Origin of the sequence: Streptomyces sp. HUAS TT7, assembly GCF_051550175.1 — a bacterium.
In the GTDB taxonomy this organism is placed as follows: Bacteria; Actinomycetota; Actinomycetes; order Streptomycetales; family Streptomycetaceae; genus Streptomyces.
The window spans coordinates 57,672-112,752 of the sequence record NZ_CP196175.1; the positions used below are offsets into that span (position 1 = coordinate 57,672).

At 68.1% G+C, this 55,081-nt stretch carries 58 protein-coding genes and 9 pseudogenes (2 of these 67 only partly in view); 29 read left to right on the forward strand and 38 right to left on the reverse strand.

The window, feature by feature from the left end:
• Positions 1–306 carry the end of a D-cysteine desulfhydrase family protein gene (locus tag ACSHXC_RS00265; protein WP_438289552.1) on the forward strand. The gene continues 669 nt to the left of window position 1, outside the view, so only the last 306 of its 975 coding nucleotides appear in the window; the start codon falls outside the window, past its left edge; it ends in the stop codon at positions 304–306.
• Between the two features lie 16 nt (positions 307–322).
• Here the strand turns inward: ACSHXC_RS00265 and ACSHXC_RS00270 are convergent.
• A pseudogene (locus tag ACSHXC_RS00270) lies at positions 323–996 on the reverse strand (NmrA family NAD(P)-binding protein); the annotation flags it as partial.
• A 574-nt stretch (positions 997–1,570) separates the two neighbouring features.
• Between ACSHXC_RS00270 and ACSHXC_RS00275 the strand changes: the two are divergent.
• The 9 genes and pseudogenes from ACSHXC_RS00275 (at position 1,571) to ACSHXC_RS00315 (ending at position 9,095) form a co-directional block, all read left to right on the forward strand.
• Positions 1,571–2,674, forward strand: a complete 1,104-nt coding sequence (locus tag ACSHXC_RS00275) for an RHS repeat-associated core domain-containing protein (protein ID WP_438296359.1) — start codon at positions 1,571–1,573, stop codon at positions 2,672–2,674.
• 13 nt (positions 2,675–2,687) lie between these two features.
• Complete coding sequence (locus ACSHXC_RS00280; protein ID WP_438289553.1) at positions 2,688–3,221, forward strand: hypothetical protein; 534 nt, start codon at positions 2,688–2,690, stop codon at positions 3,219–3,221.
• Between the two features lie 23 nt (positions 3,222–3,244).
• A complete protein-coding gene (locus tag ACSHXC_RS00285) occupies positions 3,245–3,754 on the forward strand; it encodes a hypothetical protein (RefSeq protein WP_438289554.1) in 510 nt (169 codons plus the stop codon).
• A 301-nt stretch (positions 3,755–4,055) separates the two neighbouring features.
• On the forward strand, positions 4,056–4,325 hold the full coding sequence (locus tag ACSHXC_RS00290) for a hypothetical protein (RefSeq protein ID WP_438289555.1): 270 nt from the start codon (positions 4,056–4,058) through the stop codon (positions 4,323–4,325).
• 59 nt (positions 4,326–4,384) lie between these two features.
• Complete coding sequence (locus ACSHXC_RS00295) at positions 4,385–4,699, forward strand: hypothetical protein (RefSeq protein ID WP_438289556.1); 315 nt, start codon at positions 4,385–4,387, stop codon at positions 4,697–4,699.
• Positions 4,692–5,981: pseudogene (locus tag ACSHXC_RS00300) on the forward strand (NF041680 family putative transposase); the annotation flags it as partial. The gene ACSHXC_RS00295 and the pseudogene ACSHXC_RS00300, both read left to right, overlap by 8 nt.
• A 120-nt stretch (positions 5,982–6,101) precedes the next feature.
• Complete coding sequence (locus ACSHXC_RS00305; RefSeq protein ID WP_438289557.1) at positions 6,102–6,767, forward strand: response regulator transcription factor; 666 nt, start codon at positions 6,102–6,104, stop codon at positions 6,765–6,767.
• A 68-nt stretch (positions 6,768–6,835) separates the two neighbouring features.
• Positions 6,836–8,029, forward strand: coding sequence for a sensor histidine kinase (locus tag ACSHXC_RS00310; protein WP_438289558.1), 1,194 nt, complete (start codon positions 6,836–6,838; stop codon positions 8,027–8,029).
• Between the two features lie 43 nt (positions 8,030–8,072).
• The gene (locus tag ACSHXC_RS00315; RefSeq protein ID WP_438289559.1) at positions 8,073–9,095 is read left to right on the forward strand and encodes a glycoside hydrolase family 26 protein; all 1,023 of its coding nucleotides are present in this window, start codon (positions 8,073–8,075) and stop codon (positions 9,093–9,095) included.
• Positions 9,096–9,136: 41 nt separating this feature from the next.
• On the opposite strand, the pseudogene ACSHXC_RS00320 reads toward ACSHXC_RS00315, so the two are convergent.
• A pseudogene (locus ACSHXC_RS00320) lies at positions 9,137–9,383 on the reverse strand (NAD(P)/FAD-dependent oxidoreductase); the annotation flags it as partial.
• Between the two features lie 195 nt (positions 9,384–9,578).
• Here ACSHXC_RS00320 and ACSHXC_RS00325 point away from each other — a divergent pair.
• Positions 9,579–10,232 (forward strand): DUF7691 family protein, encoded by a 654-nt coding sequence (locus tag ACSHXC_RS00325; protein WP_438289560.1) that lies wholly within the window; start codon positions 9,579–9,581, stop codon positions 10,230–10,232.
• Between the two features lie 105 nt (positions 10,233–10,337).
• Here ACSHXC_RS00325 and ACSHXC_RS00330 read toward each other — a convergent pair whose 3' ends face one another.
• A complete protein-coding gene (locus tag ACSHXC_RS00330; RefSeq protein WP_438289561.1) occupies positions 10,338–10,664 on the reverse strand; it encodes an ATP-binding cassette domain-containing protein in 327 nt (108 codons plus the stop codon).
• Positions 10,665–10,716: 52 nt separating this feature from the next.
• Positions 10,717–10,950: pseudogene (locus ACSHXC_RS00335) on the reverse strand (chitosanase); the annotation flags it as partial.
• A 221-nt stretch (positions 10,951–11,171) separates the two neighbouring features.
• Between ACSHXC_RS00335 and ACSHXC_RS00340 the strand changes: the two are divergent.
• From ACSHXC_RS00340 to ACSHXC_RS00350, 3 genes are read left to right on the forward strand one after another with little or no spacing between them, the layout of a single operon-like run.
• Positions 11,172–12,239, forward strand: coding sequence for an iron ABC transporter substrate-binding protein (locus ACSHXC_RS00340; protein ID WP_438289562.1), 1,068 nt, complete (start codon positions 11,172–11,174; stop codon positions 12,237–12,239).
• Complete coding sequence (locus ACSHXC_RS00345) at positions 12,236–13,807, forward strand: ABC transporter permease (RefSeq protein ID WP_438289563.1); 1,572 nt, start codon at positions 12,236–12,238, stop codon at positions 13,805–13,807. Before ACSHXC_RS00340 ends, ACSHXC_RS00345 begins: the two co-directional genes overlap by 4 nt.
• Positions 13,804–14,886: an ABC transporter ATP-binding protein gene (locus ACSHXC_RS00350; RefSeq protein WP_438289564.1), complete on the forward strand. Its 1,083-nt coding sequence runs from the start codon at positions 13,804–13,806 to the stop codon at positions 14,884–14,886. Before ACSHXC_RS00345 ends, ACSHXC_RS00350 begins: the two co-directional genes overlap by 4 nt.
• Before the next feature lie 306 nt (positions 14,887–15,192).
• Here the strand turns inward: ACSHXC_RS00350 and ACSHXC_RS00355 are convergent.
• The 7 genes and pseudogenes from ACSHXC_RS00355 to ACSHXC_RS00385 all read right to left on the reverse strand — a co-directional run.
• Positions 15,193–15,315 (reverse strand): annotated as a pseudogene (locus tag ACSHXC_RS00355) (IS5/IS1182 family transposase); the annotation flags it as partial.
• 360 nt (positions 15,316–15,675) lie between these two features.
• Positions 15,676–16,011, reverse strand: a pseudogene (locus ACSHXC_RS00360) (Mu transposase domain-containing protein); the annotation flags it as partial.
• Between the two features lie 22 nt (positions 16,012–16,033).
• The gene (locus ACSHXC_RS00365; RefSeq protein ID WP_438289565.1) at positions 16,034–16,384 is read right to left on the reverse strand and encodes a hypothetical protein; all 351 of its coding nucleotides are present in this window, start codon (positions 16,382–16,384) and stop codon (positions 16,034–16,036) included.
• A gap of 557 nt (positions 16,385–16,941) precedes the next feature.
• Complete coding sequence (locus ACSHXC_RS00370) at positions 16,942–17,202, reverse strand: hypothetical protein (RefSeq protein ID WP_438289566.1); 261 nt, start codon at positions 17,200–17,202, stop codon at positions 16,942–16,944.
• 99 nt (positions 17,203–17,301) lie between these two features.
• The gene (locus tag ACSHXC_RS00375; protein ID WP_438289567.1) at positions 17,302–17,955 is read right to left on the reverse strand and encodes a hypothetical protein; all 654 of its coding nucleotides are present in this window, start codon (positions 17,953–17,955) and stop codon (positions 17,302–17,304) included.
• Positions 17,930–18,910: a TniQ family protein gene (locus tag ACSHXC_RS00380; protein ID WP_438289568.1), complete on the reverse strand. Its 981-nt coding sequence runs from the start codon at positions 18,908–18,910 to the stop codon at positions 17,930–17,932. Before ACSHXC_RS00380 ends, ACSHXC_RS00375 begins: the two co-directional genes overlap by 26 nt.
• Before the next feature lie 217 nt (positions 18,911–19,127).
• Positions 19,128–20,093 (reverse strand): hypothetical protein, encoded by a 966-nt coding sequence (locus ACSHXC_RS00385; RefSeq protein ID WP_438289569.1) that lies wholly within the window; start codon positions 20,091–20,093, stop codon positions 19,128–19,130.
• A gap of 113 nt (positions 20,094–20,206) precedes the next feature.
• Here ACSHXC_RS00385 and ACSHXC_RS00390 point away from each other — a divergent pair, with 113 nt between their 5' ends.
• On the forward strand, positions 20,207–21,799 hold the full coding sequence (locus tag ACSHXC_RS00390; RefSeq protein ID WP_438296361.1) for an ISL3 family transposase: 1,593 nt from the start codon (positions 20,207–20,209) through the stop codon (positions 21,797–21,799).
• A 335-nt stretch (positions 21,800–22,134) separates the two neighbouring features.
• Here ACSHXC_RS00390 and ACSHXC_RS00395 read toward each other — a convergent pair whose 3' ends face one another.
• From ACSHXC_RS00395 to ACSHXC_RS00405, 3 genes are read right to left on the reverse strand one after another with little or no spacing between them, the layout of a single operon-like run.
• Positions 22,135–23,928, reverse strand: a complete 1,794-nt coding sequence (locus ACSHXC_RS00395) for a transposase (protein WP_438289570.1) — start codon at positions 23,926–23,928, stop codon at positions 22,135–22,137.
• Between the two features lie 47 nt (positions 23,929–23,975).
• Positions 23,976–24,341, reverse strand: a complete 366-nt coding sequence (locus ACSHXC_RS00400; RefSeq protein ID WP_438289571.1) for a hypothetical protein — start codon at positions 24,339–24,341, stop codon at positions 23,976–23,978.
• On the reverse strand, positions 24,338–25,093 hold the full coding sequence (locus ACSHXC_RS00405; protein WP_438289572.1) for a TnsA-like heteromeric transposase endonuclease subunit: 756 nt from the start codon (positions 25,091–25,093) through the stop codon (positions 24,338–24,340). Before ACSHXC_RS00405 ends, ACSHXC_RS00400 begins: the two co-directional genes overlap by 4 nt.
• A gap of 875 nt (positions 25,094–25,968) precedes the next feature.
• On the opposite strand from ACSHXC_RS00405, the gene ACSHXC_RS00410 reads away from it, so the two are divergent.
• A complete protein-coding gene (locus ACSHXC_RS00410) occupies positions 25,969–26,229 on the forward strand; it encodes a hypothetical protein (RefSeq protein ID WP_438289573.1) in 261 nt (86 codons plus the stop codon).
• Positions 26,230–26,334: 105 nt separating this feature from the next.
• Here ACSHXC_RS00410 and ACSHXC_RS00415 read toward each other — a convergent pair whose 3' ends face one another.
• From ACSHXC_RS00415 to ACSHXC_RS00435, 5 genes and pseudogenes are all read right to left on the reverse strand, one after another.
• On the reverse strand, positions 26,335–26,757 hold the full coding sequence (locus ACSHXC_RS00415; protein ID WP_438289574.1) for a hypothetical protein: 423 nt from the start codon (positions 26,755–26,757) through the stop codon (positions 26,335–26,337).
• Positions 26,758–26,923: 166 nt separating this feature from the next.
• Positions 26,924–27,301, reverse strand: a complete 378-nt coding sequence (locus ACSHXC_RS00420; protein ID WP_274346434.1) for a nuclear transport factor 2 family protein — start codon at positions 27,299–27,301, stop codon at positions 26,924–26,926.
• 407 nt (positions 27,302–27,708) lie between these two features.
• Positions 27,709–27,870, reverse strand: coding sequence for a hypothetical protein (locus ACSHXC_RS00425; RefSeq protein WP_438289575.1), 162 nt, complete (start codon positions 27,868–27,870; stop codon positions 27,709–27,711).
• A gap of 599 nt (positions 27,871–28,469) precedes the next feature.
• Positions 28,470–29,449 (reverse strand): annotated as a pseudogene (locus ACSHXC_RS00430) (IS630 family transposase); the annotation flags it as partial.
• Positions 29,450–29,489: 40 nt separating this feature from the next.
• Entirely contained in the window at positions 29,490–30,104 is a 615-nt protein-coding gene (locus tag ACSHXC_RS00435) for a hypothetical protein (RefSeq protein ID WP_438289576.1), read from the reverse strand.
• 350 nt (positions 30,105–30,454) lie between these two features.
• On the opposite strand from ACSHXC_RS00435, the gene ACSHXC_RS00440 reads away from it, so the two are divergent.
• Together ACSHXC_RS00440 and ACSHXC_RS00445 are read left to right on the forward strand one after the other, a co-directional pair.
• On the forward strand, positions 30,455–30,691 hold the full coding sequence (locus ACSHXC_RS00440) for a hypothetical protein (protein WP_438289577.1): 237 nt from the start codon (positions 30,455–30,457) through the stop codon (positions 30,689–30,691).
• Positions 30,692–31,115: 424 nt separating this feature from the next.
• The gene (locus ACSHXC_RS00445; protein ID WP_438289578.1) at positions 31,116–31,631 is read left to right on the forward strand and encodes a hypothetical protein; all 516 of its coding nucleotides are present in this window, start codon (positions 31,116–31,118) and stop codon (positions 31,629–31,631) included.
• Between the two features lie 147 nt (positions 31,632–31,778).
• Here the strand turns inward: ACSHXC_RS00445 and ACSHXC_RS00450 are convergent, their stop codons facing one another.
• A complete protein-coding gene (locus ACSHXC_RS00450) occupies positions 31,779–32,000 on the reverse strand; it encodes a transposase (RefSeq protein WP_438289579.1) in 222 nt (73 codons plus the stop codon).
• A 165-nt stretch (positions 32,001–32,165) separates the two neighbouring features.
• Here ACSHXC_RS00450 and ACSHXC_RS00455 point away from each other — a divergent pair, with 165 nt between their 5' ends.
• Positions 32,166–32,345, forward strand: a complete 180-nt coding sequence (locus ACSHXC_RS00455) for a hypothetical protein (protein WP_438289580.1) — start codon at positions 32,166–32,168, stop codon at positions 32,343–32,345.
• A gap of 365 nt (positions 32,346–32,710) precedes the next feature.
• Here the strand turns inward: ACSHXC_RS00455 and ACSHXC_RS00460 are convergent, their stop codons facing one another.
• The 5 genes from ACSHXC_RS00460 to ACSHXC_RS00480 all read right to left on the reverse strand — a co-directional run bounded on the left by ACSHXC_RS00460 (position 32,711) and on the right by ACSHXC_RS00480 (position 36,245).
• A complete protein-coding gene (locus ACSHXC_RS00460) occupies positions 32,711–33,136 on the reverse strand; it encodes a hypothetical protein (RefSeq protein ID WP_438289581.1) in 426 nt (141 codons plus the stop codon).
• Positions 33,137–33,357: 221 nt separating this feature from the next.
• Positions 33,358–33,891, reverse strand: a complete 534-nt coding sequence (locus ACSHXC_RS00465; protein WP_438289582.1) for a hypothetical protein — start codon at positions 33,889–33,891, stop codon at positions 33,358–33,360.
• A gap of 171 nt (positions 33,892–34,062) precedes the next feature.
• A complete protein-coding gene (locus ACSHXC_RS00470) occupies positions 34,063–34,350 on the reverse strand; it encodes a sigma factor-like helix-turn-helix DNA-binding protein (protein ID WP_438289583.1) in 288 nt (95 codons plus the stop codon).
• A 64-nt stretch (positions 34,351–34,414) separates the two neighbouring features.
• Positions 34,415–34,657: a hypothetical protein gene (locus ACSHXC_RS00475; protein WP_438289584.1), complete on the reverse strand. Its 243-nt coding sequence runs from the start codon at positions 34,655–34,657 to the stop codon at positions 34,415–34,417.
• Positions 34,658–35,561: 904 nt separating this feature from the next.
• Complete coding sequence (locus ACSHXC_RS00480; protein ID WP_438289585.1) at positions 35,562–36,245, reverse strand: hypothetical protein; 684 nt, start codon at positions 36,243–36,245, stop codon at positions 35,562–35,564.
• A gap of 602 nt (positions 36,246–36,847) precedes the next feature.
• Here ACSHXC_RS00480 and ACSHXC_RS00485 point away from each other — a divergent pair.
• Positions 36,848–37,345 (forward strand): hypothetical protein, encoded by a 498-nt coding sequence (locus ACSHXC_RS00485; protein WP_438289586.1) that lies wholly within the window; start codon positions 36,848–36,850, stop codon positions 37,343–37,345.
• A 214-nt stretch (positions 37,346–37,559) separates the two neighbouring features.
• Here the strand turns inward: ACSHXC_RS00485 and ACSHXC_RS00490 are convergent, their stop codons facing one another.
• Both ACSHXC_RS00490 and ACSHXC_RS00495 read right to left on the reverse strand, forming a co-directional pair.
• Entirely contained in the window at positions 37,560–37,847 is a 288-nt protein-coding gene (locus ACSHXC_RS00490; protein ID WP_438289587.1) for a hypothetical protein, read from the reverse strand.
• Positions 37,848–37,871: 24 nt separating this feature from the next.
• Positions 37,872–38,258: a hypothetical protein gene (locus tag ACSHXC_RS00495; RefSeq protein ID WP_438289588.1), complete on the reverse strand. Its 387-nt coding sequence runs from the start codon at positions 38,256–38,258 to the stop codon at positions 37,872–37,874.
• A 394-nt stretch (positions 38,259–38,652) separates the two neighbouring features.
• Here ACSHXC_RS00495 and ACSHXC_RS00500 point away from each other — a divergent pair, with 394 nt between their 5' ends.
• Positions 38,653–39,123 (forward strand): hypothetical protein, encoded by a 471-nt coding sequence (locus tag ACSHXC_RS00500; protein WP_438289589.1) that lies wholly within the window; start codon positions 38,653–38,655, stop codon positions 39,121–39,123.
• A gap of 101 nt (positions 39,124–39,224) precedes the next feature.
• Here ACSHXC_RS00500 and ACSHXC_RS00505 read toward each other — a convergent pair whose 3' ends face one another.
• The 6 genes from ACSHXC_RS00505 to ACSHXC_RS00530 form a co-directional block, all read right to left on the reverse strand.
• Positions 39,225–41,426, reverse strand: a complete 2,202-nt coding sequence (locus ACSHXC_RS00505; RefSeq protein ID WP_438289590.1) for an eCIS core domain-containing protein — start codon at positions 41,424–41,426, stop codon at positions 39,225–39,227.
• Positions 41,427–41,876: 450 nt separating this feature from the next.
• Entirely contained in the window at positions 41,877–42,296 is a 420-nt protein-coding gene (locus tag ACSHXC_RS00510; protein WP_438289591.1) for a hypothetical protein, read from the reverse strand.
• Between the two features lie 33 nt (positions 42,297–42,329).
• Complete coding sequence (locus ACSHXC_RS00515; protein ID WP_438289592.1) at positions 42,330–43,508, reverse strand: helix-turn-helix domain-containing protein; 1,179 nt, start codon at positions 43,506–43,508, stop codon at positions 42,330–42,332.
• 167 nt (positions 43,509–43,675) lie between these two features.
• The gene (locus ACSHXC_RS00520; protein ID WP_438289593.1) at positions 43,676–43,840 is read right to left on the reverse strand and encodes a hypothetical protein; all 165 of its coding nucleotides are present in this window, start codon (positions 43,838–43,840) and stop codon (positions 43,676–43,678) included.
• Between the two features lie 531 nt (positions 43,841–44,371).
• Positions 44,372–44,752, reverse strand: a complete 381-nt coding sequence (locus tag ACSHXC_RS00525; protein ID WP_438296362.1) for a restriction endonuclease — start codon at positions 44,750–44,752, stop codon at positions 44,372–44,374.
• Between the two features lie 27 nt (positions 44,753–44,779).
• Entirely contained in the window at positions 44,780–44,992 is a 213-nt protein-coding gene (locus tag ACSHXC_RS00530; protein ID WP_438289594.1) for a hypothetical protein, read from the reverse strand.
• 443 nt (positions 44,993–45,435) lie between these two features.
• On the opposite strand from ACSHXC_RS00530, the gene ACSHXC_RS00535 reads away from it, so the two are divergent.
• From ACSHXC_RS00535 to ACSHXC_RS00545, 3 genes are all read left to right on the forward strand, one after another.
• Complete coding sequence (locus tag ACSHXC_RS00535; protein WP_438289595.1) at positions 45,436–46,407, forward strand: hypothetical protein; 972 nt, start codon at positions 45,436–45,438, stop codon at positions 46,405–46,407.
• A 545-nt stretch (positions 46,408–46,952) separates the two neighbouring features.
• Positions 46,953–47,441, forward strand: coding sequence for a hypothetical protein (locus ACSHXC_RS00540; protein WP_438289596.1), 489 nt, complete (start codon positions 46,953–46,955; stop codon positions 47,439–47,441).
• Entirely contained in the window at positions 47,414–47,563 is a 150-nt protein-coding gene (locus ACSHXC_RS00545) for a hypothetical protein (protein ID WP_438289597.1), read from the forward strand. The genes ACSHXC_RS00540 and ACSHXC_RS00545 overlap by 28 nt, the downstream gene beginning before the upstream one ends.
• Positions 47,564–47,570: 7 nt before the next feature.
• Here ACSHXC_RS00545 and ACSHXC_RS00550 read toward each other — a convergent pair.
• Positions 47,571–47,885 (reverse strand): annotated as a pseudogene (locus tag ACSHXC_RS00550) (winged helix-turn-helix domain-containing protein); the annotation flags it as partial.
• A gap of 437 nt (positions 47,886–48,322) precedes the next feature.
• Between ACSHXC_RS00550 and ACSHXC_RS00555 the strand changes: the two are divergent.
• Positions 48,323–48,676, forward strand: coding sequence for an Hpt domain-containing protein (locus ACSHXC_RS00555; protein ID WP_438289598.1), 354 nt, complete (start codon positions 48,323–48,325; stop codon positions 48,674–48,676).
• Between the two features lie 76 nt (positions 48,677–48,752).
• Here ACSHXC_RS00555 and ACSHXC_RS00560 read toward each other — a convergent pair whose 3' ends face one another.
• The 4 genes from ACSHXC_RS00560 to ACSHXC_RS00575 form a co-directional block, all read right to left on the reverse strand.
• Positions 48,753–48,926 (reverse strand): hypothetical protein, encoded by a 174-nt coding sequence (locus ACSHXC_RS00560; RefSeq protein ID WP_438289599.1) that lies wholly within the window; start codon positions 48,924–48,926, stop codon positions 48,753–48,755.
• A 667-nt stretch (positions 48,927–49,593) separates the two neighbouring features.
• Positions 49,594–50,547, reverse strand: a complete 954-nt coding sequence (locus ACSHXC_RS00565; RefSeq protein ID WP_438289600.1) for a TauD/TfdA family dioxygenase — start codon at positions 50,545–50,547, stop codon at positions 49,594–49,596.
• 197 nt (positions 50,548–50,744) lie between these two features.
• Positions 50,745–51,503, reverse strand: coding sequence for a class I SAM-dependent methyltransferase (locus tag ACSHXC_RS00570; RefSeq protein WP_438289601.1), 759 nt, complete (start codon positions 51,501–51,503; stop codon positions 50,745–50,747).
• A 220-nt stretch (positions 51,504–51,723) separates the two neighbouring features.
• On the reverse strand, positions 51,724–52,209 hold the full coding sequence (locus ACSHXC_RS00575; RefSeq protein ID WP_438289602.1) for a nuclear transport factor 2 family protein: 486 nt from the start codon (positions 52,207–52,209) through the stop codon (positions 51,724–51,726).
• Between the two features lie 226 nt (positions 52,210–52,435).
• Here ACSHXC_RS00575 and ACSHXC_RS00580 point away from each other — a divergent pair, with 226 nt between their 5' ends.
• The 4 genes and pseudogenes from ACSHXC_RS00580 to ACSHXC_RS00595 all read left to right on the forward strand — a co-directional run.
• Positions 52,436–53,395, forward strand: a complete 960-nt coding sequence (locus tag ACSHXC_RS00580; protein WP_438289603.1) for a family 2B encapsulin nanocompartment shell protein — start codon at positions 52,436–52,438, stop codon at positions 53,393–53,395.
• Complete coding sequence (locus ACSHXC_RS00585; protein WP_438297090.1) at positions 53,392–54,030, forward strand: hypothetical protein; 639 nt, start codon at positions 53,392–53,394, stop codon at positions 54,028–54,030. Before ACSHXC_RS00580 ends, ACSHXC_RS00585 begins: the two co-directional genes overlap by 4 nt.
• Entirely contained in the window at positions 53,958–54,485 is a 528-nt protein-coding gene (locus ACSHXC_RS00590) for a terpene synthase family protein (protein WP_438296363.1), read from the forward strand. Before ACSHXC_RS00585 ends, ACSHXC_RS00590 begins: the two co-directional genes overlap by 73 nt.
• Positions 54,482–55,081, forward strand: a pseudogene (locus ACSHXC_RS00595) (geranyl diphosphate 2-C-methyltransferase) (it continues 265 nt past the right edge of the window). Before ACSHXC_RS00590 ends, ACSHXC_RS00595 begins: the two are co-directional and overlap by 4 nt.

The following is a 55,081-nucleotide window of genomic DNA, read 5'->3' on the forward strand; positions in this document are numbered from 1 at the left end:
GAACTGACCGGCCGCGAACAGCCGGCAGAGGCGCTGCGAGTACGTAGCGACCAAGTCGGTGAGGCATACGCGGTCCTGCACCAACCGGTCCTCGACGCCATCACCACCGTCGCCTCCACCGAGGGAGTGCTGCTGGACCCGGTGTACACCGGCCGCGCGGCCGCCGGGCTGATCGCAGCCGTGCTCGACGGCCACATCCGCCCCGGCGAGCGCACCGTCCTGCTCCACACCGGCGGCCTGCCAGGACTGTTCGGCCACGCGGAAATCGCGCACCGCGCGGGCCAGGCGCTGCGTACTGGGCACTGATCGCCCAGGATTGCACTCAGGTGATTGCGGGCGCGGTCTCACCGGCGGCCGCTTCCGGCTCCGTGGCCTCTTGTCGTGTCGTGTGCTCCACGTCTACGCGGAAGGCGCGTGGCCGGCGGCCAGTCATCCGGAGGACAGTGTCAGCGGTGCGGTCGTCGACTCCGTCGGCGACCGCTCTGTCCATGTCGGCGAGCATGACCGCGAACTCAAGAGGCATCACCCCGGTCAGGTGGTCTCGCATCTGCTCGTACGTCAACTGCCGGTGAGTGACCCCGCGTCCGGTCACCTCGCTGAGGATGGCGGCGACTTCGCTGTGGCTGAGCGCCTGCGGTCCGGTGATGACCAGGTCGGTGTCGAGTGCCTGTGCGTCGGTCAGCGCGCACACGGCGACGGCCGCGATGTCGTCGGCGTCGACGAACGCCACCCGCCCATCGCCCGTGGCCGTGGCCGTGGCCGTGGCCGTGGCCGTCAGGATCTCGCCTTCCTCCCGGATGCTCCGGGCATGCGGGTGGTCGCCGGTGAAGTTCTGCATGAACCACGACGGCCGAAGGACCGCCCACTCGTCGAACAGGGCGGGCAGCACCTGGTGCACTTGGCCGACGGCCGGCCCTCCGGCGGGGATCGCCGAGGAACTGAGCAGTACGGCACGCCGTACGCCGCCCGCGCGCGGGCCTGTTCCAGGAAGGGCAGGCATCACCACCACCGTCCCCGAGCAGGAGACCGGGCCCGCGGTGCCTACACCACCAAGTACGGCTACACCACGACCGGACAGATCGCCTGGGAACAGTACGAGGCCAAGGGCGGACTGAAGGCCGAACGAGTCACCCACACCTACACCGCCGACGGCCTGCCGTACGCGACCATCGGCGGCGGCCTGCGCTACGTCCAGGAGACCAGCTACTCCCCCTACGGCGAGCAGACCCAGCGAGTGCAGGGCAGCGCCGGGGCTCGGGTCAGCACCACCGCCACCTACGACGAGTCCAGCCGCAGGCTGGAGCGCACCATGGTGGACCGTGAGGCCGCGAACGGCATGGGCACGGAGGACACCTCCTACGTCTACAGTCCGACCGGTGACGTGCTGGGCATCAACTCCAAGCGCGACAACAACGCGCAGAGCGTGGACAACCGGTGTTTCCGCTACGACTACCTGGGACGCACGACCGACTCCTGGACGCCGAAGTCGGCCTGCACAGCTGGCTCCCAGCCCGCCCAGGACAACCTCGGCGGCGTGGCCCCGTACTGGAACACGTACACCTATGACCTGATGGGCAACCGCACCTCTAAGGTCGCGCACGACATCACCGGCGACAGCACCAAGGACATCACGCAGACCTACGCCTACAACGCGCCGGGCACCGCCCAGCCCCACGCCGTCCAGAAGATCACCACCACCGGCGGCCAGAGCGGCGAAGCCGCGTTCTCCTACGACGCCTCCGGCAACACCACCCAGCGCAAGCTCCCGGAGATCCCGGCGGGCCAGTCCCTGGAGTGGAGCGAGCAGGGCAACCTGGTCGCGGCGAACACCGAGGGCAACACCACCAGCTATCTGTACGACGCCGGTGGCGACCAGTTCATCCAGCGCGGCCCGCAGGGCGTCACCCTCGACCTGGGCGGCGAACAGTTCACCTGGGACCCGACGGCCAAGAAGTTGCGCGGGACCCGGTACTACTCCCACGGCGGGGATGATGTCGCCGTCCGTACCGCCCTGGACGACGGCACCACCCCGGTGTCCTATCTGATCGACGACCACCACGGCACCACGCTCACCCAGATCGACGCCGCCGGGCTGGGCGTTACCCGCCGCACGCTCGACGAGTTCGGCAACTCACGGGACAACAAGTCCAGCCCGTGGATCGGCAACCAGGGCTTCGTCGGCGGAACCGAGGACCGCACCACGGGCCTCACCCAGCTGGGCGCTCGCCCCTACGACCCGGTCACCGGCCGGTTCCTCTCGGCGGACCCGATCCTGGACCCGACCAGCCCGCAGCAGCTCAACGCCTACCAGTACGCCAACAGCGCACCGGCGACGTTTTCGGACCCCGAGGGCACCTGGTGGGGCTCCGGCGTGTGGAAAAAGGCCAAGAAGAAGGTCGCCAAGGCCGTCCACAAGGCCACGAACTGGGTCGCGAAGAAGGTCGTCGCCCCGGTCGTCAAGAAAGCCAAGGAGGTCTACCGCCAGTACGTCCCCCAAGAAGGTCCAGAAGATCGTCCGGACCGTCAAGAAGGCCACTGCCAAGGCCTGGCAGGCCACCAAGCGCTGGGCCAAGACCAAGGCATGGCCCGCCGTGAAGCGGGCTGGCAGCGCGGTCAAGAAACACGTCGTCGCCCGGGTGAAGCTGGAAACCGCGAAGTACAAGTGGGCCGGTAGCTTCGCTAAGGCCGTGGCCCACCGGGCCCTGAGCGTCATCGGTGAGGTCATGGCCATCGCGGCCGGCCTGAGCCTGATGACGACCGGAGCCGGCATGGCCGGCGGCGGCCTCGGCCTGAGCGCGACCGGCGGCGGCGCGGTGGCCGGCGTACCTGCTGTGGCGGGCGGCGCCGCGGTCGGCGGCGGCGTCGTGGCCTGGGCTGGCATCAACGGCCTCGGCAGCGACATCGGCCAGGCATTGAACGAGGCCAACGAAGCCAGCAGCAGCGGCTCCTCCTCCACGATCGGGGAGAACGGTGCCCAGTTCCCCAGCGTGACCAAGTGGAACCGCGGGCAGTACCGCATCGACGTGGAGAACCCGAACCCGGGACACCGCCCCGGCCAGATCCACGTCCAGGACCAGGCCAACAAGGCGGAGAAGTACCAGTACAACTTCGACACCAAGAAGTTCGACGGAATGCCGAGGAGCCCCGAAAAGAAGCTCTATAAGATGGACGGCTTCAAGCAAGGAATCCAAAAGGCCCTCAAGGCCCTCGGTGAGAGCTGATCGCCATGAAAATGAACCAAGAAATGCGGGACCTGCTGGCACGCCATGGCGGGCCGGACGCTCCTCCCGGCGAATCCGGAGGAGTCGGTGAGCTGCCCGAGGTTCTCGAAGAGATCCTCACCGACGGCTGGGTCGTGGAGGACGACGGTGCAGTCCTGCTGAAGGGCATGCTTGACGGCTACCACCCTGCCGGGCCGCCGTTCACCGACCTCGTCGGCCGAGAGGCCGCAGTGAACGGATGGGGGGTGCCCGACTGGGACCTGCCGGAAGCCCCGGAGGAGCGCACTCCGCTGCTGCTCGCCCGCACCTTCCGCTACGCCCGGCGGGCACTGGCGGCGCGGGTCGCGCAGGACCCGTCGGCGGACATCCGGGCCACCGTCTCGGTGTCCCGGTCGGAATCCGGAGAGCAGAGCGTGACCTCGCACGTCACGTTCTGGACCCACCGGGACGGTGAGGCGCCGCACGTGGCCGGCCCGGAGACCGTGTCAGGGCCAGCGGTCGCAGTCATGGACCCGACGGATCTCATGTCGTAACCGCCATCGCGCAAGCCGGATCGTGAGCGCCCGGCGGATTCCGGGCGGGTATCCACCCGCCCGGAATCCGCCGCGGCCAAGCATCCCCTTGCGCTATACCCCTTTGCTTTCTTTCCGCTATCTTTTCGCCCCCCGCCCATCATTTCGGGAGAACGTACATATCATGTGTGAGCCCATAGCCCCGTCTGCAGCACTCGCCTACGGGTCCGCAGCGAATGACGGGGGCCGACGGACACGAGACCCAGTCCCTGACAGGCGCCGGAGAAGTCCACGCGATCTCCGAAATCCCCGGAGGCTACAGGTGACTGAAGATTCCACGGAAATCCATGCGGAGAAACAAGCCGAGGCACTGCGTGAGGAACTCCCTCTCGCCCATATCGGCCTGACGGTCGTCGTCATCGCCTCGTTCATCGTCGGGGCCTTCGCGAGCCTCCTGTACGGAGCGCTCGTGGCTGGCGTATTCGCGGCGCTCTTCCTCGGCGCCCTCGGAATCCAGTGCCTGGCTGGATTCGACCGCGAATCATTGCTGCGGGCCTATCTCGTCACCTTCGGCTGGGCCAACTGGCTCTGACCGCGGGTCACCCGCCGGGTACCCCGCTGCGACGTCAGACAGACCAAGAAGAAAGAACAATGAACGAACACACAGAGCCGGCCGTGTCGGCACCCTGGGACGTGCCCGTGGTGCTGCCCTTCGCGACCACCCCCGCCGACTGGGCCGACGCCCTGCGCATGCGGCAGCCTGCGGGCCCACGGCAAGCCCTCCAGCACCCCGTGACGGTGTGTCTGCTCGCGGCAGTCGCCGCTGCCTGCCTGGCTCAGCAGGACAGGCTCCTGGCGTACGCGGTGGTCGCGGGCGTCGCCCTGTTCCTCGTCACACTCCTGTGGTGGCAGCCCAAGGCCTTTGTGCACAGCGCACCAGACGCTGGGCACCCGACAGGTGGGTGAACACCGCCGAGGCCACGGCGGGCTGTATGCCGCGGTGGCTCGTGGACGCATCGACATCGACCGGCTGCGGCGGGCGCTGGCAGCAGTGCCCCTGCCACTTACCACCGAGGGCCAACTGGTCCTGGCCGTCGACATCACCTGCTGGCTGCGGCCCGGCGCACACACCTCACCGGAACGGATCCTGTGTCACACCTACGGACGGGGCAAAGACCAGCACATCCCCATCCCTGGCTGGCCCTACTCGATCGTCTGCGCGCTCGAGCCGGGCCGCACCTCCTGGACCGCCCCCTTGGACGCACTGCGTCTGACCCCCGGGGACGACGCCGCCACCGTCACCGCCCGGCAGATGCGCGATCTGCTGCGGCGACTGATCGCCGCCGGCCAGTGGCACACGGGTGACCCGGACGGCCCCCTCGTGGCGGACGCCGGCTACGACGCACCCCGACTGGCCTTCCTCCTCAACGACCTGCCCGTGCAGGTACTGGCCCGGATGCGCTCGGACCGCGTCCTGCGCAGGGCCGCCCCGGCACGGCAACCACACACCATGGGCCGCCCGCCCCGACACGGAGGCGAGTTCGTCTTCGGACAAGAAGACACCTGGGGCACACCAGACACCGAAACGGTCACCGACACACGTCTCTACGGCACCGCCACCGCACGCTCGTGGAACCGGCTCCACCCCAGGCTGACTCATCGCTCGTCCTGGGCAGCAGCCGGCGGAACCCTCCCCGTCATCGAGGGCACAGTGATCCGCCTGGACATCAACCACCTGCCCAGCGGAGCAACACCGAAGCCGGTCTGGCTGTGGTGGTCAGGCACCGATGCCACCCCACAAGACACCAACCGCCTCTGGCAGACCTACCTGCGACGCTTCGACATCGAGCACACCTTCCGTCTGTTCAAGCAGACCCTCGGCTGGACCACACCGAAAATCCGAACCCCCGAAGCCGCGGACCGCTGGACCTGGCTGATCCTCGCCGCCTACACCCAACTCCGCCTCGCCCGACCACTCGCAGCCGACCGACGCCGGCCCTGCGAACAACCAAGCCCACCAGATCGACTCACCCCTGCCCGCGTCCGCCGAGACTTCTGGCACATCCGCCCACACACCCACTGCCCAGCCCAGGCACCGAAACCCACCCGACCCGGCCCCGGACGCCCACCAGGCCGCAAGAACACCCATCCCACCCCACGCCACGACGTGCACACACCCCGCAAAACGCAGCCATCCAAGCGACAAACGAAGACATCAACTACCCCACGACCCCGCCGCACAGGTTAAAGATCAAGCTAGAGGGCCTGTTGCGAAAGTGGATCGTCTGATGCGCCTGACTTCTTCAGGCGCCTCGCGCAGGCCTCTTCGCCGCGTCGGCAGGCGTACTGAGTTGTAAACTCGCCGGTCATGCGCGTGCTCGTGGTGGAAGATGATCCTGACCTCGGCCCGACGATCGCAGCCGGTCTGAGGGGTGCGGGCTTCGCGGTCGATCGTGCCGAGGACCTCCAGGAGGCTGACCTCAAGGCGTCCGTCAACGCCTACGATTGCGTGATCGCAGATCGTGGTCTGCCTGACGGGGACGCTCTCACTCTGGTCAAGCGGTGGCGCAGCGATGGCAGGGCTACGCCCGTGCTGGTCCTCACCGCACTCGGGACGGTCGATGACCGGGTGTCGGGCTTCGAGCACGGTGCCGATGATTACCTCGTCAAACCGTTCGCCATGGCTGAGCTGACCGTGCGGGTGCGAGCCCTGTGCCGGCGCGATCAGCCGCCGCGACTGCCGCAACTCACCGTCGGCGACCTGACGTTGGACCTTCCGAGCCGACGTGTGCGTCGGGCCGGTGTTCTGCTCACACTGACCGCGAAAGAGTTCTCTGTGCTCGAAGCGCTGATGTCGCGGGCCGGAGATGTACTCACCCGCAGTGAGCTGATCGAAAGCTGCTGGGACGAGATGAGCGATCCCATGTCGAACGTGGTCGACGTGGTGATCGGCCAGCTGCGCCGGAAGCTCGGGCCTCCCGATCTGATCGTCTCTCTCCGAGGCGTCGGGTACCGGGTCGGTGAATCGGCGTGAGAGCTGACCGTCCCGCCGTCGCCGGGCTGCGACGGATGCGATGGAGACTGACACTGCTGTACGCGGCCGTGAGCGCCGCCTCTCTCATCACTCTGGTGTTCGTCGCTGCCGCCATCGATGCCCGGTCCGCATCCCGCAGTCGGGACGCGCAGGTGAGCGGACGCGCACAGGCGCTGTCCCGAGCGGTCTGGATGGACGGTGGCGTGCTGCACCTCGAACCGCTGTCAGAGGACGATCTCGCGAGTGGCTCGGCCGTGACAGCGGTGCTCCGGCGCGTGGGCACAGGCCCTGTCGAGGTCCGGTGGGTGCGGCCCTCACCTGGCGTGCTGCCCCCTACGGCCGAGCTGGATGTGCTGTGGCAGAACACGGTCCGGACGCAAGACACGGTCCTGGCGACGTTGACGGGAGCTGAGGGCAGAAGGCTGCGCTGGGCCGCCGCACCGGTATGGGGCGCCGATGAGATCGGCGCTGTCGTACTTGCCGCAACCGAGCTCGAACCGGAGCGGAATAACCACGCTGAGCTGCTCCGCTGGCTCACCGCAGGCTGTGCTGTTTTGACGCTTGCCGCGGCAGGGGCCGGCCACGTGCTGTCCGGACGGAGCATGCGCCCAGCACTTCGCGCTTTGGACCAGCAGGAGCAGTTCTTGGCGGAGGCGGCCCATGAACTGCGCACTCCGCTCGCTGTCTTGCGCCTGGCCGTGGAAGACAGCACTGCGAGCCCACGCGCCTCCTCGGCGAGACCGGACGTAGTCCGGTTGGTCGACCACTTGGACCGTTTGGTTGCCGGGCTGCTCAGCCGGGCTCGCATCGAAGCGGGGAGCCGGCATTTGGAACGCACTCCCCTGCGTTTGGACCAGCTGGTCGAGCAGGTGGTGGACGAGCTCCCGCACGACAGCGCGCACATCACCGTCCGGACCGAGCCGACCATCGTGCTCGGTGATCCGGATCTGCTGGCACAGGCGGTGCGCAACCTCGTGGAGAACGCCCTGCGTCACGGCAAGGCGGCCGACGGGCCGTCATCCGTGGATGTGTATGTCGCGGCGGGCAAGATCTCGGTTCGGGACTGCGGGCCGGGGATCGCCGCGGAAGAAAGGGAGAAGGTCTTCGGCAACCGCATGACCGGCGGCCGTGGCGGCATCGGGGTCGGCCTTGCCATCGTGCGATGGGTTGCCGAGTTGCACGGTGGAACCGCCGATGCGGTCGAGTCGGCCGAAGCCGGAGCGCTCGTCGAACTCGTACTCCCTGAGCATTCCCCTACCTGACCGCCTCATCATCCCCTCATGAACAATTCGGCACCGTGGAGGCGTGAAAAGACACCTCAGGGGCACCGACCCGCTGCCCTCGGAAAGCGCACCGTTCAGCCGCTCCGTCACGAGCGCCGTCGCAATGCTGTTGCTGCTGACACTCACCGCACTCACCAGCGCGTGTTCCAATGCGGAGGGTGACACGCCTGCCGCACTGCATGACCGCGTTCGGCCGTCCGCTCCGTCGGCAGCCCGCGAGGTTCCCCTCGTCCCTGCGCACGGCGCGCTTCTCGGTCACTACTACGGCGCCGGCACGACGGCCGAGACGGACGCCCGCATAGGGCGCAAACCAGCTGTACATCTCACCTATTACGGCTGGGCGGACGACTGGGCCGGCTCCTCGGCCACACGCGCGGATTTCACTGATGGACGCATCCCCCTGATCAACTGGGAGCCGTTCGGCGTCGCCTTCGACGACATCATCAGCGGAGCCCTGGACACAACGATCCGAGAGCGCGCCGACGGAGCCAAGGCACTCGGAAAGCAGTTCTTTCTCGACTTCGCGGCCGAGATGAACGAGGAGGAAGGCTGGGGCGGACACGATCCGGCGAAGTACATCGCCGCATACCGCCACATTCATGACATCTTCGTAGGTCGAGGCGCGACGAACGTCGTCTGGGCATGGTGTCCGAATGTCACCGACAGCCCCGATGCCCCGACGGCACTGGCTTACTATCCCGGCGACCAATACGTCGACTGGACCGGCGTCGACGGATACAACTGGGGCACATCTGATGCGAACTTCCAATGGCAGGGCTTCGACCATCTCTTCGCGGACATCTACGACAAACTCGCCGCGAAGGGCAAGCCCATCATCATCGGCGAAACGGGCTCCGATGAGGTCGGGGGCAGCAAGGCGTCATGGCTCGACGGCGTCGTGCCGACGCTGAAGTCCAAGTTTCCGCTGATCAAGGCGCTCGTATGGTTCGACGTCGACAAGGAGCGCCACTGGCAGATCAACTCCTCGCCCTCGTCGCTCGCGTCCTACCAGCGGATGGCGAAAGATCCTTACCTCAATCCATGACCTCCCCGGAGCACCCCCGCTTACTCTGAACCGCAGTACCCCGGGCGCCCGGAGCCCGGCAGGGGCCCCAAGAAGAGCTGCTGGTGGAGCGCGCTCGTGCCGCCGTTGGTCGCTCCGTCGGCGAGGTTGCTGCTGAGGTCCTGCAAAGCGGGCGGCGCAAGGATACGGCGGGAGCGGATCAGTGACCGGAAACCCGGTGCGAAACGCTCCCACCTGCCGCTCGACGCGGTCTGCCATCGGCTCTTGGTCCTGCGCACCCCACTGGTCCGTGACGCCTTCGTCGGCGGCAGGCGGCAGGCGGCGATCCCGGGGTCGACATGATCAGGCTGATGCTGCGGGACAGCGACCACACCCTGATCGCTACGCGAGGCGTGAGGTGTGAGGCACGAGCTGATAGGCACACGCTTCGACCAAGCCACCATCTTCGCGCCAGATGAATCCTGCCGCGTCGGGGTGCCAGTGGGGCCTGGCAGCATGTCGATCATGAGCCGCATCATTTCGTTCAACACCGCCGACCAGGCAGACGTCGTAGCGTTCCTGGGGGCAGCCGCGAATCTCACGTCAGAGCAGCAACGCCTTCTGGGCTACATGCGCGACGACGCGGACGAGCACCAGCAGGACCTGGACTGTGAGGGCATCAACTGGGGCCTTTCGGTCCCCGACGCGTTGGAACATCTGATCGCCGGTCGCGCCGACTCGGAGGCCGAATGCGCTGGCAACGCCTACTACACCGCACTGCAGCACATCATCGACACCAACGCCTCCGACCCCTCCGAACTGGGCATCCACTCCAAGCCGTCCACGTTCTTCGGCCTCATGGACGACGAGTTGCGCCGCCCGGGCGTGAGCGCCGACCTGCTGCCCCACGGGTACCTGTTCGCCGGACCGTCCGCCTCGATCCCCTTCCCCGTCCCCTACCCCGTGGACGGCTCGCCCGGCATCGGCATGCCGGCACTGGTCAAGGCCAAGCCCGCCGCCGACGCTTACCGCGCGGTCCTGGACCAGATGGACCCCGACTTCACCCATGACCTGCAACTCCTGTTCGAACGGCTTGAGTTCGAGCACGACGAACGGCAGGACACCCAGGACATCGACTGGTATACCCAGGACACCATCTTCTTCTCCATCGAGGGCTGACCTGGCGAGCCGCGAAGGCGTAGAGGTCGGCGACGCAGATGAGCGAGGAACAGTCCCGGTCCTCTTGCAACTTCAGCATCTCGAAGAACCCCCTGGCGTGGTCGATCAACTCTTCATAGGTGCCCATTTCGGAGATGCGGCCTGGTCGAGGACGATGATTCTGTTGGCGGGGCGGGTGTTGGCCAGACGGTGGGTGATCAACACAGTTGCCCGGCCGTCGGCAAGAGCCTTCAGCCGGGTGTAGATGCGGTGCTCGGCGTGGGCGTCCAGGGCGGCCGTCGGCTCGTCCATCACGAGCACGGGGGCGTCGCGGTGAAAGGCGCGGGCGACCGCGACGCGCTGCCACTGCCCGCCGGAAAGGTCGTGCCCTCCCCACCAGGAGCGGGCCAGTGAGGTATCGAGTCCGTCGGACAGGGCTGCGATGGGTCTCACCTGCGGTGTCGGGGCCGCCGGTCCGCTCGTTGGTCCGGGCGATCAGTGCGGGCAGCGCGTCGTGTTCGGGGCTGCTGCCGTGCTGGATGGAGGCGTCGTACAGCTCGGCGCGGGCCAGCGCGGTGGTCAGACCGAGCCGGGCGGCGTCGGCCATGGCGGGGTTGAAGTAGCGGGCGTTGACCTGGGCGTCGTGGACCTCTCGGAATACGGTGGCCCGCTGGCGGCGGTGATGTGCGTCCAAGGGCAGAAGTCGAAGCGGAAACCACTTCGCCCGAGACGGGCGCACCTGCCACCCCCCTCCGATCGTCGAACCGACTTTCGACTACAAGCATGTAGACGGATGGCTGGATCGACCCTAAGGTATGCCTAAGCTAACTCGCGGCCTGCGGGGCGGGACCCCTCCATGCCTCGTCGGCGCGGGCGTGCGCTACATGCGTCGCGGGTTCAGCCACCTGCCCTCTCGGGGCCCGGCCGTCGACCGGACCCCGCCAGCTCGAAGGACATCCCATGCCACGATCCGTTCGCTCCGTCATGCCCGTGTGCGCCCTCGCTGTCTCCTTGCTGGTGCTCACGGGCTGCGGCAGCTCGGACACCAGCACGCCCGTGGCCGGCACATCCCCGGCGGGCGGCCAGTCGCTGGCCGGTCAGACCATCACCGTGTACAGCGGCCAGCACGAGCAGACGGTCAAGGCGCTCGCGGCGGACTTCGAGAAGCGTTCGGGCGTCAAGGTGGCACTCCGCTCCGGTGACGAGGCCGAACTCGCCAACCAGTTGCTGCAGGAGGGCAAGGCGTCCCCGGCAGATGTCTTCTACGCCGAGAATCCGCCCGCGCTGACCGTGCTGGAGAACCAGGGGCTGCTGGCCCCGGTCCAGGCGGACACCCTCAAGGCCGTTCCGGCCGGGGACAGTTCGCCCAAGGGGGACTGGGTCGGCGTGTCCGCGCGTACCGCTGCCTTCGTCGCCGCCGGCGGCAAGGGCGCGGACACCGCGCCTCCCGCCTCCGTACTCGATCTGGCCAAGCCGGCATGGAAGGGACGCCTGGGCATCGCTCCCAGTGAGACCGACTTCGCCCCCGTGGTCACCGAGGTGAACAAGTCCGTGGGTGCCGACGGCGCCAAGAAGTGGCTGGAGGGGCTGAAGGCCAACGCCAAGGTCTACCAGAGCAACGAGGACCTGTCCGCGGCCGTCAACGGTGGTGAAGTGGAGGGCGGTGTCGTCGACCACTACTACTGGTACCGCCTGCGCGACGAGAAGACAGCCGCCGGAACCCACAGCAAGCTGCACTACTTCGCCAAGGGCGACCCCGGCGCGCTGGTCGACGTCTCCGGTGCGGCCGTGCTGTCCGGCGGCAAGCACCAGCAGGCCGCCCAGGCCTTCCTCGCCTACCTCGTGAGCACCCCCGCCCAGCAGCTCATCGCCTCGTCCGAGAGTTACGAGTACCCGCTGGTGACAGGTGTGAAGGGCAAGAGCGAGCTGCCGCCGTTGAACTCGATCGGCTCCGTCGTCGCACCCGGTGATCTCGGCGACGGCAAGCAGGCCCTGCGACTGCTCCAGGACACCGGTCTCCTCGCGTGACCTCCCCCCACCGCGCCGCAGGCCCTCCGCCGTTGCTGCGGTGGCGGGCCGCCGGCCTGCTCCCGCTGCTCGGCCTCGCCATCGTCACCGTCATCGGCTCGCCTCTGGCTTTTGTCGGCATCCAGGCCGCGCAGACCAGCTGGGACCAGGCGCAGCGCCTGCTCGGCCGGCCGCTGATCGCCACGTTGCTGTGGAACACCACCGCGTTGGCGGGGGCCGTCACCCTTGCCACCGCCGTACTCGGGTTCGGTGCCGCCTACCTCGTCGAGCGCACCGACCTGGCCGGCCGCCGTGCGTGGACGGTCGCGCTCACCCTCCCCCTCGCCGTGCCGGAGTTCGTCCGCGGCTACTCGTGGATCTCCCTGTCCTCCTCCGTCCACGGGTACTGGGGCGCGGTGCTGGTCATGACCTGCTCGCTGTACCCGCTGGTTTTCCTTCCGGTTGCGGCCTCCCTGCGCCGTGGAGACGCGGCCGCCGAGGAGGTCTCCCGCAGCCTGGGCCAAGGACCGCTGGCCACCCTGCGGCGGGTCACCCTGCCGCTCACCCGTCCCGCGCTGGCAGGCGGCGCACTCCTGGTCTCGCTCTATCTGCTGGGTGAGTACGGCGCGTTCGCCATGCTGCGCTTCACCACCTTCTCGACGGCCATCTTCACCCAGTACAAGCTGGGCTTCGACGCCGCCTCGGCCTCGCTGCTCACTCTGGTCCTGGTGCTTCTCACCCTCATGCTGGTCACCCTCGAAGCCGGGGCCGGCCGTCGCGGCCGCACCGCACGCCGTGGCACCGCGGGCTGCAGTGCCAGCCCGGTCCGGCTGGGCCGCGGCAGACTTCCCGCCGTCGCCGCGCTCTCCGCACTGGTCGGCACGGCTCTCGGCGTACCCGTCTACGCCCTGGTGTACTGGCTGTTCGCCGGAAGCTCCACCACACTTCCGCAGGCATCACTGCTCTCCGCCGCCCTCACCACATTCGGGTACGCCTTCACAGCAGCGCTGACCGCCACGGCCGCAGCACTTCCCGTCGCGCTCTACGCCTGGCGGCGCGACACCCTGTTCGCCCGCACCCTGGAGCGGGCCGCGTTCCTGCCCAGGGCGCTGCCCGGCATCGCGGTCGCCCTGGCGGTGGTCTACTTCGCCATCCGCTATGCCCAACCCCTCTACCAGCAGCCGCCGATGCTCATCGCCGGATACGTCATCCTCTTCTTCCCGCTGGCGCTCACCGCCGTCAGGGCCGCGCTCGCCCAGGTGCCGCCGGGTCTCGAAGAGGTCGCCCGCTCCCTGGGCACGCGCCCGGCGGCCGTCCTCGCACGGGTCACGCTGCGGCTGGTCCTGCCCGGACTCGGAGCCGCCGTCGCCATGGTCGGCCTGACCGCGAGCACCGAGCTGACCGCCACCCTGCTGCTGCGCCCGACCGGCACGCAGACCCTGGCCACCCAGTTCTGGACCTACACCAGCGGCCTCGCCTACGGCGCCGCCGCGCCCTACGCGGCGGTCATGGTCGCCATGTCCGTACCGCCCGTCCTCCTGCTCACCCGCCGCACCCTCGGCCCCAACCCCCGCACGGAGAACCGATGACCGGCCTGTCGATCGCAGGACTGCACGCCTCGCACGGCCGGAACACCATTCTGACCGGCATCGACCTCGCGGTGGGCGACGGCGCCCTCGCCTGCGTGCTCGGCCCCTCGGGCTGCGGCAAGAGCACCCTGCTGCGCGTGATCGCCGGCTTTCACCCCGCTGCCCGCGGTCGCATCTGCCTGGGCGGACACCTCATGGACGACGGACGCCGACGGCTGCCCGCCGAGCGACGCAGGATCGGCTTCGTGCCCCAGGACGGCGCCCTGTTCCCGCACCTGACGGTTGCCCAGAACATCGGCTTCGCACTGCCGCGCGCCATACGCCGCGAACGCGCCGGCGAACTCCTTCACCTGATCGGCTTGGACGGCCTCGGCGACCGTCACCCGCACCAGCTCTCCGGCGGCCAGCAGCAACGCGTCGCCCTCGCCCGAGCCCTCGCCCCCGAGCCCGAACTCCTGCTCCTGGACGAGCCGTTCTCCGCCCTCGACGCCGCCCTGCGCGGCGACCTCCGCGCCGAGGTCGCCGCCACCCTGCGCCGTGCCGGTACCACCGCGGTCCTGGTCACGCACGACCAGGAAGAAGCGCTTTCCTTCGCCGACACCATCGCTGTCATGCGCCTGGGCCAGATCATCCAACAGGCACCACCCGCGGATCTCTACCAGGAGCCCGCCGATGCCGACGTCGCCCGCCTGGTCGGCGAAGCCAACCTGCTCCCCGCCCGCCTCAACGGCACCCAGGCCGAGACCGCCCTCGGCCGACTCCCCCTCACCCGTGCCACTGCGGCGACCGGGCCGGCCACCGTGATGCTGCGGCCACGCCAGCTACGACTGTCCACCACCGCCGGACCCGACGGCGTCCAGGTCAGCCTGCTGCGGTCCGTCTACCGCGGGCACGACCACCGACTGGAACTCACCCCCCACAACGGTCAAGGACTGCCCGAGCTCCTCATCGCCTACACCGACACCGCCCCACCCCCGGACAACGGCCCCGTCTACGTCCAGGCCGTCGGCACTGCCCACCCGTTGAACAGCACCAGCCCCGCCCTCTCCCTCCCCCACTCAACGACTCACGTCCCATAGCAGCGACTGGTTCCATGGGACCCGCGTCCGATGAACGTGCCACGCTGACGAGCAGGCCGAGACGACGCTCAGCCGCCGGCCGCCCACACGCCCCGGCATCGGCACACCGAAGGACTCTCGCACCCCGGGCCGGCCGGGAGCAGTGACATGGGCGTTGGCCTCTTCCCAGATCTCGTCGGTGGCACCCTCTGTACCGTCCTGCCGTCGGGTGCCCACATCGCCTGGCACATGATCGTGCCGGACAGGGCCGGTTACGGCACCGGATGCGCAGTAGCTCCTCGGGGCACGGGTGGTTCACTGATCATTTCAGAATGATGTTCGGAGCCCGCGAAGGCTGATGATGCTGCATGCCAGTTCCAGCACTCTTTGGTTGAGGTCGGCTCGGCGTTCGTACCGAATGCGGAGGCGTTCGAACGGGTGGAGCCAGGCAAAACCGCTCGACGACCCGTCGGTGCTGCTTGCTGATCGAGAAGTTGAGAGGTCCTTTGTCGCTCGGTTGGTGGAGAAGGGGCGGGTGCCGGTCAGTTCGTCATCGACGGACAGAGGGCAGCGGCCGACCACGACACTGGCGGCAGCGGCCCGGTCCAACAGGGCTTGCAGCGGGCCGGTTTCCACGCCCGAAGGCCGGTCATGTCGGGGTTGGGGCAACATGTCGCCGGTGGTGACGCGGCGGTTGTCGCCCTTGGGCAGACTGTCCCAGTGCCCTTCGTCCACGATCCGGGCGCCACGGACGGCCAGCAGGGTTTCCCCGTCAGCGCCAGGGACAGTGGAGTACCGGCTGATCTGCGAATTCGTGGCCCGGATCTCGACCAGTTGGCGTGCGCGGACCTTGCGGGCGGGCACCGAGTAGAGGTTCGCGTCGAAGGCGACCAGGCAGTCCTTGCCGACGTACCGCAGATGCCGTTGAGTGACCACATACGGCGTCGTGGGCAGCGGCCGCAGGGCCACGTGATCCCGCACAGCCCGGTGCCTGATGATCTCGCCGTGAATGCCGTGCACCTTCGCCCGCCGCAGCGGGACCCATGCGGTGAAGGCGGCGTTCATTTCCTCGATCGAGGAGAAGACCCGCCCGGCCAGCACATGGTCGCGGACGATCAGGGCTTGGCGCTCGACCCGGCCCTTCATCCGCGGGGGTGCGGCACGACGGTCAGGACGGGCAGCCGGCGTCGGCGATCACGTAGTAGCCGGACGAGGTCTCTTCGAGGGTGTGGGTGGTGTAGAGGTTGTACAGGCCCATGTTCTGATTGGAGCCTTCGGCGTAGACGCTGCCGAGACTCTGGTGGGCGCGGCCCGCCGCGACCTGGTTGTAGTTGTTGTCCGTGAAGCACTGCGGCCGATACCCGGTGGTGGTGGCCGAGACCGCCGCCGACTGGGCGTCGGCCTTGCCGTCGGCGTCCACGGCAGCGACGGTGTAGGCGTACGTCGTGCCGGTGTTGAGCCCTGCGTCGGTGTACGGCGTGCCGCTGACCGAGCCGACCTTGCTACCGCTGCGATACACGTTGTACAACGCTGCGCCGCCCACTGCGGACCATCGTCGCGACCGGAGCGGAACAGGCTCAGCGAGGCGGGCCGATCCGTGAGGTCGGGGGCGCCCCGGGCGGAGAGCGCGCCGCCCCACCGCCAGGACCCGGGGAGTGGGACGTCCGCTTCGCCACCGGCGAAGCGGCCAAAGGATGGGAGCAGCTGGCCGCACAGGCCGCCGGCAACACCCGCGCCGCCTGGATCCTGATGCGGACCGACCCAGCCCCGGCCATCCGCACCGAGCGCCACCACCGGCTCAAGAGCGAACTCGCCCACGGTGCTCACCGGGGGCAGCCGATAGAGCGCTGGCAGATCGAGGTAACCGCCGGCGGCCACATCTGTGGTACCTGCTCGACACCGAGCGCCGTACCGTGTGGATCGACCAGGCCTCCACCGGCCACCCCAAGGCCACCGACCGGTAGCCCATTGAACCCCGGCTGCCCGACTCCGCGCCGACCCGACAACTGTTCTAGTCGGACAGGCTGTCCTATCCCCGCTACTGCACGGCAGCCTGACCCGGCCGGCGGGACGGGGTCAGGCTGCCGCCGGGGCACCCTCTGCGCGCATGTCCTCCAACGCGGCCTCGGGGACATCCCCGCCGAAGGGGACCTCGACGATGCGGACCACGGCTCCCTTCGCCTGGAGCCCCGTCTGCGTATCCTCGGCCGCGCCCAGCGAGTAGTTCACCGCCGACGACACTTCGCCGCTCGGCTCCCGCCACACCAGCTTGTAGTTCTTCACCGACAGCCCCTTCACGAAGATCAGACCCGTCCCACAGGCGAACACGTGCTCCATCCTGGCAGCAGGCACTGACAGTGAGACGCCCACGCGGATCTGCGACTTGTCTAGCTAGGTGACACTTGGTCGAGCCAACTGCCACTCATGGCGAGGCCCCTATGGATGGCGGCCATCTGCCCTGGCTTCCAGCGTGGCGATGACGTCGGTGCAGTAACCGTCGAGTACGTGCTTGAGGTTCTCGAACCGGGGTGAGGGGCGCGGAAGCACTCCGGGGGTACTGATGAACCGGGCGAGGCGATAGAGGGAGGGCTGATCGGTCGTGGCCGGTCGTGTGTCTGACGTCAGGTATAGGTGGAGGATTCGCTCGCTTCTGGTGACCTGGCTCCAGACGTAGATGGTGGCAGCAGGACGTGTGGCGCTGTGCCAGGTGGCGAGTTTCCGGTGGTGTGGGCGCTGCGTTCTGGTGACCTCGATGACGATGCGGGCCCGGTCGGCGTCCGGGATGCCCCCAGTGCCGAAGGTGCTTGCGGCGCAGGTGGTAGTCGACGTATGGAGACGCGATGAGGCGGTCGGCGATGCGGGAGAGCGCTGGAAGTACTCCGGGGCCTTGCCGGTGCGGCGGAGCCAGGCTGTGATCGCTGCCCCGTTCATGAGGCCGCGGTTGTAGGGAATGCCGAGGAAGACTCCGGCCTGGGCGTGCGGGATGTCGTCGAGCACCTGGATCAGGCGGATTGCAGCGTTGCGGTGTAGCTGGATTGGGGAGACGCCTTCGAAGGCGCGGAGTTCAGCGAGCCAGTCGTCGGGCAGCAACTGGGGAACGTGCTGCGGTTTGTATTGCCCACTCCGGTGGATTCCTTGAGGGAAAGCCGGCGTTCGGCCTCGGTTGCGGTATGGGATGACCGGCATGGCTGCGATCACGGAGCGGAATCCGGGCGAGCAGAAGGGCTGTTGAGCCAGGAGGCGGGATCGAAGCTGGGCGGGTAGGCAGGAGGAGGGACGCGCAGGTACCCACGTCTGTGGGCAGCGGGGCAGAGAACCGTGCTCCTTCCGCGAAAAGCCTTTGCCGCTGATCGAGGTAACTTTCGATCTTGGAGAGATGAGCGAAGCCAGGTGCCAGAGAGCGGGCTGCCGGCCAGGTGGCGACGATGAGCATGATGAGTGTTCGAAGATCAGTGACGTAGTCGACCATTGTGGCGGGAGCGCCCATGGAGATGGTCGTGGCCGCGGTGTCTCGGCGCAGGACCAGCAGTCGTTGCTGGAGGCCGACGAACTGCGGGTCTGGTCGGATCACGGGGAGGCTGCTGTTGTCGAGGCGGGTTCCGCAGGGGTGTTGACGTCGATGATGCTCGCCGCGAAGTTCTGCCTGGACCGCCCGGCACTGTGCAGGGTGGAGCGTCGTATGGGGGTTGGGGACAAGGCGTCCGGGGAGCCAACGTGTGCTGTTGGTGAGTTGGCCGTTTGACTGCGCGAGTTCACCGCAGTCAGGGCAGCGGCTCTCCAGCAGCCGATTGTGGCGCAGGCAGGCAAAGGTGATGGCCAGCCGCCAGGTGCTCTGCAATGCCCCGCCATGGGCCTGCTGGATTTCCGTGCCGTCCCCGGCCAGGCACTGCGGACAGTAGCGACTGGAGTGGGTTAGCACCCAGCCGTCGCGAGCCATAGTCGTGACGGTGCGTGGCCGCCGAGATAGGGCGAGTGCAGCGGCGGATAGTTGGGTTCCGCGACGCGCAGTGTGAGGTTGTGGGCTTCCTGGGCCGTGAGACACCACTGCGTGGTGAGGACTTCGACTGCGGGAGGACTCAGGTCTAGCAGAGAAGTCGGGGTCAGGCTGCAGCTCCGAGTTGCGGCCGACAGGAGTCCGCTGTGCTCGGCGATGCGCTGAGGCGGCTGTTCATTGCGGTGTGAGAGCCTCAGCAGGAGGCTGGCGAGTGTCTCTTCGGGCAACGGGACCAGGCTGCAGGGCAGTTGGGCCCTGATGAGGCTGGTCACCTCGGATCGGTTCCGGTGGCGGCCGGACCGGGGTCGGGCTGAACAGGAAGTTCGGGGACCTCGCCCGCGGTGGCGTCCCGGTGGGGCAGTCCTTCGACGCTGATCGCGAGCTGGTCCAGCAGACCGATCGTGAGCTTCTCGTCGCCGCTGTCGATGGCTGCCTCGACGCCGTCTTCGACCAGGCACTCCAGCAGGCCGACGACGCCGCCGGTGCGGTCATGGAGGTATTCGGGCATGTCGCCACCCGTCAGCATGCCCGGTGCGGCGTCGAAGAACCGCAGATGTTTCTCGATGCCCTGCAAGTGCCGCACGAAAGCGGCCATCTCCTCGGGCGAGTCGTAAGGGAACGGGCCGAGGTGGGCCATGGTGAATCGCCGTTGGTGCTGAGTCTCCGCGCTCTCGCTGATGCCTGCGCCCGGCTCGTTGGGGAGGACCCAGTCACCGGTCCGCGGATCTCGAACGGCCCCTTTCAGGAGTCCTGAGCCCAGCATGTCCACGCCGATCAGGACCAGTGTCGCGCTCATGTCCATGAACCCCTTGAGGAGATCGAAGACGTCCTGGTCATCGAGCCTGTGAAGCTTGAGCCGGGTGATGTCATCGAGCAGGATCGCCCGGGTGCCATGTGCATGAACGTGGCGGCGAACGGCTCGGATGAGCGCGGGCAGGTCCATGTTCTTATGGTCGGCGCCATAGAAGTCGAGGATCGCCTTGCACGTACTCTTCGGCTTCGCGGTGATCGGGGTCTGCACGTAGGCGACCGGAGCGTGCAGGTCACGGGTGCCGGGAACCGCGTCCGGGTTGAGGTGGTCGTGGAGTTCCAGCCAGGAGTCCTCGAACGCGGCCGCGACTGCGCAGGCCGTCTCCGTCTTCCCCTGGCATCCGCCGCCGTTGATGATCAGGCCGCGGCGGGTCGCCGGGGCCTGCTTGAACTGTCCGCGTACAAGTGATCGTGGCTCCGGCAAGAATTTCGTAGACGAAGATCAGGGCGAGGCCCTGGTTGTCGGGATGCGGGCCAGCGGGCATCCTCTCCTCGTGTGACAACGAACTGTTCGAGCTGTTACCGCACTTGACGTCGGTGGTCGTCGTCTCGGTTGACACCACGGGCCCCGCTGTGGCCATCGAGGCCCGCACCCACAACGATGTGTCCGCACGCTGTACGGGCTGCGGTGCCATGAGTGACTGGGTCCACAGCCGCTATGTGCGCCACCTCGCCGATACCGCTGTCGGCGGCCGGCCTGTCCGCATCGACTTGAGCGTACGGCGCTCGTACTGCGAGAACCCGGCCTGCGCGAAGGTCACCTTCGCCGAGCAGATCGACGGACTGACGGTGCGCTACCAGCGCCGCACACCGCTGCTTCAGCACCTGGTGGAGACTCTCGGCATTCTCCTGGCCGGCCGGGGTGGCGCGCGGCTGCTGTGCATCCTGAACACGGCACTGTCGCGCACGAGCGTGCTGTTTCACCTGATGAGAGTCCCGCTGCCGCCTGCCGTCACACCACGGGTGCTGGGCGTGGACGACTTCGCCCTGTACGCGGGCACGTACGGCACCCTGCTGGTCGACGCCGACACCCGGCTCCCGCTCACCCTGTGGGAAGGCCGCGACGCCGAGACGCTCAGCACCTGGCTCGGCGAGCATCCTGGAGTGGAGATCGTGTGCCGGGACGGCTCGCCCGCCTACCGGCAGGGCATCTCCGCAGGCGCACCGGACGCACTGCAGGTCAGCGACCGTTTTCATTTGTGGCAGGGGCTGTCCAGGCGAGTGCAGGAGATCGCCACCGCGCACCGGGGCTGTCTGCCCGCCGCAGCACCCGATCCCGAACCCGTCACTCCTGAGTCTGCGGAGGTCAGGGACCCAGAGGCGGCCGATACGCCTGCCAGACGACACGCGAAGCGACTGTTCGAAGCGGTGCACGCGGTGACCGACACCGCCCGCGGCCGCAGTTACCACTCCATCGCCCGTGAGCTCGGACTGAACCGGCGCACCGTGCGCAAGTACGCGCGGGCCACGACCTGGCAGGAGTGCATAAGGCGCCGCTACCCGCGCAGGCCCACCCCGCTCGACCCGTATCTCGGCTATCTGCGCCAACGCTGGGACGAGGGCGAGCACAACGCCTTCGTCCTCCACCAGGAGATCGCCGCCAAGGGCTACCGAGGCCACTACCAGCAGGTGAAACTCGCCGTTCAACCCCTGCGCCGCGGCCTCCCCATGGCAGAAGTACACGAACGGGCACCCACACCGCGGGAAGTCGCCCGCTGGATCGCCACCGCCCCTGACCAGCGCAGCCTGCACGTCCGCGAGCGGCTCTCCCGGCTCCTGGAACACTGTCCGGAACTACAACGCACCCACGAGCTGGTCCGCGAGTTCGCCGCGATGCTCGACGCCCAGGACGCCGCTTTGCTGCCCGCCTGGCTCGACCGGCTCGCCACCTCCCGCCTCCCGGCCCTGGCCGGCATGGCCAAGTCCATCCGCGAGGACGAGGCAGCAGTCGTGCAGGGCATCACCACATCCTTCAGCTCGGGAGTCAACGAAGGGCGCATCACCGACGTGAAGCTCCAGAAAAGGATCACGGGAGGACGGGCTGGTGTTCCTCTGCTCCGGCAACGAGTCGTACTGATCGCGCACCTCCGCCGCCGCTATCCAGCCTCCAACCCACCTGCCTCGCCCTGATCTTCGTCTACGAAATTCTTGCCGGAGCCACTCAGACGAGTACGGGGACATGAACGCTCCCTTGCGCAAGCGGGACCGCATGACACGGGCAACAGCCTGGCTCATCGGTGTCTCCTGGAGCGGGAAGTTGCTGTGGGTAGCCTCCCGGTGCACCTCGTAGAGAGCCTGCTCACGTTCGCTGAGGGCCTCGAACTCGTGGAGGGTCAGCTGCGGTGCCGGGACGAAGGCATGGCGGGCCAGCCGCCAGCGTTTCCAGCCCTCGGCGGTCTGCCGATCCGTCGCCGCAGGCGGCAGGATGAACCGGGTGGCCTGGTCCGCGCCGGGCAGCGGGCTGGTCACCGGTCGCTCTCGGCGTCGTTAGTTGGTGGGAGTGCAAACAGGTTGCGGCAGCGGACCTCTTCTCCGAGCCGCAGGGGCGGGTCCAACAGACCTGCGACGGCGGCCTCCCGCTTCCTGCGACGCTCCAGATCCGGCGTTGCTGCGGCGAGATTGTCCTGAACGGCAGGCCGTTGCGCCGTCCTCCCGGGTGAGGAAGCGGCGGGGCGGTCCGCGGCAGCGGCCCTGGCCATCTCGCGTTCCCGGGCGATCTCGACCCGCTGGGTCTTGGTCAACTGGGTGGGCCATCGGCCGACGAGGTGGGTCGCTCGCATCAACTCCAGTAGCTGCGGCAGCAGTTCGGCGTCCGTGCGGGGACGGAGCCCCGCCTGTTTGACCCGCTGGAGGAGCTCGGTGACGCGTCTGTCCCCGAACGCCGGGACCACGCCATGGGGCGGCAGGCCCGTCCAGAGCAGGGGATGCCACTCGTGGGTCAGCGGATCCCGGAAGAAGACGGTGCGACGGTCACGGGGCTCGCGGTGAACGATCCACTTCGTCTGACGGGCACTCCCGCGGCTCGACCGCTGCCCTCGGTAAGGGTCGAGCGCCCGGCCGTCATACCAAAGCCCGCGAATCTTCACCCCGTGCCGTTCGTCGATCTTCCTCACCGCATGCTTGGGCAGGACCTCGTAGTAGAGCTCCGGGGAAGGGATCTCCAGCGCGAAACCGCCCTGATCGAAGGAGGCCGCGATCAGCGAGTTGGGGCTGTGATCGCCGCCGGGATCCCAGTGCGGCGCGTACTCGCCCAGCCGGCGCGTCTGCCAGAAACCCACCACCCAGGTGGCGATCAGGTGTTCCATCTCCGCGATGGTCAGCACCGCGTCGCCCTCCGGGTCGGCGCCGCGGTCGGCGGCGTCGATGCCGGTGTAGCCGGGCAGATGCTCGAACAGCAGGGACCGGATACTTCCAAATACGCGTTCGACGGCCTGTTTGTCTGTGGGGCGCAAGGTGCGGGCGGGAAGGATGTTGCAGCCGAGCATCTGCTGGACCTGCACCAGATGGTGGTTGCGGTAAACGGACCCGTGGTCGGTGGTCACGGTCTCCGGTGCGAAGAACGGCAGCCCGGCCACTTCGTGCCCGGCGAACTCGGCGACCACCGCGGCCGGCAGTCCGGGGTAGGGCCATTCCATCTCCTCGCCCCAGTCCTCCCGCATTGGCAGCGGCAGCATCACCTCCCGCAGCAGCATCGCGACGTCGACCGAGGTGTCGGAGACCAGCGTGAGCCGGAACGCGCAGATCGAGTGGGTGTAGACACACAGAGCGAGGGTGAGATGGACCTTCACCGCCTCGCCGAAGACGCTCTCTCGGACCATCACGGGCAGCACCGTGGTGTCCAAGGCGACGACCTGGCCGGGCCGGTCGATCAGGACATGCCCGCCCTGGGTGGGCAGTTCGGCCGACCGTTCGTAACGCGGGCGCCGACGGCCGGAGCCGAACCATTCGATCCAGACCCGCCGCAGCACCGGGTAGCTCGGAACCTTGACCTCATCGCCGAACTGTTCCCGCACGTACTGCCGGATCTTGCGTTCCCGCGTGCGCATACTGACCTTCGAGCCGTGCAGGGTCTCCCGCCTCACCGCGTGGATGGCCTCGCGCACTTCGGCGGTCAGGCTCGGATGACCACCGCTCTCGCGCAGCCACCGCTCATCCGCGCAGCCGATCAGTCCGTCCTTCCTGCGGGCCCTCTCCCAGCGGATCAGTGTGCTCAAGCTGACCCTGTCCAGGGCGAGCAGGCTCGCCTCCTCACGGTCCATGGCCTTCAGCTCGGCGACCTTAGCCAGCCGGCGTTCGGTGACGGCGGTCAGGTCCGGGTCGCACTGCGGTTTCGGCTCGCCCGGCCCGGCTTTGAGAGGGGCCCGCTGCGGAATCCGGTGTTGATCTCCGTCAGATGCGCGAATCGGAGCTTGGCCAGGTCGAGTTGGGTGGACTTGAGGTCTCCCGGGCTCTTGGGCTGACGCCCCCGGTCGGCGCCTGCCGCGACGGTCCGCGACGAGGACCGGCAGTGCGGGTGATTGGCCAGGAAGCGGAAGGTCAGGCACTGCCGACTCCCGTCGTGCCCGATCAGGTGGACGCGTCCGGTGTGCGGCTCGCGCCTCTCGACGTGCCATTCATCCTCGTCCAGTACCAGTGCGGCACCCACCGACAGGTCCAAAGCCGCGGCCGTCATGCCCCCACCTCCCCGGACACGATCACCGACGCGTCACCCAACGGCTCCATCAGGTCCAACCCGATGCAGCGATGCCACAACAGGTGCAACAGGTGAGCCCGTGCCAGCGGAGGATAGGCGCCGGAAGCCGCCAGTTCGCCGAACCTCCGCCCCACGGCCGCCCCGGCCATCAGGCCCGGTTCGACGCCGAGCGGGTCCGACTGCGGCCGACGGCGCGAAGACAGCCAGTCCAGCGTCGTCCGCACATGTCCCCGCCAGCCCGCTGCCACCGCAAAGTGCCACCCGCAGGCCTCGGCCAGTTCACCAGCAGGGGCGAACGACTCCCGGTCCTTCTCCTCGATGAGATCGGCCGGGCGGACGTCGATCAGCCAGACTCCCGTCCGCGTCAGCACCAGGAAGTCCGGTGTGTGCTCGCGCGTCCCGTCCACGGTGGTGAAGACGAGCCGTAGCGGCTGCGGCAGCACCTCGATCACCTCGCCGGCGAAGTCCAGAGCCAGCAGCAGCTGGGCCTCTTCCAGGCTCTCGAAACCGTGCAGCCGTCGCGTGCTGAGCAGGAACTCCAGCCCGGGCCGGTGCCGCTGGTCACGCCGCCAGGTAAACCACCGCATCGGCCCCAGGCCGTTCAACGCGGCCCGCGCCAACTCCGCGACCGCGTACGAAACTTCCTCACCTGCCGAATGCCAGGTCACCGACCACCGTTGCTGCCACCCCGCAGCGAGGTCGAGTCCGAGCCGGCTCTCGGACACCGACACCGAGGCCAGCAGGTCATCCCACCGGCACCGGTGGGACCACAGCGCAGGAGGAGACCGCGGGGCCTCCCCGACACCACCGTCCTGTACGCGCTCGGGAAAGTACGCCATCTGACCAGGGAAGCCGCAGGGATGTACAGAGCGATGCGGAACTTCGAAGCTGGTGTCAACTGGACCGAAAAACAGGCGGAGGTGTCAACAAAGAACGACCTTCCGGTGTCAAGTAGAGCGATCAGACCGGCCAGAGACCCCAGGCCAGCCCACCATCTCGGTGTCATTTAACTCGAAAAGTCGCAGCTTCCCGGAACGACGGGTGTGACTGGGCGCGGTAGCTGTCACCTGGGCGCAGCGTCTGTCACCAGCTGGCCCGAGATCGCGCTTCGCCCGGTTGTCGCCAGCTGGCGTGTGACCTGGTGACAGCTTCGACGCCCAAACGGTGACAACCATCGCGCTCAACTCGACGCTCGACCCCAGTTCGCCGGGGTCCAACGGTGACAGCTACCGCGCCCAGTCACACGGGCGGGGCTGCGCGGACTGCCTGACCGTGCGCGGCCCCGGAGCGGCCCGGGCGCGGATCAACGGTGCGCGGGTTCTTGTACACCGCCGCTTGGTCCCATTCAAGGCCTGTAAGCAGCCGACAGGACCGAGCCCCTGAAGATGTCGCAGGTCACAGCTATCGAATGAGGGCCGCGCATCAGCCATGCTCACTCGGGCCGCGCTGCTCAACTCCCCTTGCACAGCTAACTGCTGACCCATTCACAGCCCTTCCGGACTCAAGCAAACGTGTTTGTCCGCCCCCCACTCCACGACACCGATCGCACTGCTACCAGGCTCCACCCACCGGCGCGCTCGCGCACGCCCTGTCCCGAAGGACCGCCGTGACCACCCATCCCTCGCCCGCCGCCCCGACCTCTCCCGCCCAGCCCCTGGTTCCGGCCCCGGCGCCCTGGCCGGCCTCCCGGTGGAGGAACATCGCGCTCGCCCTCGGCGCTCTCTCCTACCTCCAGTTGATGGCGATGGTGGTCGTCCTGTGGATCCCCTACCCGTCCGTCCGCGAACCGCTCCAGGTGATCGGCGGGATGCTCGTCTTCGCCGCCATGGCCCTGCCCGCCTGGATCAGCGCGGTACGACAACGATGACCCACCCCGCTCACTACCCCTTGCCGAAGGAGCAGCCTGCGGTGCCCCGGCAAGGGCACCGCAGAGGTTGACGAACAGCATCGTCGCCTGCGGCGGCCGGCATCCTCAGGTGTCGCCGACCGGGCCGCCGCTCAAGTCCCTGGGGATGCGGGGCAGGATGCCGCTGACCGCCGCGCGGCGCGGGTGCAGTGCCCGGTCCAGCAGGTCGAACCAGTCGGTCGCCGCAAGGAACGGCTTGTCGGCGAGGTGCACGTTCCACTCCAGCAGCCCGGTCCAGGAGCGGACCCGCTCGACCGTGTTGGTGTAGGCGAACACCGGCCCCGTACCGCAGCCGTGGTGACGGACCGCCCACTTCACCGGGCGTGCCCCGGGTGTCAGGTGGAACAGCGCCCGGGGGTCCGCACCGGCCCTCGCCCGCCAGACGCGCAGCGCCCGGTCGGCCTTGGCGGTGTCCACTTCGAGGACTCCGTCGCCGTCCGATACCTCGCCCAGGCAGACGTCGCACACGGCCACCAGGTCGTCGATCATGCGCGGCCCCGTTCTCTGCTGCTGCCGGAAACCTACCCAGCTGCGAACCGGCACATCGGCCCCGGAAAGGTGAACTACCCCTGCACGACGCCGAGACCGCGAACCGCAGATCCCCGGAGTGCCGAAAGGGACACGTTCACGAGGAGGACAGCGACAGAAGGACGACTCAGGAGGCGGACGGCTCGATCTCCCCCGCAAAGACGATGACCTGGTCGATGAGGCTCCGCCGCAGATGGACGACGTCCGTTCCCGCCAGGCGGGGGCCTCCATCCGGCGTGGTGAAGACCCACTGGTACCGGGCCCACTCGTCAGGCATGTCCACCGCTGAGCAGCGCACCATCGTGCCGGTCCCCGCCGGGTGGCGCCGGATGTCCAGCACGAACTGCTCGACCGCCGCGATCCCTTCGCTGCGACCCAACGGCCCCCAGAAGACCACGTCTGAGGTCAGGGCCTGGGAGAGCAGGGCAGTCACATAGCTGTCGTCCGAGGCGTTAAACGCGGAGATGAACGTGTCGATCGCGGAGCGTGCCGTCTCTTCCTGCATGCCCCAGTAATACCAGCCGTCGCGCGTGCACTCGTCCCGCGAGCCGCCTTCCGATCACGGTGGACCATCCCGGTCACAGCACTAGCAGCCACGGCCGCGCAGCGACTGCCACACGGCGCCACAGTTTGCCGGACCATCCGATGCGCCGTGCGGTGGAAGCCCCCCCCACGTCACTCCTCATCATTCAGGTGTCACCGGCACGAACGGAAGACTCAGCATTGAACATAACGCCCGAGCGGTTTGTTGAGCAGTGCCCGGCGCCGTGCCCAGGACGAACATCCTGCAGCAGCGGGCTGTGCGCGCACCGGGACCCCCGTATGCGCCGAGCACGGCCGGCGCCGCTCCCGTTCGCAACAGAGCGCTGCAGCCCCCTTGACGCTGATCAGCGGGCGGACCGTAGCCGTTCGTCACGCTCCCGAGGAGTCCGGCAGCACCGTGAGCGGCAGGTCATCGCCGTCGAACAGACCAGGCTCCATCACCCGGCCGCACCCGTCACAGTCGATCGGAACAGGAAGACCGTCGTCTTCCGCGTCGTCGAACTCGTCGTCCGGTTCATTCGGGCCCTCCACTACCCCCTCCAGGGCCGGCCCGCACCACGCAAGGCCTGCGCCCCGCCTCTCCCCGCTGCCCGGCCCCGCCTCAACCAGCAACACCCGCCGGTACGGAAGAAGTACGGTTCGGATCCGGTTGGCCTGCCCGCGCCTACACCCTGGCCCGGGCCGTTCATCGCAGCCAGGCGGTGAGGACGTAGCCGTTCGGTGTCCCGAGATGGATCGTCCACATCCCGCCGGGTGGAGGCGCGGGACGGCCAGGGCTTTCAGGCCGCGCCGGACCGCGCATGCACCGCACGGACGCCCGACACATCGATCTGCCGGGCAAGATCCCACGGCGAACGCGATATCCCCGAACTCTGCGATCTCTGCCCGCCGAACAGGACGGGTCCGCAGCGCAGGTAGGTGAAACCGGAAGCCGCAGCCCCGTCCTCAAAGCAAGGAAATCACCCCGCCGTTGATGCCTCATCGGCCCTCGGATGCATCTTCGTGACCTCCCTGCGGACCTGGGCGCAGGCCGGTCCGGACACGGCGGAAGGCATCGCCCACGCCATCATCGGCTCTTCCACTGCTCGTACGGGAGCGGCCCGGCGGCGTCGCGGCGGGCGCGGTGGTGGTTACTGATCTTTCGGGTGCGGTGTCGGATGGTTTGTGATCGTCAGTCCGGTGCCGGTGAGGCAGCCTTCGATGAGGTGTCTGCGGTACTGGATCTTTCGGAGGCCATGCCGCAGAGCACGGAGCAGGTGTTCCTGCTCGGCGAAATTGGTGTTGCTCTGGGAACTGCGCCGCAGCAGGGACCAGATGCCCTCAACGGGGTTGAGGTGTGGTGCGTATGGGGGCAGGTGGAAGGCAGTGAGCCAGTCCGTCGCGGCGATGAACTCGCGCATGCCGGCCGCACGATGAGTGTTTAGATTGTCCCATATCAACACAATTGGAGCACCGAGGTCATGGTGTGCGGCAACCAGCAGATCGCGGAAGTCGGTCCAGGCGAAGCTGCGTCGTCCGGCCTTGGTCGTACTGTCCTTGGACTTGTGCGACAGGTGCCGGTAGATCAGGCGCGAGCGTTCACCGGGTCGGTAGCAGCACAGTGCGGCCACCGAGATGCGTCGCCGGGACCGGCCGCGGACGCGCACGACGGGTGTGTGTCCGCGCCGGGACCAGGTGCGCGAGGTGGGCGGCGTCATCGTGAACCCGGCTTCGTCTTCGAAGACGATGAAGGCTCCGAGCGCCGCCGCGGTGTTTCCACCTGCGGCCACGTGTCCCTCACCCACCCGGCTATCGCCGTTTCGTCGCGTTCCACGGCCCGCCGGGCGGGGGCCTGGGGGCTCCAGCCGTGCCGATGCAGCATCTGCGCGATGGTCGACAGTGCCAGGCTCTTGTGGAACCGGCGTCCGATCAGCGTCCTGATCCTCGACAGGGTCCAGGTCTGGTCGTCCCAGCCGTGGGCGACGGGCCCCTTGTCCAACTCCTCTTCCAGCACTGCGAACAGGGCCTCGCTCAGCTTCGGCCGGGCCGCCGAACCCTTCGAGCACAGAGCCGTCTCCCCGCCTGATTCCCAGGCACGGCGCCACCGTTGCACCGACCGCGAGATCAGTCGGCATCAGATCGACGACGCGGCGAACCGCCGTTCGCATCGCCTATGACGACGTGGTGGTCGTGCTCAATCCCGTACTCGCTGCCAGGGCTCCCGCCACGTTGACTGCTTCGTCGCAGAGGTTGCCACTTGCGGCTCCTTGCCCTCCGATGGAAGACAACTGGACGTTGATACTCTTGCCTGACGGTGCGTCAATACTGCTGTAGCAGCTGAGGTTTTGGTTTGGCAGCTGCCCCTTGAATAGCGTTCGACCGGCTTTCTGCTGGCGCACTGCCTGAGTCACGCCCTGGGACTTCAGCCAGTTCTCTGCACCTTGATCGGCGAATGTGACCATCAGAGTCCGTCCCGGTTCCCACTCTTGTGGCGCCAGGGAGCAGGAGCTCTGGGCGACATCGCCCGGAGAGGCCAGGGGCGGCTCCACCGCCTCGAACTTGCCATGCACCTTCAGTGTTGTTTGCGCACCCTCCAGGGCTACGCAAGGGGTCTTTCCTTCGATAGTAACTTCGCTGCCAGAAGCTTTAGTTGAGACATCGGCAGATTTCTTGGCTCCGGATCCGCAAGCCGCGACAAAGGCCATCAGGGCAAGGGAAGCCCCGATGCGCCCCAGGCTGTGGTGTTGCCTCACGAGACATCCCTTCCATTCGGCCTTTACAGCCATGCACCTACGCGCCGCATTTTAGGTCACGGCTCGCCCACAGCGAGCCGGGCAGGACCGGCGGGGCGCCACGGATCGCTAAATGATCTTGAATCGTCGCAACGTGATCGGCATCTCAGAACGCTGAAGATTCTACTGGAACCAGCGAGCAAGATTCACCATCTCGCAAACATCAGAGCTCCCGAAATATCCCTTTTCTCCAGCTCCCCAGAAGTCGCTATGCCGAATTTGCACCATTTTCGCGATATCGATTTCACTATAGGAAACATTTACCACCCTTTGACATTACTCCGTTAGTGATCGCATGATTTCCCGGCGCCAGAGGAATGGCGCCAGAAAACGGGAGATATAAAATGCGCAAGACTTTGGCTGCGGTCCTGACCGGACTGTTCAGCGTCGCACTCTTCGCCGCCCTGCCGGCCAACAACAACGAAGCCAGTGCCATGACCTTCGACCCTAACGCCTGCCTCGACCTCAGCCAGGTTCAGAAGTGCACGAACCACGTCCTGTGGAAGAACGTCCCTCTTGCCGGACCGTACCCGGTCGGAAAGTGCCGCCCGTACGTTGCCGTGAAGGCTGGCTCTTGCTGATACGGGTCTCGCTCTGATTAGCTACTAAGGATGCCGGGTCACCGAAACAGGCGGCCCGGCATTCTCGGTTTCTGTGGACACCGAAGGTGCCTTCGCCACTCGCCGCCCCACGTGGCGTTCCCCGGCCCGTTCTCCACACCCATTGGCCCCCGGGTCCGGTGGTATGTGCCGTCTTTGGTGCCGTGGCGATGACCGTACCGGTGGAGACGCGCCCGCTGCGCCGGTACGCCGATGGCCCCCACCGGGCAGTAAGCGTGCGTTGCCCAGGACCAGCCCGTACGAGACCCTGGGGCCATGTCACGCGGCTGGGGAAGAGTGCAGCGGGCGTACTGGCCCACCTGCGCAGTGAACCCGCCGGGCGCAGCAGGATCGACGGCGCTCCGCTGCTGGTCTCCGTCAGCCAACTCGCCTGCGTTGTCACGAGGTGGCCGAGCCGAGCGACGCCCAGCGTGCCGCCGTACGGCGGGCCGTACGCAGCCTCCAGAAGCAGGAGCTGATCGAGGTCCAGCGGCGCGGTGTCGGCCGGGCCTACCGCCAGCGCCGTGCCCATCCACGCCGTACGTATCCGCGCTACGAGTACCAGCTCGCCCCCTGCCCCGGGCCGGAGCAGGACTGCTCGGGGTGCACGGTCGGCGACGTGGCGCGCTTCGACTTCGACCGTGATGTGGTCGAACTGTTCCTGCACCACTTCGGCGACCTCACCGAAGCCAACCGGCAGCTCGGGCGGGCCACCCTGCGCGGATGGCACTGGTACTCGGAGGAACAGCCCCGGCCCGACTCGGACTACCGCACGTACAAGGTCGAAATCACCGAACTGTGCGCGCGGCGCGCCCTGACCGCAGACGAACACGCCCACGCCGAGCAGCAGTTAGGTGAGCACCTCGCCCCATACGTGGCCCGGAGACGGGCAGCGCGTGGCGGTAAGGGCGAGAGCGGGTGATAGAGATGGTGCGGCTCCGGCCGTACTGCGTCCCGTCACGGGGACCGGGGCCTTGCCCGCACACTCCATGCTGGCGCGAGCCGGGAGGGAGCGTAGACCGTCCGGGTGGGCGCCCGCGACACGGCTGCGGACGCTCGTGGCCTGGTGTCAGCGGGGGATGGCGTCGATGAGTTCGCGGGCGCCTTGGCGCAGGAGCGAGACGCCGACGGACATACCGTTGCGCCGCCGCCGCGACACCCAGCTGTGCAGCGTGCCCGAGTGGATGCCGAGCTCCTCGGCGACCTCCGGGATCGGCCTCCCGGTCTCGATCACGATGCGTACAGCACCCTCACGAAACTCTGGCGTGTACGCCCGTTGCTTGGACCCCATGAACCTCAACTTCCCCTGCAATCACGGACATCTCACACTGAGCGGAAGGCGGAGAGCGTACCCCCGCGCGCGGAGTAGTCGTTAGACCACTCAGTGCGACAACATGACACGTTCGAGCTAGTGTCGGAATTGTCAGGTTTATCCACCGACAATGTGGAGTTCATCGTGAGTCTCATACGACGCGCCACCGTTGTGGTCGCGCTTTCCGCCGCAGTCATAGTTCCCGCCGCCGCGTCCGCGCAGGCGGCTCCACAGCCCGCTCCTCGCGTAGCGGCCGACGACGACGGTTTCTGGTGGCACCACCACGGGGGCGAGCACAAACTGATCGACATAGACATCCTCTGACCGGGCCCCGGTCAGAACAGCACGGGCGCGCGCCCGGAACGGGGTACAGCAGCGCGTAGACCTCGTTTGGCGACCTGGTGGCCATGCCAGGCTCCTTCGCACCCGTGTTCCGGCGATCTCGACCGCCATCGTCACGCGGCCAGATGGCTCAGCCCGCAGACATCTCTCCGTCAGCGCAACATCCCACCCTTTCGGCGCAGATGGCTCCCACTCTCGGCGAGACCCCAGTGGCTCCCAAACTCCGCGAGACGGTGGCTCCCATCAACCCCGACAGAATCACCACGTCACCCGCCCTGCGGCCTGGGACCAGGCCGCAGGGCGATCGCTCTTCGCGACGGCAGGCCGGTGCAGGGGCGCAGGCTTCTTCACGCCAGGTTCGCCTGAGCCGCCCATGTACGGAGATCAGCACAGGTGGGGGTGGCCAGGGGGGAGCGGCCCATGAGGGTGGTCAGTGAGTGGCGGAGTTCTGTTCTGAGTCGGGGCAGCCAGAGGCCGGTCCGGCCGCTCTGGTAGGTGAGCAGCCGCAAGTAGTTGAGGTCCGCCTGTTCGGTCGGGTCCGTGTGCTCGGTCGGAATGGCGGCGAGGATTTCGAAGTCCGGCTTGGCGGTGGTCGCAGCGGCCACGGCGGCCAGGGGAATGCCGTCCAGCGCGGCGATGGTCCGCGGGCTCCCGGTGACGACGGCATCGGACACGATCGCGTGGAAGGCCAGGGCCCCGAACGTGGCGATGAGGCGTTCGCCCTTGTCCCGATCGATGTCCCAGGCGTGCAGGCGTTCATGGCGTTTGGTCACCCGCCACGGTTCCTGATCAAGGAGGGGCAGAACGTGACGGCCGAGCCGTACGCAGTGGCGCCACACGGCGCCGCGGTCCGAAACCACAAAAACGCCTCCTCGAACCGGCGACCCGGGGCGTGTCGCTGGGCTGCTCCGCCCCAGTGTCCCCGGCTTCACGCGCTAGGGGGATGCTCCCGGGCCTTGCCTGCACCTACGAGCCTGGGCGCGGCCCCGGGCTGTCAGGGGGCAACGAGGTCTGCCCACTGGTCGGCGAGATCAGGTCCGGGTTGCGGGATGGGGCCGAAGTCGTCGAACTGGCCGATGTCGAGGTCCTCAACGGCGTCCTTGACGGCGGCTTCCGGCACGGCCTGGTTGGCGCTGGGTAACTGGTAGCGGACGCTGACGCTCATCGGTGTCCCGGCGTCGGTGACAACCTCGTGCGGCACCGGCATGTACTGGCACGGCTCGCTCTGCAGCAGGGCGAGCTGCCGGGCCCAGTACTGGGCGTCGCGGAGCTCGCCGCGCCGTAGATGCAGCAGGTACAGGCACAGGGCGCTGGTTGCGTTCCCCGCGCCTGGGGCGAACTGCCACCAGAACTGGGCCCCTTCCTCTTTGTCGGCGAGCACCGGCAGGCAGGCGAAGGCGAGCGGGCCGCCGGGATCGCGTGCGGTGTCGAAGCGGGCGATACGCCGGGCGGCGTCGCCGTCGTGGACGATGCCCTGGCTCAGGGTGCAGGTCGCGGGCGGCCCGCTCGTGGAGGGCGCAGGGGGCATGCCGATCCCGGCGGTTCCCGGGCCGGCGAGGAGCTGCAGCCACCTGAACTCGCCCAGCTCCTGGGTGATCCGGCGCCGGGACGCCTCCAGGTCCCTGCTGGTGTACTCGCCTTCGAAGACCCGTGCCGGGCCAAGACCTCCTCGATGCTGCGCGCTGGCCGCATCTGCCCATCACTCCTCATCATCGGTGTCTTCGTCGACGTCCAGCCCCATGTCAGCGGCGAGCCGGCGCTTGGCGGTACGGCGGGTGGAGCGGACCGTGGCCTCGCAGATCCCCATCACCAGAGCCGTGGTCCTGGTGTCGAAGTCCAGGGCGAACTGGAGGACAATGACATCAAACTGACGCTCCGGGAGCCGCACCATCGCGGCAAACAGGCCCATGGTGTCCTCGAGTTCCGTAACCTGCTGGCGGAACTGCGCGCGGAAACTGTCCAGGATCGGGTCGGTGGCCGCGCGCACGGCGCGGGCGAAGGCCAGCGTCTCGGCCGCGGCCCTTCATCGCCAGCTCGGCCCACACCCATTCCTACAGCGCCCAGGCGTAGGAGCCGACGTTCTCCTGCTCGGTGACTGTGGCCCAGACCACGGCCAGGTAGATGAACGTTCCGTCGACCAGGCCGCGTACGGCCTCGTCATCGCCCAGCTGGATGCGCGCGTACTCCAGGTAGGGCTGGTGGTACAGGGCGTGGTACGCCCAGAACTCGGGCGGCAGGGCCTCACTCGGCTCGCGCGTCGCGTATTCCGCGGGGTCCTGCGGAGGCTCGGTCATCACCGCTCCCCCTCGTCCAGCGGGGTGGCGCCGGGGGCGGGCCGCCGGCGTCTGCCGCTCGATGAGAGTGGCTGCTCCGACGCGCACCCCGGCGCCGAGCAGGCGCCGTAGCACCGACCGCACATCCGGCGCATATGCGCGCGCCGCGGCCGGTCGCGGCCCGCTCCAGACTGTCGTTGAACATCCCCGCCATCGGTCCTGCTTTCCGTCGTCCATGATCGTCGTGCGGGTCGTGCTGCTCGCCGGGCTGTTCACGACGCAGCCTCCTCGCCATGCGGGCGGCTGGCGTGCTGCGCCACGAGTCCGCGCCAGTCGATTCGCTGTACCGGCTGTGGAACCCGTCGTCGGGGCCGCGCCGGTATCCGCCGGGCTGGGGCCCGGTGCGGTCTGGTCCTGCCAGCACGCATCGCACCGGCCCTCGATCACGATCCGCACCTCGCGCGGAATGACCTTTCGGCGGCTGCAGCAGACCCGCTCACCTCGCGGCCGCGGCACCCCCGGCGACGGTGGCGTGGGCGTGCTGGTCGGCTCGCAGCCGGGGCAGACTCCGAAAGCGCCGGGGCGCTGGCCGTGTTCGCGGCACAGGCCCTGCGCGCTACGGCGGTCTCGCAGGCGGGCGGCGAACTTGTCGGCGATGACGTCGGCGCACACGTCGCAGCGATGGCCGGTCGACCACATGGTGCCGGCCTCGCAGTCGAAGTGTCCGCAGCCCCAGCGCGAGAGTGCAACCCCGAGCAGCCACCGGCCCGGGTCACGCATGCGATCCGGCCGGAACGCACCGGCCAACTGCTGCGCCGACTGGCCGCGGACCAACTCCTCACCGACACCGACGACGCTCCCGATACCACCATGCCTGGCTTGATCCGGCCCTGCCGCAATGTCTCAGTCCGGTGAGCCCCTTCCGCTACGCCCCTGGGCTTGCGTTGTGATCGAGCCAGCTCACGATTTCGTACGGCATCTGTTCGGCGAAGTCGAGGACGGGCTCCACGAGGTACTCCCACAGCGGCTCGCCGCCCAGGCGCGAGGCGGCGGACAGCCGCACCCCGTCGACGTTGGCCTCGGTGGTGAACGGCGTACCGGTCCGGGAGCTGGTGAGGTCGAGGCGGGCCCCGCGCAGCCCGGCGAGCAGGCGCTCGCGCAGCTCGTCATACGGCAGCCACATGCTGTGCTCACGCGCGACCAGGAGCACGCTGGCCGGCACCGAGAACGCCTCACACATCTGCCCGAGTGTGGGCTCTTGCCCGCCCAGCTCTTTCAACTCCGCAACGGTCAGCGCCGGGGCTCCCTTGACCAGGCGGTGCAGGACAGCGAAGCCGGCCATGGCGCTCGCGCTCGCGTGCCGCCAGGTGATCTCGCCGATAGGGTTTTCGGAGGCGAGTGCCGCGTTGCACATCTCGTCCACGGCCTGCCGGTAGTGGGCGAAGGGGAGGTCCGGCGTGAGATCGTCCACCACATCGACCTGGGCCATCAGCCGGGCGGACTGAGCACGGGTCAGTTCCCATTCCGACCGCAGGAAGACACAGGAACGGCTCAGCGAGCGCAGCGCATCCCACTCCACCTGCGCGACCGGACCCAACGCATCCGGCATGGGAAACCGCGACGACCCCATCATCCCCTCCTCCGCTGGCGTTGACCGCAGGCTACCGCTGCCAACGAGCACGGTGCAGGTTCATCCAACACTGTCGCCCCGCCGGGGCTGTCTCCTGCGGGCCCACGCCAGCCCGGCTCCAAGGCCGGCTCAACAGGGAATCCCCCGCTGAGGGGTGCGCCGGTAGGTCACGTGCGGTGCGGGGCCCCGGTGGCCGGCGAGCGCGCGCCGGGAGCCGTGCGAGGCGGTCTCCCGGGTACGTACCGGTCCGATGGGTGCGGCCAGCGTCCCGGTACGAGCCCATCCCGGACTGCTCGCAGGCCAGTACTCCAGTCCAGCACACCACCCTGACACTCGGGCCCGGTACGGCGATCCTCAACTCACCTTCGGGCAACGGGTAGCGACTGTTCACGCCACTGCCGCGGAGCGATCCTCGGCCTTGAGCTGGTGAGCCGCTGACATGGGTGCGGCCCGCGTGGCAGGGTCTTCGGTGATCGTGAACTGGCCTGTGAGCGGGGAGAGTTCGTGGAGGCACGGATGTGGGCGGCGCTGGTCGGCTCGGTGAAGAGCGCGTACACGGCGGGCCTGGGCCGGGGGGGGCAGTGCCGCGCCCGGTCATCATGCCGCTGGTTCGCGGTGAGCTCGTCGGCCTGATCTGGGTCCGCCCGATCAAGGTGGGCGAGGACACACTCAACCGGATCGCGGAACTCGCGAACGTTGCCGCGGCCGCGAGGGCGGACGAGGTCGTCCTGGCGTGGGAGACCCATGACGTGGCGACCGCCTGTGAGCTGCCGGTCGTCGGCTCGGCGCCGTGCCTGAACATGGTGCGCGCCACCGCGGCCGGGCACGAGCTGCACCGGTTCCCGTACGACGAGGAACTCCTGGCCCGCAGCCCTGAGGGCTGGGCATCAGTCGCGCCCGACTGGAGGCCGGCCCCGCCGCCGCAGCCCGGCGGCGAGCTGGTGCCGCCCATCCAGGCCGCGGTGAACTTCGCCTTCACCCCCTTCGAACTCAACCACCCGGATCCGTTCGGTGTCACGGTCGTCCTGATGGAAGAGCAGGGCTACAGCGTCCGGCTGACCGAAGCGTTCGCCCGCTGATCGGCTGTCGTGGTGGCCCGGAGTCTGGATGATCCTGCACCTGCCCGGGTATGGGCGGCTGACGAGCAGTTCCCCTTCGTGAGCGACAACAGCGGCAACCCGGTGCTGGCGGCGCGAGACCGACTCGCCCGACGGCACTGGCTGAACCGTATCGAGCGGGCGCCCAGGCGTTCACCGTCCTCTCCCTGGTGGCCGTCGTCACTGGTGTCGTTGTCTATGTCCACTGGCCGCCGTCGAACGCCAGGTCGGAGCGCGGGATGTTGCTGTAGTCGATGGTCATGGTCCGCTCCACGACCTTGCCCTGCGCATCGCGGTAGATGCGCTCGGTTTCGAAGCATGCCGTATCTGACGGAACTCCGAGCTGTCGAATCTCCCACTCGTTTGGCATGCGGGCGCAGCTGGTCGTCTCCACCTTTACGGCGTGCTGGTGCAGTTTCAGCCGAGCAGGCTGCGCGGCCGGGGCTTCGCGGGACTCGGACTTGGCTGGTCGAGGAAGAGCCATCTCTCGCCTCCGGGGAGTAGGCCGTCAGGCGCCGACGAACTGGCGCAGCATGGCGTCGAGGTCATCGAGGGTTTCCTCGACCGTGCTGGCTTTCAAAGCGTCGAGGAACTCGATGCAGGTGGCGGCGTAGCTCCCCAACTCCAGGATCATGTCGAGGAACTTCGCTTGGTCCTCAGCCCATGTCTTGGCGAAGATCTGCACGGAGCTTTCCATTCGGTCGTCGAGGAACAGGCTGCGCATGAGCGGAGTCAGGTCCAGCTCGTCGGCTCCCTCGGGGTCGAGTTCGCGTTGAACCTCGGCGAAGCGGTCCAAGAACTGCTCGGGAGTCTGGCCGCGGTGCTCGGCGAGCATGAGCGTCAGACCGCTGCTGGCGACGGCGGAGCAGGTGGCCAGCAGGAGCCCGTTGTCCATCCCGCCTGCGGCCATATCGGCCTCGGCCGCGCGGGATACGACTTGGACCGCTGGGGACTCAGGCTTGCTCTTCGCTGTGCGGGAGGCCGGATCAAGCGAGGCGCGGAATAGGTCCATGGCAGGCTCACGCGAGGTTGGCATTCGTCCATGCTGACGGGAAACCGACTGACGGGCTGCCGTCTTACTGAAATTGCCGGACAGTCAGGTACGAGCACTCACCGTAGCTCTCTGGCCGGCGTCGGGCCTGCATACGAGCGTCTCCTGGCCGACGACGCGATCGCGAACTGCCCGCTTGTGATGGCTTGTTGGCCCCGTCCTGTCAGTGGCCGTCGATACTCTCACCTCCACGGGCCGTGACGATGCGATACGTGCAGCCCGGTATCGGGCCGAGTGGATGGACACCCATCGGCAGCAACGCGCCGAACGGCAGGAGCAGGAGCGCAAGGAGGCCGCCGAGCTGCCGGCCGAAGCGGTCCAGCAGCTGAGCCCGGACGAAGGCGGGATCTTCGGCAGGATGCGCCAGTCCGCATTCGGCCGGTACCGCGGCCGCGACAGCCAGCGCTACACGATCACCGAGCACCACCGCTGCTGGCTCCTGGCCTCCGTGGAAGGCGTACACCCCGAGACCGAAATCTGCTACGACTCCCCGATCCTGCTCCTGGAGAACGCAACCGTCGTACGGGTGTGGCAGGACTTCCGGGGCGGGGCGCCCAACGAGTTCGCCTCCTCCCTGGAACCGACCCCGGTGGGCCAGGACTACTTTCCGATGCTCGGGGCGGACAAGAACTGGGTGGGCGAGCTCAGAAAGCGCCTGGGGGAAGCCTTCGTCCGGTACGAACGGGGCGCCGTCAACGCCGACGGTTGACCATGATGCGTCCCTCCGCGGCGCCGGTGGCGTCAGGACGCGGGCCGGGGACGACCCGCTCTCCGCGGGTGCCAGTTGGAATTCCCCAGGACACTTGGCGGTCAGTCCTCGCCATCGGGCTCCACATCGCTGTCCACGTCGTCCGCCTCGGGTTCTTTGTTCAGTGTTTCTTCGATGAAATCTTTTATTGCGTTCTCCACCTTATTTTGAAGGTAGGTGAATTCGTCTTCCGTGATTGTTCCCCGTTCCGCGTCCATGATCTGCCGATGAAGCTCCTGCCGGAACCTGGAATTTCTAATATCGTTCCCAACGATGCTGATTTTGTAGCTGATCCAGTCCGCTTGGAGGGGGTAGGAGGGCGAGAGGGCGAGAGGAGGGTTCCCGCCTGGCCCCTGCTCGCTCGCGTTCTTCATTGTCGCCTTTACGTCCAGCTCGATCGCAAGCCCTTCATTGGCCAGTTGGGCGCGATAGCGGCGCAATCCCGTCTCCATTGCCAGCTGCTCCGTGTTGACGGCATTTGTGCCGACCACGAGATTGCCGGGAACGTTCGGGCCGCTGTCGCCGTCCCCGATCAGATGGCACCACTCGTACCGGGCCAGAGTGCCTTGCCTGCCGCCTGAACCCCCTGTGTGATCCATCCACTGGTGCGCCTGAGTTCCGCCCATCGCCGTGGCGGTGCTTCGCCCAGCACGGGAGCTGCCGGGAGGGACGGAGTTCCCCTGCTGGCGTCGCACCGAACTAGGGTCGTGTATTTCTTGCCGGGAGTAATCCATATCGAATTCCTGCTCCGTTCCAAAATCGCGGCTATCGCCCACAAATCGGTCGTCGTCCATGCCTGTCTGTTTGTAGAAAATAAACGGCTGGTCGTCTGAAGTCGGCAGCGCCTCGAACAAGTTGGGGTCAGGATCGTCATCCCGCATGGACAGGTCCATCTTGTGGGCTGTTATAAATTCTTCCGGATCCTCAAGCCGACCCGCCCAGAAGTCGGGATTCAATGCCCACCGGCGGCCATAGAGGTAGGCTCTCCCCTGTGATCCCCTGCCGTTCGATCGGGGGCTCTGATTGATCACCTCGAACGGTTTAGAGCAATCGATATACGATAGCGAAGAGAAGTCGTTTATTAGATTTATCTTGTAGGTGAAATAATCGGACTGATAAGTTGCCGGGAACCTTGACTGAAGGGCGCCCGTTCGCGTTCTAGGATTAACTTCCACCCAGTCGACCCGCCTCAGCAGCGTTACGCCGGGGATTGACCCATCCGGAAGTTGAGGCAAACCATAAGGAAGCTGATTTAGGGCGAATCTAGGCTTGGTGGCCATTACGCCGCCTGCTCCCCCCTCGTGGATGGAATCAATGAACATGGTGTGCATGTCGGTCATTGCTTCAGCCTGTAGGCGTCGGTCGTCCAGGGGGACGTTCTCTTGGCGCTCTTGCGACGATTGGCTGGGCGTGTAGTCAAAATAGGGGAATGAACTGGTGGCTTGGGACGAGGACTGCGACTGGAACTGAGACGGGGTTGGAGTGCTTGAACCCAAACTCGACTGGCTGTATTGGGCTGTCTGTTGGGAGTCCATATGGATGTCCCCGTCGCCATCGGGCGTCCAGTTATTCCCGGACCACATCCGTTGGACAACACCAGCCTGCCCGGAAGCCGGACCGACGTGGTGCCCCGGCTCGGCCTGGGGCGCGGGCGCGGAGCTCATGACGCGGTGCGCATTGGCCTCGGCTTCCCTCTCGAAGCGGTCGGACGGGTCGGAGACCTTGAGCCCGTCACCGTTGTCGATGCCCGCGACGGGGCCTTGGCGTTGTTGGATGACGTGGGTGAGTTCGTGGGCGAGGGTGTGCTTGTCGCTTCCGCCGTCGCCGATGACGACATGGTTGCCGCTGGTGTAGGCCCGGGCACCGACCTCTGCCGCGGAGGCCTTGGCCGCACTGTCGTTGTGGATACGCACGTCGGAGAAGTCCGCGCCGAGCCGGCCCTCCATGTCCGTACGCGTCGCGTCGTCCAGGGGACGCCCGCCGGAGCGCAGGACGTCGTGGACGGCGGAGCGCTGCACGGCGGGCTGTGCCGCCTGTCCGGGCTGTTGGTGCCCGCAGCTGGCGCCGTGCTGGTGCTGCTCCGGCTGAGCCCAGGCGTGGCCGGCCTGCCGGAGCATCTGGACGACGGCCGCGTTCCCGGCGGTTCTCTGCAGGGCAAGGAGACCGGCAGGTATGCCACCACCCCGCGCGGAGGCCTTGGCGGCGGAAAGGTCTGGCTTCTTACCGTCGGTGGTCTGGGCCTGGGCCTGGTCGTTGGAGTGCATCGAGTCCTCTCGCAAGCTGCTGCTCGCGGTGCTGGGCCGGGGGAGCGTGGCCGACAGGGGACATCGGCGGAGGCTCCGTGGGGAAACGCATGAGGTTTTCAGGCGGCGCCAACGCTTTTCTAACCTCTCCAAGTACCCGGCGTTAGCGGGAGTTGGCCGCGACCGTGGCGCACGGCCGCAACCAGGAGGACGAGGCAGTGAAGCTGTTCACCCAGCGCGTCGAAGACCACCGCGGCGAACAGCGCCGCCGCCAGCAGCAACTGGACCATCCCGCCGACCAGCCCGCGCCCTCGGCAAGAGCCGAGGCTCCGGCCCGGGACCGGGAGATCAGGTGGCCTTGCGGCCGAACAGATAGTTCTTGGGCATGCGGGATGTTGTAGTCAGGCCCGCCCCTTCCCTGACCGGCACTCCCGGGCAGACAAAACCGCTTCTGATCGCCGACGCATCCGGCTAGCGGGGCCGGCCGGGCCAGGTCTGGAGCAGGTGGCGGATCTTGCTGGGGTCCTCGCCGGTGGTGGCGGCCGTGTCGTCGACCGAGCAGCCGACGGCGCGGAGGACGACGGCCTGGTACTGGAGGCGGGAGTCGGTTTGCAGCGGAAGAGAGCGGGCGTGGCGGCGGATGTGGGCGCTGTAGCGCGCCCATGCCTCGGCGGTGGGGTTGAGGGCGGCCACGATGGCTGACCAGTGTGCGAGGAGGTCGCCGAACGCAGTGCGCACGACGGCTTCGGCGGTGTCCGCGCGGGCGAGGTGGGCGTGGGCGTAGGCCTGGTAGCAGCGGAGGTGGGTGGCGTAGAAGGCTTCGAAGGCGGGAGGGAGCGTGAGTGCCGGTGTGCTGGCGGCGGGCGGAGGGCTGGATTGGGTGAGGCGCATGGTTCCTCCCCTTTGAGGTGCGGGTCGGCGGGGCTATCCGAAGGCTTCGGCCATGAGGTGGGGCCGGGTGGTGGAGGACGGTGGGGTCATCGGGGCGGGGCGGGTCGCGGTGTGCCAGAGCGGGCGCAGGTCGGCGGGGCGGCCGCCGAGGGCGAAGACGAGGCGGCTCGTGGCGGACCAGCCCAGCAGGTGAGGGGCGTTCAGCGCGCGCGCAATGTAGCCGATGGTCAGTGTGTTGGCGGTGGCGGCGCGGATGCGCCACAGGTCGGGCCGGTCGGCGGCGAGGTAGAGGCCGCGGAGCGCGTCGCGCAGCTGGATGCGGGCTGCTTCGGATTCCTTGGGCGGGGCGGCAGACTGCGGGAGTACCGGCAGAGGAGCGGGCTGTGGGAGTGCGGGCAGGGGGACGGGGCGGTGGGCGTTCTCCCACAGGGTGCGAAGTTCGTGCAGGTTGCCGTCGCATGCGGCGACCAGGTTCTTGGCGACCGTCCAGGACGGGCGGCGTGCCCCGGCGAGGAGGCGGGAGAGGTGGGAGGGGGAGATGCCGGTCTCGGCGGCGGTCTGCCTGAGCGGCTTGCCCGTGCGGCGTTGCAGAAAGGAGAGGGCGCTGGCGAGCTGTTGCGGCGGGGTCTGGGCGGCGAACGGGGCAGTGCCAGTGTCGGAGGCAGCGGTCGCGGTGTCGTTGTCGTTGTCCGCGTCCGCTTCCTCGGTGGGCGGGCGGCGCTGGGACGGAACCGTCGGGGGGACTGCGGGCGGGGCGGCCTGGCGGCCGGCGCGGGAAGCCCGGTAGGTGTCGAGGCGGCGCGTGATCATGCTCATCGGCCACTTCTTGCGCAGCCGTTCACCGCTGAGTCCGAGAGGTGCGCCGAGCTGGTCCCAGGTCTGGCCGCGTGCCCGGCCGCGGCCGATGTTCAGCGCCGTGAGGGTCTGCAGGCTGCGGTGCAGCGCGGCTCCGTGCCACAGCAGTTCATGCGGGGTCGCACCATTCTGGATCGCGGCCAGCAGGTCGTTGGCCAGCTGGTCGATGTCCTCGCCGACCGCCTGCAGATCGTCGTCAAACGGGCTGCTCCCAAGTGCGGGCGCCTTGCTCCGCCGGCTTGCTGACGCCTTGCACCCCGGGGAGCAGTAGAGATAGGGGCGGCCCTGCTTGCGCTCCTGCCGAAAGGGCGTACCGCACTGCGGGCACGTGGCGTTCCTGAACGCGCCAGCTGCCATGACTGAGCCCCTTCCGGGGGAAATGCGGGCAGATGTTTACGGGGGCCGGGGTGGTCGTCCCCAGCCGGTTTTGCAGCAAATTCACTGGCCGTCCGCGCAACGTCGACTCGTCGGGTGCCGGGGCCGCGCTCGGCGGCCTCGGCACCCGACGGTGACGGCGGATCGGGTCAGTTCAGGCGAACTCGCCGGTAGGAGACGTACGTACGCTGTGCGGCCGCCGTCACGAACACCGTCGCCAGCGGCACGCTCCACTCGCCCGGCATCCCGGTGATGACGACAAGGGGCAGGACCAGGACCGCGAGGAAGAGACTGCCGCCGACGGTGACCGTCAAGTCATCGCCGCCACAGGTTTCCCGGGCAGCGAAGGGCGGGATGATAGCTTCGGCACCGTGCGCCAGTGGCCCTAACAGGCTCTGGCTTACTGATCGGTTCACAGACATGGCGAAGTCCTCTCCGAGGGAGTCGTTCGTGCCGGGGACCGGCATTTGTGTGATCGACAGGCCCTGGCTCGGTTTGGTAGGCCCCGCCAGGGTCACTGTCTTTTTCACCGGTGCACCGCACCGGCAACCGGACACTACTTCTGCCTCCCACCGCCACGCCACGCGCACGGAGCGTTATGGCCGGAGACGACCATCCCTCGCCGCGCAAACCCTCTCTCTCGCGCCAACTAGCCAGTACAGGCAGGCTCTTTCACATTCGATCAGATGCAGAAGTGAACGATCCGATGATGCCCCACATCGATCGCCTACGGAGCAGTTGTCACGGATCGTGGCACCTTCAGAAGGCGCCCCATGAATACGCGGCAGCCGGTCCAGGCCACGCGCTCTTGTCAGGCCCTGCGCATGGTGGCCATGTGAGACACCTCAGCTTGGCGGCGCCTGCCTCCTCGGGCCGCCGCCGCTTCCGTTCAGCGGGATCAGCGATTCCACATGGGCGCCCTTGACCCAGGCCCCCAGCAGATCACGGTGGAGAGCCACGATGTCCTGGCGCACGGCCAGGCCGAGGGCGGCCTTCGTGAAGGTGCGGCAGGTGGTGACGAACAGGGCGACGTCCGCGCCGTGTTCGAGGCGCGCGGTGCCGACGAACTTCTGCATGTCCTGCGAGGACACGCTGCGGTGCGGCGCGTACTTCTTGCACTGGATCACGAGTTTGCGGCCGTCGGCCAGGTAGCCGACGACGTCGGCACCCAGGTCGCCGCTCTTGCCGCTGACGACGACCTCGGTGCAGCCGTCGCGGCGGCACAGGTCGGCGACGTAGGTCTCGAAGTCCTGTCACGACAGAGCGTCGACCTGCGCCATCGACAACTCCCGTGCCTTCGCCTCCTCCTGCGCCCGCAATCGCCGGTCCTGGCCCACCGCGGTGCGGTGCGCGCGCCACAGTACCCAGCCGGCCCCGCCCGCCACCGCCACGGCGAGCACAGTGGCCAGGACAGGCCACACCGACGCCCAGTGCCCGACCAGCCACACCACTGCGGCCGCCCCCACGACCGAGCTCCAGCCCTGCCTTGTCTGCGCGTCCGCTTCGGCATACGCCGTCGCCGTGCTGCCATCACGCCCCCGCTCGCCCCGACTGTGATCGCAGTCTGGAAGCCCCCACGAGCCTCGGCAAGAGAGCCTCGCTGTCCTGTCGGCGCTGCCTCCAGTCTTGATCTGCGGGCTTGCCAGCAGCGCACGGGTTCGGCCGGGCCACCTGCGAAACCCCTTTCCGGTTTGCGCAGTTGATGAGCACCTGTTCTCAATGTGACTGCATGAGATCGGAGTTGGCTGGTGTAACCACTGTGTCCTCACGTGTCGTGAGGATTAGATTGCGACAGATGATCGAACTTGTGCCGCCGTAGAAGTCCGTGGAGGGGGAAAGAGCGGTGGTTGCGTTACCTGTGACCCCTGGTCGGTGGCGGGATCGTGTGCGGGCCTGGCACTGGTCCGTTGTGGAGCGACGGATCGGCCGGGCCGAGGACGCGGTGCGCCACTTCCCGGACTTCCCGGACGTGGCGTGGGACGACATCAGGGGCGCCTACCGGCGCCCGGACCGGTCGCCGCTCGCCTCCCACGCGGCCTTCACCGGATCGGTCCTGGGGCGCGCATTCGGGCTGGGGCTGCTCGCCTACGTCTTGATCACCGGGGGCTTTCAGATCGCCGCCGACGCACAGCACCGTTCCCTGGACGGCGTGTTCGTCCACGCCCCGCTCTACTTCTGGGGCGCGGCCGGGTTCTTCGCCGTGATCACCCTGATGAACCAGGTCGTCGACCGTGGCATGGGCGTCCCGGAACGGAGTGAGGATGCCCTGATCTCCACGACACTGGACGTGGTGGCTGCGTGCGGCCGGCTGGCGGGCGCGGCCATCGGGCGGGAGCGGGCAGAGAGCATCGGCGACATCCACCGGACCGTCAGGCTGCTGAGCAACCAGTTGCGCAAGAACGCCCGCTGGGCCGCCGGAGTGCCCTGGTACGGCGGCCGCGCCGCCCTCATCGCCCACGCCCGACGGGTCCGCCGACAGCTGGCCGAACCCCTGGACGCCCTCGTCACCGCGGAGCGGGACGCGGCCCTGCGCCGACTGTCCGGCTACGCACTCGCGACCGCGACCGCGCAGGCCCGGGGCCTGTACGGGGAGCTCCTGGCGGAAGCCGACCTGCCGCCGGATCCCGGCCCCGAACGGGGGCGCTGGCTGCGCCTGTTGCTGGTGGGCGCCACGGTGGCGGCCAGCGGCGCCGTGGCCGTGTTCGTCCTCACCAGGACGATGGGCGTATCCGGGGAAGCCGCGATGGCACCGCTCGGCCTGGTCCTCTTGTACAGCGCCGTGGCCGCTGCCAAGGCGACCAACACCTGGACCTTGATCTCCTCCGTCCTCGACCGCACCAGCCGGGCTCGCCAGGGCGGCAGCCCGCCCCATGGCCCCTGAACCCCGGCACAGCCCGCCCCTCCCCCGGCCGGTGCGGAACACGGCCGCAGCCGATCCGGGCCGTACGACGGAACCACCACCAGTGATCGATTCCTGACGTGTTGTCAGTGCCGGGTGCTTGCATGTCTGCTGCGCACGGAACGGGCGCAGCAAACAGGGGAGGCACACCCATGCCGAAGGTAAGTGAGCACATACGCGGTGGTCACACGGTCCGTCAGCATTCACGCTGGGCGGCCGGCGGGCGCCAGCAGCTGGCCATTCTCGTGATCGCCCTCGTGGTGGCCGCGGGGGCAGGCACCATGCCCGCCGCGGGCGGTGGGGGAAACACCCCACGCCCACAGAACAGCACGGTATATCCGGTGAAGTTACCCGGATCGCAGGTACCGCCGGCCAGGCCGAAGCCGACGGTGACCTATCCGATTCCCTGGGACCGGGGCCGGGGCTGACCGAGGACCCGGAAGCCACCGGGCCCGGCTCGTGGGGCCAGCCGTAAGGTGACGGGTCCCGGGAGGGGCGGGGGCGGAGAGTCTATGGGGGAGGTGCCCGTGCGGGCAGTGCTGGTGTACACGGTGCTCTGGAGTGGTACGGCCGCAATCACCTGGCGGTGCTGGACGAAGTGGCGCCGTGGCGCCGACCGGCTGTGGGCCGAGCGGTGGGGCGTACTTTCCTGGACTCTGTTCCTGCTGGCGTTCGCCGTGCTGATGACGCTCGCGCTGTTCGACGCCACCTCGCTCCTCACGGGCGTCCTCAGCGTGCCACTGCTCCTGGCCAGCGGAGCCTGCCAGATAGCTAAAGGGGGCGCGGCCCGGCGTGCCGACGCCGCAACCCGCGCGATGTGCACCGGCCTCGGGCTGCCGGTCGCACGCCGCCTGTGGAGTCCCACCGCCGTGGGTGCCCTGTGGTTCGGTGCCGCCTTCCTGTGCTTGATGGCCTGGCCGACCGTCACCATCACCCGGGCGGCGGCCCACGACCGGCAGCAGACGCCCGACGAACGGGGGGGGCCGCGGTGGACCAGGCCTTCGAGCATTCGCTGACGGCCGTGTACGTGGTCATCGCCCTCGGCACCCTGCACTTCGTCGTCCAGATCGTCCGCCACGACCGGGAACAGCGACGCGTCCGCGCCGCCGAACAGGACTACCTCGCCTCGGCGGACTGAGCTCAGTTCATTGAGAGGCCGGGGCGACGAGGCGGAAGCCGACACCGGGTACGGTCTCGATCAGGTCGGGCATGCGCAGCTTGGCGCGCAGAGCCGCGACCTGCAGGTCCAGGGCACGTTCGGTCACCGCCGAGTTGGGGTGCCAGACCTCGCTGATGATGTGCTCCCGTCGCAGGAGCACGCCGGGGTTCTGGGCGAGCAGGGCGAACAGGACGAACTCCTTGCGGGTGAGGTGGACGATGGAACCGTCCACGCTGACCTGCCGTTTGGACGGCTCGATGTGCACGGGCCCCAGGCGCAGGACCGTCTGGGCACTGGCGCTGCGCGGGGCCTGTGCTTGAAGGATGCCGAGCACCTTGCTCGCGTGTCCGTAGCCGGACGGGAGTGGACGAGGACTTCGCCGAGTGGTACCCACGGGACGGGCGGCCCGGCCTGTCGCACCGGCAGGCTCATTCACCTGGCTGTCGGCTGGTCCGATCGCTCCCCAGACACGGGGCACGGGCAGGAACGCGGCGACGAGACAGACGGCGGGCCGCACCGTCACCACAGCCCGCCCCTGCTGCGCCAGAACGGCGTGAACAGTCAAAAGAGATCTGGCGAAGCCCGCAGCACCACGGCCGGAATTACGGCAGACGTCCACAGCCAGAGCAGAACGAGCACGCTCTTGCCAGAACATTCGCACACCGGAAGGAAAACTGATGAGCACGAATGAGGAACTGATGAATGTTCAGGTCTTCGAGGAGGTCGTCGCCACCTTGGGTGAAGGTGACGGGGGGGCTTTTGGAAGGGACCTGCGAAGCCGTTATCAACCAGGCCAAGGAGGATCTCCAGAACTTCGACAGCGCGCTGGCCAGCAAGGACTTCAAGGATCTGGAAATTCAGGCCCATAAACTCCGGGGATCATCAACTGCCATCGGGGCCAAGCGGCTCGCGCAAGGCTGCCAAAAGCTCATGGAGGCTTCTGCCAACAAGGAACCGGAGCGTTCAGCACAGGACCGGATCGCTACCTGCAGTGCCATCATCGCCGAGATCAGACGCGACTACGACGCCACCAAGACATGCCTCAAGTCGCATTATGGAGACGACCTCGACAAGGAAACCTCTTTGGACTGAGCCGATTTGACGGGCGGAGCGGGATCGGGCGCCAGTTCACCATGTGCGGATCAGAAATATCCATTCGCGCGGGAATTCAGTGCACGGGCTGGCGGACCAGTCTTCGCTCGGAGGCTGAGGTGCCGCCGGACAAGTCCCTGGGAACACGGGGCAGCATGCCGCTGACCGCCGCACGGCGCGGATGCAGCATCCTGCCCACCAGGTCGAACCAGTCGGTCGCAGCAAGGAACGACTCGTCGGCCAGGTGCACCTGCCACTCCAGTTCCCTGCCAAGTTCTGCGTGTTGAACTCTCCCGTTCGGGGCCATGTTTCCCGTGTGGTGAGAGACGCTCCAATCCACTTCATCGGGGGCTGGCCGGATATGACCGTTCGTCCTCTATGCATGCATGGTGGCGTCCTGCTGCGGACAGTTACAGGTCCAGCGGCTGGTGGATGACCAGTCGTCACGCCACCGCCAGGGAGCGACAGCCATGAGCGGCAAAGCCGATGAGCAGTCTCAGAGGACGCTGCAGCGTGATCAGGAAACTGATGCGTCGGCCGACAGGTCAGGCCGAAGCCGGGGCTCAAGGAAGGTAGCGGGCGGAGCACCGGCCGCCGAGCGGGGCTCGACCCGAGATGGACGTACCGGCTCCGGAGAACTGAAGCACGGGGCGTTACTGTCTGAAGGACTGCGTGGGTCTGTGGTCACCCGCCCAGTCTCCCCCACTCCCGGCCCCCAACCGGCCGGAAGGCCCGCTCACCCCGACCTTTTCGAGCTACCCGCGCACACCGAGCCTGCCCCCCGGCCACTCGCCGGCAACGCCACCACCGCGCCCTGGCCGACCCCTCCGCCACCGAGACGGCGACCTGCTCCCCGCAATCAAGCCGGACGTGCTCTTCGCCCAAACACCGTCATCCTGGATCGAAATCATCAGTGATCACATGGGCAAGAAGGAGAGCAGGTCCTCATCACCTACAGCGCTTTTGGCGCCCAGGGACAATGGCGCGGGGTGTTGCCGGGTGCTGTGAGGGAGGGGCTGGTAGAAGTCGAAGGCTTGGTAGGCGCGTGGGTGGGTGCCCCTGTGGGTCAGGTTGGTCACGGGTTCGCATGCTTCGTCGGCGATCCACGCGCGGCGCAGGATCCGTTGTCCGTGTGATTCCTTGCGGGCGTGCAGTATCCGCAGGTTGTCGACGACGAGGATCTCCCCGCGGCGCAGCAGGATCTGGGTGCTGGGTGCGGTCTGGACGTACCCGTCGTGGAAGGCTCGGGCGGCCTTGAGGGCGGGCTGGGTGCCGTAGAGGGCCTTGTCAAAGCGCCAGCGGATGGCACGGGCCGTGCGGCCACGGCGGCTGAAGACCGGCTGGTTGACTGCGATCAGCTCGTCCCGGCAGAACGTGAACTGCGGGCGCAGGAGCTCACGCAGCAGAGGCGGGTCTGCTTGCCGCACCGCTTCGAACAGCGTCGCACCGTCCACCAGGATGCTTTCGCCACCCAGGTCCGCCGGCTGAGCGCAATGAAGCATCAGCAGAGCCGGTGGAGCCACGCCGGGCCCGTCGATGAACGCGCCGTCGGTATGGCACCCCACGTCCTTGAGACCCACGGCCTGGTATTCATCGGCATGGTCGCGCCACGCGGCGCAGAGCTCGTGCACCGCTTGGCCGCCGTTGCCGGTCACCGTCGCGATGACGCCATGCTGATCGCCTCGGGGATGCAGCTGTCTGCGTCCCAGCGCGTCGGCCAGGACCGTCAACGGGTCCTGGTCCGGCGCGGGGACGTCGACCTTCACCACCGCATACCCGTCCTGGCTGACGGCATCGGCCAGCGCCCGCAGGTCTGCCTGCGCCACCGTTCCCTGCCCGCTCGCGGTGATCAGCAGGCGATCGGTCTCCATCGGAGCCTCCGTAGCGTTATGTCCGCTGCTCGCTGAAGCACATCCAGGCGTCGACGCCTCCTCCAACTCGGCGCCGTCTACGAGTCCATGGTTACTGCGATGGCAATCCACAGTGGCACCTCGGCGGGCTCCGCTGCCAGAGCGCACCCCCGGTGTCGGTTCCTTGAGGTGAGTGCCCGGATGCATTCCGGCCGTGATCAGGCTTGGATGTCAGTCGGCCTTACGAGGGTCAGGACGCACCGGTAGGGCTCGTCGAGCTCGCCGTCGGGGAAGAGCCGTGTCAGTGCGGTGCGGTTGAGGCCTAGGAGTTCCGCCCGCTCCACGGGGTCCATGACCACGAAGTGCGAGAGGGTGGCGAGGTTGCGGATGCGTTCCTCGACGGCGATCCGGCGCGACCACGCGATCTCACGGGTGGTCACCCGGACCGGGAAGGGAGCGAACACCACGGGCACGTTCATCGGGCGGCTGTGGATAAAGGGCGCGAGCCGGTCCTCCTCCGCCGCGACCCACGCGACGCCGAGGTCGGCGTGATTCCTCCACAGCGCCAGCACACCATGGGGGCGCAGCACGCGCAGCGCTTCGGGGACGGAGCAGGCCGGGTCGGTCCAGTGCCATGCCTGGGCGTAGGTGATCACGTCGAAGCTGCCGGAGGCGAAGGGCAGGCGGTTGCCCTCGCCCCGCACCAGCGGGACCTCCGGCTCGGCCCGGCGCAGCTCGGCTGCCATTCCGGCGCCCGGCTCCAGGGCGACGACACGGGCACCGCGTTCACACAGCAGCCCGGTGGCGATACCGGTTCCGGCCCCGCAGTCCAGTACATCGGCGCCGACCAGCGTCCGGCCGGCGAGTTCCTCCACGGCATCGAAAAGATCCGACGGATAGCCGGGGCGAGCGGCTGCGTACTGCGCGGCAACGGCGTCGAACGACAGGGCACGGCCTTGGTCCGCGTCAGATGCCATGCCCGCGATCCTTCCGGGCGAAGGGTGCAGCGTCGTCGTTCCGCCCCGTCTGCTCACTCATTCCCGGAGGCTATCGACGCGGTTCCGTGCCTGAGACCCCGCGAGACCAGTGCCCGCGCACGCGCCGACCTGCGGTCGTTCCGCCGTATCCGCGTGCCTCCTTGAGGCCGCGCTGTGCTGCTGCAAGCGGCCGGTCCGACGCGTAGCGCAGGGCACGGCCTTAAGCGCCGTGGTGCACGGTATGGGCGTCGCGCGGGATGTCGTCATGCGCGGTGGGGCCGTCGATGGGCCGCCACGCCTCGTGGGAGATCTCGCGGCAGATCAGGCCGTCGCGGAGCTGGAAGGCCCCCAGCTTCCGGACGGACAGCTTGGCGCCTACAGGGAAGGGCAGGTTCGGGATCCGGTCGTCGACGACCGTGACGGTCAGGATCTTGTCGTTGAACACCCACTCCTCGTTCGCCGTGCGCAGCAGCGTGGTCGTGGTGTGAATACGAAGGGAAGCGAACAGATCCCGGTACACAGCCTTGATCTGCTCGGCGCCCTGGCAGACAACACCACGGGCCGGCGCCTCCCAGACGACGTCGTCGGTGTAAAGCGCCATCGCCGCGTCGAGGTCGGATACCTCCCGCTCCATGTGCAATCCGACGACCTCAAGGTTCCGTTCGATCAGCTGCTCACGCGTCAGCAAAGGCTGCAGCTTCACCATCACTCCGATCGCTCGGGAACAGCTCCTCGCGGCGATGATGACGGGACCACCACGACACGGACAAGGTGGCGAACCGGCCACCCACTCGTGCCGCCCCACGCCCCGAACAACGCAGCGCCGACCCCGGGTACCGCCGACAGCTCCGGCAACGCTCCCCGAACCTTGGATGTGCCCGGGCCCCTTGATGAGATGATCGGTTCGATCCCGCGAGTCGCCCGACTGAGCCGTGGATCATGAGGCGTCGGCGTACGGGCCGAGCGGCGGGACGCCCAGCAAGAGCAAGCGGAAATTCACCTACCGGGCGGCGACCGCCTGTACCGTGCTGGTCCTCCCACGCCGCACCTTCAAGGAGATCCGCGCCGGATCACCCAAGCTCACCGCGCACATCGACAGCTACCTCGCCCGTCCCCGGCCGGCGATGACGCGCCGCGGCGAGGCCGACATCGCCGTCGCCTCCGGCCACCGCGGGGAAGCGCAGCTGCCGGCGGCGTTCGTCGACTACGAGGTCAGTCCGCGGGAGTACCCCCTGAGCGTCGCCCAGACCGTACTGCGGATTAACACCCGCGTCGGCGACCTGTACAACGGCCCCCAGGACCAGAGCGAGCAGCAGCTGCGGCTCACCGTCGAGGCCCTGCGCGAGCGCCAGGAGCAGGAGATGGTCAATCACCCCGAGTTCGGGCTGCTGCCCAATGCGGACCCTCAGCAGCGGATCTCGACCCGGCACGGTCCGCCGACGCCGGACGACCTCGACGAGCTGATCTCGATGCGGCGCCAGACGAAGTTCTTCCTCGCGCACCGGCGTACCGTCGCGGCCTTTGCCCGCGAGTGCACCCGTGCCGGGATCTGTCCGCCCGGAACCGAGTTCAACGGGCACCACGTGGTGGCCTGGCGCGGCGTGCCGTTCCTGCCGTGCAACAAGATCCCCATCTCCGCCGACCTCACCAGCTCGGTCATGGCTCTGCGCACCGGAGAGGACAACGGCGGGGTGATCGGCCTCTACCAGCGGGGCATCGCCGACGAGTACGAGCCGGGGCTGTCCGTTCGTTTCATGGGCATCGACGACCGGGCGACGCTGTCGTACCTGGTCAGCAACTACTACTCGGTGGCACCGCTCCTGCCCAGTGCGCTGGGCGTCCTGGAGAACGTCGAGGTCGGCCACTACAACAAGCCACCGGACCTGACGTGAGCCCGCTCGGCGGCCCCACCGGGCCGGGCACCTCCGCCGCAGGCCGCTTCGCCGCGCGGCCTTCGCAACCGGTCCTCGGCCGGGCGGCTGCCATGCCGCGTCTGGACTGCCCACCGCCGCGGCGCGACGATCCAGTGCTGGCCGGCCGGCTTGACGAACGCCTCCTGGAATGGGCCGACCGTATCGGGCTGTACCACGGCCGGATGGAGCGGGTGCGCGACGCGGGCTTCGGCCGGCTGGCCACCTTGTGCCATCCCGCGACCGACGACGAGGACCTGCTCATGGTCCCGGCCCGGTGCGCGCTCGCCATCTGGGCCCTGGACGACCACTACTGCGACGACCCGGACCTCGGAGCCGTGCCCAGCCTGCTGGGATCCCGGCTGGCGACCGCCTCCGCCGTCCTGGGCAGGGTCCACCTGCCCGACCGCCACGAGGCCGCCTTCGACGCCGCCACCCGCGACGACCCCGCACTCAATCAAGGGCCTGCGATCCGCCGCCGGCCACCTGCAGCGCGTCACCACTCCCACCCCGGTTCGACCGGACCCGCCACACCCTGCGGACCCTGTTCGCCGCCCTCGCGCAGGAAGCAACCTGGCGTGCCACCCGGTACCAGCCACAGGTATGGGAGTACCTGATGAACCGGCAGGCCAACAGCTTCCTGCCCTGCATGACCGCCGTCGACACCCTCGGCGGCTACCGGCTGCCCGCCGAGGTCTGGGCCCACCCCGACGTGCACGACGCGGTCGGCACCGCTTCCCTGGCAGCCTCCATCGCCAACGACATCTACTCCGCCGACACCGAGGCCACCGGTGCCCACGGGGACTTCAACCTCCCCCGAGCCATCACGGCCGAACAGCCCTGCACTCCGCAGGAGGCCCTGCGTATCAGCGCCGACCTCCACAACGAGCTCATGCACCGCTTCCGCCAGCAGTGCGACGACCTGGCCCACCGCGGCGGAAGCGAACTCCACCGGTTCCTCGACGGCGTACTCGACTGGTGCGCCGGCAGCCTCGCCTGGCACCGGACCGCCCCCCGATACCACCGGCAGGCCGCCGACGGGCGCGCCCCCCACGACATGGAGAGAACATGACCACCTCACCCCACCCGACCCGGGCCGTGCTGCGCACCGACTACCAGCGGGCGGTCGCCGCCTACTGGGACACCCATGTCAACGACGACGTCAACCTCGCCCTCGGCGACGTCGACGAGCTGTACCACCACCATTTACGGCATCGGCGCCTACGACCCCACCGTCCTCGACACCACCGCCCCCGACCACGAGCAGCGAACCGTCCGCGAACTCCACCGCCTGGAAAGCGCACAAGCCGACCTCCTGCTCGACCACCTCGGCCCCATCACACCTGAACGCCGGCTCCTGGACGCCAGCTCCGGCCGCGGCGGCACCTCCTTCATGGCACACCGCCGCTACGGATGCCACGTCGACGGAGTGTCGATCTCCCAGTACCAGGTCGACTTCGCCAACGCCCAGGCCCGGCGCCAGGACCTCGACGACAAGGTCCGCTTCCATTTCCGCAACATGCTCGACACCGGCCTGGAGTCCGGATCCCGGCAGGCGGTGTGGACCAACTAGACCACCATGTACGTCGACCTCGCCCAAGCCTTCGCCGAGTTCGCCCGCGTCCTCACAACCGGAGGCCGCTACGTGTGCATCACCGGTTGCTCCAA

What these genes read in the sequence shown, in the direction of transcription:
- ACSHXC_RS00275 (WP_438296359.1), top strand. Translation starts at nt 1,571, where the DNA reads ATGGGCAACCGCACCTCTAAGGTCGCGCACGACATCACCGGCGACAGC.
- ACSHXC_RS00285 (WP_438289554.1), top strand. Translation starts at nt 3,245, where the DNA reads ATGCGGGACCTGCTGGCACGCCATGGCGGGCCGGACGCTCCTCCCGGC.
- ACSHXC_RS00295 (WP_438289556.1), top strand. Translation starts at nt 4,385, where the DNA reads ATGAACGAACACACAGAGCCGGCCGTGTCGGCACCCTGGGACGTGCCC.
- ACSHXC_RS00305 (WP_438289557.1), top strand. Translation starts at nt 6,102, where the DNA reads ATGCGCGTGCTCGTGGTGGAAGATGATCCTGACCTCGGCCCGACGATC.
- ACSHXC_RS00325 (WP_438289560.1), top strand. Translation starts at nt 9,579, where the DNA reads ATGAGCCGCATCATTTCGTTCAACACCGCCGACCAGGCAGACGTCGTA.
- ACSHXC_RS00340 (WP_438289562.1), top strand. Translation starts at nt 11,172, where the DNA reads ATGCCACGATCCGTTCGCTCCGTCATGCCCGTGTGCGCCCTCGCTGTC.
- ACSHXC_RS00350 (WP_438289564.1), top strand. Translation starts at nt 13,804, where the DNA reads ATGACCGGCCTGTCGATCGCAGGACTGCACGCCTCGCACGGCCGGAAC.
- ACSHXC_RS00370 (WP_438289566.1), bottom strand. Translation starts at nt 17,202, where the DNA reads ATGGAGCACGTGTTCGCCTGTGGGACGGGTCTGATCTTCGTGAAGGGG.
- ACSHXC_RS00395 (WP_438289570.1), bottom strand. Translation starts at nt 23,928, where the DNA reads ATGGACCGTGAGGAGGCGAGCCTGCTCGCCCTGGACAGGGTCAGCTTG.
- ACSHXC_RS00400 (WP_438289571.1), bottom strand. Translation starts at nt 24,341, where the DNA reads ATGACGGCCGCGGCTTTGGACCTGTCGGTGGGTGCCGCACTGGTACTG.
- ACSHXC_RS00415 (WP_438289574.1), bottom strand. Translation starts at nt 26,757, where the DNA reads ATGATCGACGACCTGGTGGCCGTGTGCGACGTCTGCCTGGGCGAGGTA.
- ACSHXC_RS00420 (WP_274346434.1), bottom strand. Translation starts at nt 27,301, where the DNA reads ATGCAGGAAGAGACGGCACGCTCCGCGATCGACACGTTCATCTCCGCG.
- ACSHXC_RS00435 (WP_438289576.1), bottom strand. Translation starts at nt 30,104, where the DNA reads ATGGCTGTAAAGGCCGAATGGAAGGGATGTCTCGTGAGGCAACACCAC.
- ACSHXC_RS00440 (WP_438289577.1), top strand. Translation starts at nt 30,455, where the DNA reads ATGCGCAAGACTTTGGCTGCGGTCCTGACCGGACTGTTCAGCGTCGCA.
- ACSHXC_RS00450 (WP_438289579.1), bottom strand. Translation starts at nt 32,000, where the DNA reads ATGGGGTCCAAGCAACGGGCGTACACGCCAGAGTTTCGTGAGGGTGCT.
- ACSHXC_RS00465 (WP_438289582.1), bottom strand. Translation starts at nt 33,891, where the DNA reads ATGCCCCCTGCGCCCTCCACGAGCGGGCCGCCCGCGACCTGCACCCTG.
- ACSHXC_RS00475 (WP_438289584.1), bottom strand. Translation starts at nt 34,657, where the DNA reads ATGACCGAGCCTCCGCAGGACCCCGCGGAATACGCGACGCGCGAGCCG.
- ACSHXC_RS00480 (WP_438289585.1), bottom strand. Translation starts at nt 36,245, where the DNA reads ATGCCGGATGCGTTGGGTCCGGTCGCGCAGGTGGAGTGGGATGCGCTG.
- ACSHXC_RS00490 (WP_438289587.1), bottom strand. Translation starts at nt 37,847, where the DNA reads ATGGCTCTTCCTCGACCAGCCAAGTCCGAGTCCCGCGAAGCCCCGGCC.
- ACSHXC_RS00495 (WP_438289588.1), bottom strand. Translation starts at nt 38,258, where the DNA reads ATGGACAACGGGCTCCTGCTGGCCACCTGCTCCGCCGTCGCCAGCAGC.
- ACSHXC_RS00500 (WP_438289589.1), top strand. Translation starts at nt 38,653, where the DNA reads ATGGACACCCATCGGCAGCAACGCGCCGAACGGCAGGAGCAGGAGCGC.
- ACSHXC_RS00505 (WP_438289590.1), bottom strand. Translation starts at nt 41,426, where the DNA reads ATGCACTCCAACGACCAGGCCCAGGCCCAGACCACCGACGGTAAGAAG.
- ACSHXC_RS00510 (WP_438289591.1), bottom strand. Translation starts at nt 42,296, where the DNA reads ATGCGCCTCACCCAATCCAGCCCTCCGCCCGCCGCCAGCACACCGGCA.
- ACSHXC_RS00515 (WP_438289592.1), bottom strand. Translation starts at nt 43,508, where the DNA reads ATGGCAGCTGGCGCGTTCAGGAACGCCACGTGCCCGCAGTGCGGTACG.
- ACSHXC_RS00565 (WP_438289600.1), bottom strand. Translation starts at nt 50,547, where the DNA reads ATGGAGACCGATCGCCTGCTGATCACCGCGAGCGGGCAGGGAACGGTG.
- ACSHXC_RS00570 (WP_438289601.1), bottom strand. Translation starts at nt 51,503, where the DNA reads ATGGCATCTGACGCGGACCAAGGCCGTGCCCTGTCGTTCGACGCCGTT.
- ACSHXC_RS00575 (WP_438289602.1), bottom strand. Translation starts at nt 52,209, where the DNA reads ATGGTGAAGCTGCAGCCTTTGCTGACGCGTGAGCAGCTGATCGAACGG.